Here is a 57,671-nt window from a genome sequence, read left to right on the forward strand (position 1 = left end):
CCGTATTGCGCCCGCACAGCGCACCGATGCGATGACGACGTTGCAGCATCGGCTGTGGGTGCATCGGCAGGCCGACCTCGCGACGCGCATGGCGAACAACGGCCAGACGCAGCAGGCCATCGCGACCTTGCGCGCCGCCGAGCCGGTGGCCGGCAACAACCCCGAGCTGATCGGCGTGATCGCCGGCGCGTACCAGCAGGCCGGCGACCCGACCCGCGCGCTCGCACTCGTGCGCGGCGCGATGAGCGCGGCGCCCGGCAACACCGATCTGCTGCTGCAATACGCGAGCATTCTGTCCGCGGCCAACCAGCAGGCCGAGCTCGGCGCCGTGATGCGCCAGTTGCAAGGCATGCAACTGACGCCGCAGCAGCGCACTGACTTCAACAACCTGAATCTCGGCATCGTCATCCGACAAGCCGACGCGGTACGCCTGCGCGGCGATCTCGCGAGCGCCTACGAGGTGATCGCGCCGTGGCTCGCCGCGATGCCCGACAACCCCGACCTGCAGGCCGCGCTCGGCCGCATGTATGCGAGCGCGGGGGACGACCGCAACGCGCTCACGAGCTTCCGTGTCGCGCTGCAGCGCCGCCCCGACGATCTGAATCTGCTGCAGGCGGCGATCTCGGCTGCGGCCGGCGCGAAGCAGTTCAGCTACGCCGAAACCCTCGCGAACCAGGCGCTCGCCCTCGCGCCCAACGACCCGGGCGTGCTCGCGACCGTGGGGCGCATGTATCGCGCCCAGGGCAAGCTGTCGCTCGCATCGACCTATCTGCAACGCTCGCTGGTCGCGGCCAATACGCCGCTGGCGGCGAACGCGCCCCGCAACGCAGGCACCAACGTGCCGCGCGGCTGGGAAGCGGCGATGGGCCAGATCGGCGCGACGCCGCTGCCGGGCACCAATCCATTCGAAGGCAAGACGGCGATCGTCCCTTCGGGCGACGCCGACAATGCCGCGCGTCCCACGCTTCCGTTCCTGAATACGCAGCCTTCCTCGCCGACGCAGACCGTGCCGAACTATCCGCCGCCCCTTCAGCCCGCGCCGTATGTCGCGCCGTATGTCGCGCCCTATACGGCGCCCGCCGCGACGCCTTATAACGCGCCTGCCGCACAGCCCGCGCCGGTCGCCGCACCGTACGGAGCGCCCCGCTCCGCCGCCGAGGTCGGTGGCTACGGACAGGAATCCAACGGATCGAGCCAGTCGGGCGCGCCGTTGCAGCCTTATCCGGGGCAAGGTCAGGCGCCCGGGCAGCCGATGCCGCGGCAGCAGTACGACGCGGGCTATGCGCAGCAGCAGCCCTATGCGCAGCAGCAAGCGTATCCGCAGCCACAGCCTTACCCGCAGCAGCAAGCGTATCCGCAGCAACCGGCATACGGGCAACCGGCGTACGGGCAGCAGCCCTACGGCGCGCAGGACGGCTATGCGGCCACACCGTGGCCTATGTCGCCGGCCGCGCGCCAAGCGCAGGCCAACGCCGCGTCGACGACGGCGCTGCCGTACGGATCGACACGCACGAGCACGCAGAAGAGCGCCAAGAAGAGCACGGCGAAAACGAGCCAACCCGCGCCGGTCTACGCGCAGCCGCCGCCGCCGTATCCGCAGCAGCAGGGCTACGCGCAGCCGTATCAGCCGTACCCGCCGCAACAGCCCTATCAACAGCAGCCTTACCCGAACCAGGGCTACTACGCGCAGCAGCCGTACATTCCGCAACCGCCGCCCGGCTACGCGCAGCCGTACTACCCGCCCGGCAGCAACGCGCAGAACAACCCGCAGTCGAACGTCGCGAACGCGCAGACGCTCGGCGTCGCCGAGGAGCTTGCGCAGGTCAATCGCGAGCAGTCGAGCACCGTCTCGGGCGGCCTGATCTTCCGCAATCGCGTCGGCGAGGACGGACTGTCGTCGCTCACCGACATCGAGGCGCCGATTCAGGGGCGTATCAAGGCGGGCAACGGTCACGTGGTCGTGACCGCGACCCCGGTCACGCTCGACGCAGGCACCGCGTCGAACAGCACGTCGACGCTCGCGCGCTTCGGCGCGGGGCTTTCGACCGCGTCGTCGAAATCGGCGGCGCAGAACGGCACCAACAACTACGGCAGCCAGACCGCGAGCGGTGTGGGCCTGTCTGTCGGCTATGACAGTCGCAGCATCAGCGGCGATATCGGCGTGACGCCAATCGGCTTGCGCGAGACCAACATCGTCGGTGGCGCGCAATACAACGGCGGCATCACCGACAAGGTCTCGTACTCGATCGCGGTCGCGCGGCGCGCGGTGACGGACAGCCTGCTGTCGTACGCGGGCGCGCGCGATGCGGCCGCCGGCCTCGAATGGGGCGGCGTCACGTCGAACGGCGCGCTTGCCAGCCTCAGCTGGGACGACGGCACGAGCGGCCTGTACGTGAACGCGTCGTATCAGCACTACATGGGCACCAACGTGCCGAGCAACAACGCGATCAAGGGCGGCGGCGGCGTCTACACGCGTCTGCTGAAAGACGCCGACCAGACGCTGACGGTCGGCGTGAACACGACGATCATGGGCTACAACCGCAATCTGTCGTACTTCACTTACGGCCAGGGCGGCTACTTCAGTCCGCAGCAGTACGTGATCCTGAATCTGCCGGTCGAATGGTCGGGCCGCGCGGGCCTGTTTACATATGACGTGAAGGGGTCGATCGGCGTGCAGCATTATCGCGAGGATGCGTCGAACTATTTCCCGCTGAACGACGGCTCGTCGCGGCAGGGCGACGCGGCCGCCGCCGCGCAATCCCTCGGCAACGGTCTGACCGCCGTCTACCCGGGTCAGAGCAAGACCGGCGTGTCGTATTCGATCAGCGGCGTCGGTGAATATCAGCTCGCGCCGCAGCTCGCGGTCGGGGCGACCGCGTCGCTCGGCAATGCCTATGAATATCGCGAGTGGCTCGCGGCCGTGTACGTGCGCTACAGCTTCAACAAGCAGACCGGCTTGCAGCCGTTCCCGCCGGTGCCGTTGACGTCGCAGTATCTGTCGCTGTCCAACTGACGGACGCACTCGTTGGGTGAGGTCGCGGCTTGCATTCGATGAATCGCAAGCCTCGTCGCCCCCGCCCTCACTTTCGTTCGCACTCCATCGCATAGCGCCGGCCATGCTCGAGATAGCCGGCCTCGTGGCTGCTCACGAGCTCGACGGCGGGTTTGGGGAGTGGATATCGTGTGATGTTTTCCTTCGCCATCGTACGGTGCGTTCCATTGAAGTTCGAAGCTCGCAGGAATCGGGGACGACAGCACGATTCGCACCTGACAGCGGGCACGACCACGCCCTACGCGAAGGTATCGAGCCACGCCGGAAATGCGGGCGCTTCTTCCGCTTTCGCCGCGCAGCAAACGCGCCTCGCGGTAAATGTCGCCCGCGCATCGAACGAGGTGCCAAATTGGTACGGTTTCGGACACGGGTGCTTACCCGGCAAAACCCCGAATAGCGTCTGCGATGCATCACCGATAAGGCGTTGTGCCCTACAATATTTGGGGTTCGCGAGGGTGCGCAACGCGCGCGAACCCTCGAAGCTTCGGTCAAGAGCCAATCATTTTCGACGTGATTTCACGTGGAGCGCTGCATGCCTTTTCCGGCACAAGACTGCGGCTGCGCTGGCTGGCGCGGCGAGATGGCGCGACGCATCAGCGAATTCGACTGGCGCGCCACCACCCTCGGCGCGATCGAAAACTGGCAGCGCAGTCTGACCTCGACGGTCCAGATGATGCTCGCCTCGCCGATGCCGCTCGTGCTGTTGTGGGGCGAGCCCGGCTACATGATCTACAACGACGCCTATGCGGTCTTCGCGGGCGGGCGGCATCCGTATCTGCTCGGCCGTCCGGTCGAAGACGGCTGGCCCGAAGTCGCCGATTTCAACCATCACGTGATGGTCACCTGCCTCGCGGGCGGCACGCTGTCGTATCGCGACAAGGCGCTCATGCTGCTGCGCGACGGCAAGCCGGAAGACGTGTGGATGGATCTGTACTACAGCCCGGTCGCGGGCGACAGCGGCGCGCCGGCCGGCGTGCTCGCGATGGTCGTCGAGACCACCGGGCGCGTGCTGACCGAGCGGATGCGCCAGCAAGCCGAAACCGAATTGCACGAGACCAACGAACGCCTGCAGCTCGCTCTGAATACCGGCGCGGTGCTCGGCACCTGGGTGCTCGATGTGCGCACCGGCGAGGTCACGGGCGACGAACGCTTCGCGCGGACCTTCCTGTTTGCGCGCGATAAAGCGTCGAAGGGCGTCGCGCGCGATGCCGTGACGCAGATGATCCACCCCGACGACCAGGCGCACAACGACCGCCTGACCGCCGAAGCGATCCGCAGCGGCGAGCCGTTTCGCGCCGAGTACCGAATCCGGCGGCCTGACGGCGGCTATATGTGGGTACAGGCGAACGGCCGCTGCCAGTTCGATGAACACGGCGAACCGACGCGCTTTCCGGGCGTGCTGATCGACATTCACGATCGCAAGATCGCCGAACAGCAGCTTCTTCAGTTGACCGAAACGCTCGAGCAGCGCGTCGCCGATTCGATCGCGGCGCGCACGCTCGCCGAGGAACAACTGCGCCAGGCGCAGAAGATGGAAGCGATCGGCAGCCTGACGGGCGGCGTCGCGCACGACTTCAACAACGTACTGCAGGTGATCAACGGCAATCTGCAGATGCTCGCCGCCGACGCCAACGACGACCCGGTCGCGCAGCGGCGTCTATCCGCCGCGACCGATGCCGTCAAACGCGGCGCGAAGCTCGCCGCACATCTGCTCGCGTTCGCGCGGCGTCAGCCGCTGTCGCCGACCGTGCTGAATCCGCGCCGCCTGCTGACCGGCATGAGCGAGATGCTGCATCGCGCGCTCGGCGAAACGGTGCGGATCGACACGGTGCTCTGCGACGATCTGTGGAACGTGCAGGTCGACCGCAACCAGCTCGAAAACGCGCTGCTCAATCTCGCGATCAATGCGCGCGACGCGATGCGCGCCGACGGCGTGCTGACCGTGCGCGCGACCAACCGCACGCTCGACGCCGCGTTCTGCCGCGGCAAGCCGGAGTTGTCGCCCGGCGAATACGTGGAGTTCTCGGTTGCCGACACCGGCTCGGGCATGCCGCCCGAAGTGCTGCAACGCGTGTTCGAGCCGTTCTTCACGACCAAACCCGACGGCCACGGCACCGGCCTTGGCCTGTCCATGGTGTTCGGCTTCGCGCGGCAAAGCGGCGGGCATGTGTCGATAGAAAGCGAAGTGGGACACGGCACCACGGTGTCGCTGTTCTTTCCGCGCTGCTGCGAGGCGGAGACGCCGGAGACCGTCGATGGCACCGCGGCACCGGTCGGCGGCGGCGAAACGATACTCGTCGTCGAGGACGATGCCGACGTGCGGCTGACCGCGGTCGAAATGCTCGCGCAGCTCGGCTACAAGGTGCTGACCGCGTCGAACGGCGACGCGGCGCTCGAATTCATCGACAGCGACATGCCGATCGATCTGCTGTTCACCGACGTCGTGATGCCCGGCAAGCTGAAGAGCGTCGAGCTCGCGCAACGCGCGGCCGCGCGCACGCCACCGCTGCCTACGCTGTTCACGTCGGGCTATACGCGCGACGAAATCGTCCACCACGGCAAGCTCGACGCCGGTATCACGCTGCTGTCGAAGCCGTACCGGCGCGACGATCTTGCCCGTCTGGTGCGTAACGTTCTACGCGCGGGCGCCGCGCGCGTGGACCACGCGGCCGGGATGCGCGAAGCGCGTATCGCCGCATGCGTGCCGCCCGCCGCGTACGAAGGCGCCAACACGTGCGCTACTGCGAAGGGCCCGCGGAAAGCGTCGAACAAAGAGCCGAAGAAAAAGCCGCACAAGCCGATCCAGCCGCGTGCGGCCCACGAAGCCGCGCGCGTGCTGTTCGTCGAGGACGACACCGAATCGCGCGAGGCGCTCGGCGAACTGCTCGGCGCGTTAGGCCTCGCTTGCACCGCGGTCGCGAGCGCGGAAGCAGCGTTGCCGCTCGCGAACACGCAACGCTACGACGTACTGTTGACCGACCTCACGCTGCCCGGCATGTCCGGCCACGAACTCGCGCGCGCGGTGCGGCGCGTGCAGCCGGAGATACGCGTGCTGCTGGTGTCGGGCTACGGTCGCAGCGCGGAGATCGGGGCGGCGATTCCGGGTGCACGGCTACTCGGCAAGCCGCTCGATATCGCGCAGTTGCGACACGAGTTCGCGCAATGGCTCGACCACACCGAAGCGGCGTCCTAGATGCTATGAGGGAGAGCAGCGTCAGCTCCTTCAACGTGGTCGCGGTAATCCCCGGCGCGTCGCTGATGAAGGTTTGAAAAGCAACGCTAGCATCATCGGCCGCGAAGCAATCCGCGGTTCAGCGGACCAAACCCCGTGTAAATCCGGAATTAGAAGGAGCCGCCCAAACCGTAAGATCGACATAAACCGGTCAGTCAGGTGTTTGCGGCATGCTAGATCTTCCTCTTTCCGATGACGCCTGGGCGCGCATCAGTCATCTGTTCAAGCAGGACCCGAAGAAACGTCTGGGCCGGCCCGCGCGTCCTCCGCGCGAGATCCTGGACGCGATTCTGTGGGTCGTCACGCGCAACGAGAAATGGCATCGGCTGCCCGGCACGTTTCCGCCGTCGCAGACGTGCTACATCAGGTGGCTGCAATGGCGCCGCACGGGCTTGATGAGCGCGATTCTCGACGAGCTCGGCCTGAGCGGTTGCGCGCTTGCATCGGCGTCTCGCGCGGATTCGGCGCCTCCGGCGGGGTCGACTGCCGACGCCTGAAATCGCGGCCTGGAATGGCATATATTGTTGGTAAGGATGAGTACCGCAACGGCGCGGCCCCGATCTGCATCAGCCGCGCGGGTGCGGGTATGATGCCGGGCGCGGTGCCCTCCGCACCCGCTTCCGATGCCGCATTTTTTGCCACGAGAACCATCATGCCTGCCCAACACGACGAAGCACCCGGCGCTCACGACACGACGGACAAGCGGCAGCGCAAGACGCTGTCCATGTCCGTGCGCAATCTCCTGATGGTCGCCATTGGCGTCGTGATGTTCACGATCGTGTCGGGCGTCGTGCTGTACAACCCGATCATGTACGGCGACGAGATCCCGAACTTCGGCATCATCCTGATGCTGACCGTGCCGGTCATCGCGGGCGTCGCGTTTCGGGTCGGGCTCGACGCGTGGCTCGATCGCGAGTGAGCGGCAAGAACGCCACCGCCTCATCCCATCATGCCGCCTTGACCGGCGGCAATACGACCCACACTTCAAGGCCGCCGCCGTCGCGCGGATGAAACTGCAGGCCGCCGCCGTGCAGCCGCGCGATCCGATCGACGATCGACAGCCCCAGCCCCGTGCCGCCGCTATGCGCACGCGCATTGCGGCCGCGCTGGAACGGCGCCTTCAGCTTCTCCAACTCCTCCGCCGTCAAACCTTTACCGCGATCGCCGACCGCAACCGTGACCGCGTCCTGCGTCGCCCACGTGCGCACCGCAAGCCCGCTGCCGCCGTAGACGATCGCGTTCTGCATCAGATTCATCAGCAGCCGCATCATGCTGATCGGCCGATATCGAACGGCCGGCAAGCTGCCCAGCGACAGGTCGAACTCGTGCCCGAGCCCCGCGAAGTCGCCCGCGAGCCGTTCGATCAGCGCATTCAGATCGCCGGGCTGCGCTTCCTCGCGCTCGCCGCTGCCCGCGTAATCCATGAACTGCTGCAGAATCGTCTCGATCTGATCCAGATACGATTCGGCGGCGATGACGAAACTGCTGTCGGCCCCCTGCGGCATCGCCATCGCCATCGACAGGCGCAGCTTCGTCAACGGCGTGCGGATGTCGTGCGAGATGCCCGCGAGCATCAACGCGCGCGTCGCTTCGGCGTCCTGTAACGCGCGCGTCATCTGATTGAAAGCGCTGCCCACGGCGGCGATTTCGGCGGGGCCGTCGGTGGGCAGCGGCGCGGGCAGGTCGCCGGCGCTGACGCGCCGCGCCGCTTGCGTGAGCTCGTGCAACGGTTCGTTCAGGTGCAGCTGGATCGCGTAGCCGGCGAGCGCGGCGAGCACGCCGAGACCCAACGACAGGAAGATCGCCGCTTCGAGGCCGCTGCCCTGCGCGTCCTCGGGAACCGGCAGCGCGATCCAGTATGGCGCGCCGGCCAACGAACCGGCCGCGTGGTCGGACCCGGCAGCCGGCGCATGCATGCGAATCCACAGCCGCTGCGCGCCCTCGGTCTGCCACCGCACGGGCATATCGGCGGGCAGATGCTTCTGCAGGCTGTCGATGAAAACGCCGCGCTGATAGGTGCTGTACACATGCAACAGATCGTGCGGCGGTGTGTCGGTCGCTTCGGGCGGCAACTGCTCGCGCGCGTCGAGACGCGCGGTCAGCGCCGCGCGCGAGGCGGGCGGAGTGGCCGCGAGCAGGTTGTCGAGCGTCGTCACATAGGTCGCGAACACGGCCGCCGCGCGTTCGACGCGTGGCCGCTGCACGTAATGCAGCAGCACGACGATCGAGCAGATCTGGCTCAGCATCACGAGCGCGATCAACAGCGCGATATTGCGCGCGAGCAGCGTGCGCGGCAGCAGTGCGCGCGACAGTGAGCGCATCATGATTCGACATCGGCGACGAGCATATAGCCGACGCCCCAGACGGTGCGAATGAAACGCGGCTTCGACGGATCGTCCTCGACGATCTGCCTCAGCCGCAGCACCTGTACGTCGATGCTGCGATCGAGCGCGTCATGGTCGCGCCCTCGCGCACGCGCGAGCAGGTTGTCGCGGCTCACCGCACGATTCGGCGACGACGCGAGCGCGACCAGCAGCAGCATCTGCGCGGAATGAATCTCGAGCGGCTCGCCCGCGCGCGACAGCTCCTGCTTGCCGATGTCGAGCGTGAAGTCGCCGAAACGCACGCGCTGCGACGTCAGCGTGAGGTCGCCCGCGGCCATCTTCTGGCGGCGCAGCAACGCATTGATTCGCGCCACCAGTTCGCGCGGCAGAAACGGTTTCGCGAGGTAGTCGTCGGCGCCGGTTTCGAGGCCGGTCACGCGATCGAGCGGATCGCCCTTCGCCGTCAACATCAGGATCGGCAAGGTCTGCCCTTGAGCGCGCAGCTTCGCGCAGATCTCGAGGCCGTCCTCTTCGCCGATCATCAGATCGAGTATCAGCAGGTCGAACGGCTCGCGCTCCAGGTAGCGATTCAGGCGCTTGCCGTCCTCGGCCGCGCGCACGTCGAAGCCATGACCGCGCAGAAAGCGCAGCAGCATGTTGCGCAACTCGGCTTCGTCGTCGAGCACGATGATCCTGGCGGGGCGTTCCATCCGAAAGCTCCTCGATAACCGAGCCGCTCAGTGTGCGGCCCCGCGTTCCTGCATGAATGCCTCGATCTGCGGGAGCGTGATGTAGCCGGCCTTCTGCGTGTCGATCTCGTCGAAATGACGCGCCAGCCGCGGCATGCCGGCCGCTGCCTGGTCGCGCGTCAGCTTGCCGTCGTGGGTGGTGTTCGCGCTTGAAAAACGCGTTTGCAACTGCTGCTCCATGCGCTCCATCCGCTGCTGGCCGATATCTTGCGGCGCGGCGGCCTGAGCGAACGCGACGGTGGACGCGCAGCACAGCAGCACGGTGGCGAGCAACTTCTTCATGACTGACTCCTTCGGTTGGAACATCGACCGTCGCCTGCCTGGGTGCCGCGAGCCGTTTCGATGACAGGCCGAATTGTTGGTCAGACGCCGCGCGATCGCAATTCGAGAATCATGTCGAATCATGTCACGGCACCGGGTGCCGCTGCAGCTTGACATCGAATGAAATGAGTTCGCGGTTTCGTTTTGCGGACCTGCTGCGTATCGTTTCGTCTGCCGTTCGTCGGCATTCGCGTATCAGGAGTCCCAAATGACTATCCGTCTCGCCTGCGCCTCGACTTTCACCGCCATCGGTCTCGCCTGTTCTTCCGCTGCCTACGCGCGAGTCGTCGTGTATCTGCCCGCCGCCGTGGTCTACGTGCCGCCGCCGCGGCCGGTCTACTACCCGGTGCCGGTCAATCCCGTGTACGTATCGGCACCGCCTGTCGCCGTGCCTGTGGCGGCCGCGACCATCGTCGCGGCGCCGCCCTGGCAGCCGGCCAGCACGAAGGCCGCCGCTGCCGTGGTCGTGCCGCCCGCGCTCAACTATGCGGTGGTGCCTGCGCCGACGGTCAGCTATGCGCAACCGCTCGTGATCGCGCCGCGTTGAAAGCGCGCGCCGGGCCGTCGCGCGGGCGGTTGCGATCGCCCCGAGACCGGCCCACGCCGTTGACTCAGCATAGGACACGCGCCTCGCGGGCACGCCTGGTGAATTCCCGTTGTCCCGTTGAAAGGTGGAGCGCCGCGTAAAGCTTGCATGGAGTTTGGCGCTTCTTACCATCGCGCACCGCGCCAGGCGCGCGCCCGATGTGGCGCTCTGCGCCGGCACGGCTGATATTGACTACATATAGGCGGGATGGAACGGACCTTGCGATCCCTGTCAGGTTCGCGCGCCCCTTCCCACCTTCTTTCCTGGACCTTTGTGATGAGCTACCAAGATATCGACAAGGAAATCGCCCACCTCGAAGTCGTTTTCAACGCACTTTCTGGGCGCGACCGTTTTCCGTTGTCGTACTGGCATCGTCGGCTGCATGCGTTGAACCGTTCGTCGATGGTGCCCGCGCAACGCCAGCGCGTCGCCCACCTCGAAGCAAGGCTGCGCTCGGTCGGCGCGCGACTGGACGAGCTCGCCGGCGCGACGCGCGTCGGTTCCTGCACAAGCCCGCTGATGGCGGGCGGGTCCGGCATCGGTTCAGCCAGTTAATATCCGCGCCCCAAGCGCCAGCGCGAGCGCGGGCACCATCACCAGCGCGCCGACTTTCAGAAACTTCATGAAGCTGACGTCTTCGCCTTCGCGGCGAATCGCGTTGAGCCACAGGATCGTCGCGAGCGAGCCGGTGATCGACAGGTTCGGCCCGAGGTCGACGCCGATCAACAGCGCGTCGATCACGCGCTCGGGGCTATGCGCCTGCATCACGGTCGAACTCGCGATCAAGCCGGCCGGCAGGTTGTTGATCAGATTGCTGAGGAACGCGACGCTCGCGCCGGCCCACCCGGCCGCTTCCATTTCGTTGTGTTCGGTCGCGCGGCGCAACGCACCCGCGAACAGGTTGATCACACCGGTGTGATCGAGCATCTCGACCAGCACGAACAGCCCGGCGACGAGCGGCAACACGTTCCACGAAATTTCGCGCATCATCGGCAGCGGCGATCTGCGCTCCTTGATCAGCACGACGAGCGCGGTCAGCGTGCCGAGGATCGCGGTCGGCAGGCCGAGCTGGATGTCGTAGGCGGAGACCGTCAGCAGCGCGCCGGCCGTCACCGCGATGCCCGCGAGCGCGACGCGCCCGCTCGCCGACAGTTCGACCGCGTCGAGATTGGCCTCGCAGACGCCAGTGAGCGCCTCGCGTTGCGTCCAGCGCAGCATCACGAAGGTCGCGGCGATCGACAGCACCGACGGCAGCGTGAAGCGCAGCATCCACGGTCCCAGCGGCGGCGTGTGATTGCCGTACAGCACGATGTTGGCCGGATTCGAAATCGGCAGCACGAAGCTTGCCGCATTGGCGACGAACGCGCAGACGAACAGCAGCGGCAGCGGCGGTGTCTTCGCTTTCTTCGCCGCCGCGAACACGGCGGGCGTCAGCACGACGGCGGTGGCGTCGTTGGAAAGAAACGCGGTGATCACCACGCCGAACAGATACACGAGCACGAACAGCTTGCGCGGCGAACTGCGCGCATGATTGACAGCGAGCACCGCGACCCAGTCGAACAGCCCTTCGCGGCGGCCGACTTCGGATAGCAGCATCATGCCGAACAGGAACAGATAGACGTCGGTGCCCTTGCCGATCGCTTCGACCGCGAGATGCAAGGGCAACAGGCCGAGGGCGACGAGCAGGACCGCGCCGGCGACGGCCCACACGGCTTCGGGCCATTTGAACGGCCGTGTGATCACGCCGGCGGTGGCGAGCGCGGCAATACTCCAGGAAAGAAAAACGGAATTCACGGCTTGACGCCCGGATATTGGGTTATGTCGGTGGCTGCGCAAAGCGCGCAACCTTGTTGTTCGGGGCAACAAATTACCACAGCGGTACCACGGCGAGCGCTCCATAGCAGTGTGCGTGCCTTCATGCGCGGACCTTTCAGCGCGCATGCCTCTCGACACGATTAACATCACCGCGACAACGATCTGTTCCCGCCCACCCGCCTATTCAGTTTGAATGGGCATCCCTACTATCCGCAATCTCACGCGGCTTCTCGCGAGCAACGGATAGAACACGATGCAAACACACGCTTGCGCTCCCACGCGCTACCACGGCGCGGCGATCGCGCTGCACTGGCTGGTCGCCGCGCTGATGATCTGCGGCTTCTACATCGGCTGGATCATGACCGATATCCCCGGCTTCACGCCGACGAAGCTCAAGTACTTCTCGTGGCACAAATGGATTGGCGTGACCGTGTTCGCGCTGGCGCTGCTGCGGGTGCTGTGGCGCGCGACGCATCGCGCGCCCGCGCTCGATGCCGCGACGCCCGCGTGGCAGAAGGCCGCCGCGCATCTGGTGCACGGCCTGCTGTATCTGCTGATGCTCGCGATTCCGCTGTCCGGCTACTTCTACAGCTCGGCGGCCGGCATTCAGGTCGTGTATCTGGGCATCGTGCCGCTGCCGACGATCATCGGTCCCGATCAGGCGCTGAAGGCCGCGCTGCGCACGCTGCACGTGCTGCTCAATTACGCGCTGCTCGCGCTCGTGATCATGCACGTGCTTGCGGCGCTCAAGCATCAGTTCGTCGATCGCGACGGATTGCTCGCGCGCATGGTGCCGTTTCTGAAGACCCGCGCATAACGATACGACTGCTTGAAGAAAGCCATCACTCTTGTCGATTGGTTACGACTGGTTGGCAATCAAATTCCTCGCGGTGTGCAATCAGGCCGCGAAGCTCGGATAGGATGCGTACCATCATGAAGACACCTTTTTATCTCTCCACTCGTCGCGCGACGCTCGCTTCTTTGGCGGTGCTTGCGCTGCTCGGCGCGAACCTCGCGCACGCCGACGTCGACCTCGCGAAAAGCAGCGTCATCGCCACGACCAAACAGATGAACGTGCCCGTCGACGGCAAGTTCAGAAAGTTCTCCGCGCAACTGAATTTCGATCCGGCGAAGCCTGCCGCGGGCAGCGCGAACGTGTCGATCGACACCGCGAGCTACGACCTCGGCGCCGACGACTACAACAAGCAGGCGCAAGGCAAGGAATGGTTCGACAGCGGCGCCTTCCCGAGCGCGACCTTCGTGTCGAGCTCGATCGCGCCGGCTGGCGGCAACCAGTACAAGGTGACCGGCAAGCTGACGATCAAAGGCAAATCGCAAACGGTCGTCGTGCCGGTCGTGATCGCGAGCCAGGGCGCCACGCAAACTTTCGACGGCTCGCTGCCGATCAAGCGCACGCAGTTCGACGTCGGCACCGGCGAATGGAAAGACACGTCGGTGGTCGCCGACGAAGTCGTCATCAAATTTCATCTGGTCGCGGCGAAGAAATAACCCACCACGCCGCAGCACCGCCTTACCCTTCGACCTCTGGAGTCCAACTTGAAGCAATCCTTCCTGCTCGCCGCCGGCGCGCTCGCCGCTGCATGCTCGTTCAACGCGATGGCCGCCGCCGAAACCTACCTGCTCGATCCGACGCACACGTCGCCGAGCTTCGAGACCGACCACTTCGGCGGCCTGTCGATCTGGCGCGGCAAGTTCCAGAAAAGCAGCGGCACCGTCGTGCTCGATCGCGCGGCGAAGACCGGCACGGTCGAGGCGACAATCGACATGACCTCGGTCGGCATCGGCAACGACAAGCTCAACGAGGAACTGGTCGGCGACAAGTTCTTCGACACCGCGAAGTTCCCGACCGCGACCTACAAGGGCACGCAGATCCGCTTCGACGGCGACAAGCCGGTCGAAGTGATCGGCACGCTGACGCTGCACGGCGTCACGAAACCGGTCAACCTGAAGATCGAATCGTTCAAGTGCATCCAGCACCCGATGCTGAAGCGCGAAGTGTGCGGCACCGAATCGGTCGCGACGTTCAATCGCGACGATTTCGGCATCGACTTCGGCAAGGCGTACGGCTTCAACATGAAGACCACGCTGCATATCCAGGCCGAAGGCGTCAAGCAGTAAGCGCATCACGCCCGGCACGGCCGGGCGCCGAACTACTGGATCGCGGGCTGCGCCGGCGCGTGCGACGCGCGGCGCGCCTCCAGCCATGCGACCAGTTCCTCGCGGCGCATGGCCTTCGCGAACAGCCAGCCCTGTCCGTACTGAACGCCTCGGCGCAGCAGATACTCGACCTGCTCGTCGCGCTCGATTCCCTCCGCCACGATCTCGACCCCTAATTCGTGCGCCATGTCGAGGATATGCGCCGCAACGATGCTCGACGCCGCCTGTTGGGCGATCGTGTCGACGAACGATTTGTCGATCTTCAGAGCGTCGATCATGAAAGTCTGCAAATAGGCGAGGTTCGAATAGCCGGTGCCGAAATCGTCGATATAGACCGGGTGGCCGGCGCTTCGGAAGGCCGCGATCGTCTGCCGGGTCGCATCGGCGTTCAGGCAACTGCGCTCGGTCGCTTCGATCCTGATCTGCGCGGGACGCAGGCCGGTTCCGGCGAGCCTCGCGGTGATCAGGTTAAGAAAGCGCGGCGTGCGCAGATCCTCGCCGCTCACGTTGAATCCGCTTTCTCAACAACGCGTTGAACGACACGCGTGCGGCCGGCCGCGCCGGCCCTGACCGGAGGCGAGCGCGGCAAGGTACCATTACGGGCTGGCGGCGTCGCGACGCGCGCCGTCACCGCTTTCGTTCATTGCCATCGCCCGCTTCAACTCCCATGAATTCGCCAACCCGCCGCATCGCGCACCTCGACATGGACGCGTTTTACGCGTCCGTCGAGCTGCTGCGCTATCCGGAGTTGCGCGGGCGCGCGGTGGTGATCGGCGGCGGGCGCAACAGCGCGCCGCAGGTGCTCGAAGACGGCAGCAGGCGCTTCGCGAAGCTACGCGATTACGCGGGCCGCGGCGTCGTGACCACCTCGACCTACGAGGCGCGCGCGCTCGGCGTGTTTTCGGCGATGGGCATGATGAAGGCCGCCGCGCTCGCGCCCGACGCGATCCTGCTGCCGACCGACTTCGATTCATACCGCCACTACTCGCGTCTTTTCAAGGCCGCCGTCAGGACGTTCACGGACCGCATCGAGGATCGCGGCATCGACGAGATCTATATCGACCTGACCGACCTGGCGGGCGAACCAGCCGACATCGGCCGGCGCATCAAGGACGCCGTTCATCAGGCCACCGGTCTCACGTGTTCGATCTGCGTCGCGCCGAACAAGCTGCTCGCGAAGATCGGCTCCGAACTCGACAAGCCTGACGGCCTGACGATCCTCACGCCGGCCGATATACCGCTGCGCGTGTGGCCGCTGCAGGTACGCAAGGTCAACGGCATCGGCCCGAAGGCCGCGCAGAAGCTGACCACACTCGGCCTCGCGATGGTCGGCGATCTGGCCGCCGCCGACGCCGGGTTGTTACAGGACAACTTCGGGCGCAGCTATTCCGCCTGGCTGATGCAGGTCGCGCAAGGTCACGACGAGCGGCCCTTGGTGGTCGAATCGGAGCCGAAGTCGATCAGCCGCGAGACCACGTTCGAGCGCGATCTGCATCCGCGCCACGATCGACCGGCGTTATCGAGCGCGTTTACGGGGCTGTGCGTGCGTGTCGCCGACGATCTCGTGCGCAAGGGTTACGTGGGCCGCACGATCGGCATCAAGCTGCGCTACGACGACTTCCACACCGTCACGCGCGACCTGACGCTCGACGAACCGACCGCCGACGCGAGCGAAATCCGCCGCGCGGCGACCGAATGTTTGCGACGCGTGGAGTTGAACCGCAAGCTGCGGCTATTGGGCGTGCGCATCAGCACGCTGACGTCGGCCAGCGAACAGGCGCTGAAGCCGCGCCTGCCGGTTCAGGCCGACTTGCCTTTCGCGAGCGACGAATAGGCGCTGTCGCCGGCGACGCCGGTCGGGTTCGCACGCATGGCCGGCACGTCGCCTGACGTGGACAGCGCCGACGCCGCCACCGAAAACGAGAACGTGTTGACGCCGTTGGCGCTGTGCGCGGACACGGTGCCGCGATGCATCTCCGCGATCGCCTTCACGATCGCGAGCCCGAGCCCGTGGTTTTCGCGGCTATTGGTGCGCGAGACTTCCGCGCGATAGAAACGATCGAACAGATGTTCGAGCACGTCCGGCGCGATCGGCTCGCCAGGATTTGCCACGGCGACGCGCACCTGGTCGCGCATCGGTCCTTTCCCGCGCGCGATCGTCACGCTGATCGACGCGCCCGGCTCGCAATGCTGGATCGCGTTCATCAGCAGGTTCGTGCATGCGCGGCCGAATAGCGACCGGTTCACGCGCGCGAACGCATCGCCGTGCAACTGCGCATGCACGTGCGCCTCTTCGAGCGGAATCTCCAGAAACTCGAGCGTATGCGCGAGTTCCGCCGCGAGCGACACCTCGACGAGCCCCGTCGCGCGTTCGCCCTGATCGGCGCGCGCGAGGAACAGCATGTCGTTGATGATCGTGCGCATCCGCTCGAATTCTTCGAGATTCGATTGCAGCGTGTGGCGCAGATCGTCGACCGAGCGGTTGCGGGTCAGCGCGACCTCGGTCTGGCCGATCAGGATCGTGACCGGCGTGCGCAGTTCATGCGCGACGTCCGCGTTGAACGATTCGAGCCGGCCGTAGGCGCCGTCGAGCCGTTCGAGCGCGCCGTTGAACGAGTTCGCGAGGTCGTTCAGTTCGAGCGGCAGCGACGCGGTGTTCAGGCGCTGCGAGCGGTTGTTCGGGCTGACCGCCGATGCGTCGCGCGTCAGACGCGTGAGCGGTGCGAGACCGATGCGCGTGACCGAGTAGCTGAGCAGCAGCACCGCGAGGCTGCCGAGCGCGGACAACGCCGCGAGCGCCGAGCCGAACACGCGCATCGTGCGCAGGTTCGGTGAATAGCTCGACGCGACCTGCAACTGCACCGGCGGCCGCGCGGCGTTGGCGGGCAAGCTCACCGTCGAGGTCAGCATGTCGGGGCCGCCGCCCGCCGGCGCGATGCGCGCATAGCCGCCCGGCCAGCTCTTCGTGACGGTGCCCTGCACCGGCGAGCCGAAGTGATAGCTCGGGTCCGCGCTCGTCACCGAGTACACGGTGCTGCCGTCGTGCGGCGTCATGTCGGTGAGTTTTTCGCGGCACATCCGCCATTTTTCGGGCGTCACCGCGTGATAGACGATGATGCGCGCGATTTGCGTGCGATCGTCGAGCGACTCGCGCAGATGATGTTCGAGCTGCGTGCGCAGCACCAGAAAGAGCCCCGTGCCGACGAGCGTAAACACGAACAGCGCGACCAGCGCGAACATCGACGCGAGACGGCGGGCAATCGAACGGTTCATGATGTCTCGGCCTCTTCGCGCACTTCGAGCACGTAGCCCATGCCGCGCACCGTGTGCAGCAGCTTCGACGGGAACGGGCCGTCGAGCTTCGCGCGCAGCCGCTTGATCGCGGTCTCGACGACGTTCGTATGGCTGTCGAAGTTGACGTCCCACACGAGTTCGGTGATCGCGGTCTTCGACAGAATGTCGCCCTGACGGCGCGCGAGCACGCTGAGCAGTTGAAACTCTTTGGCGGTCAGGTCGAGGCGTACGCCGTCGCGCGTCGCGCGGCGGCCGATTAGATCGACGAACAGATCGCCGACGGAAATCAACGTGGACTCCTGCGAACGCGTGCGGCGCGCGAGCGCGTGCAGACGCTCGACCAGTTCGAGGAACGAGAACGGTTTGGTCAGGTAGTCGTCCGCGCCTTCGCGCAGGCCGCGCACGCGGTCGTTCACGTGATCGCGCGCGGTCAGCATGATGACCGGCGTCGACTTGCGCATGCGCAGCGCCTTCAGCACGCTGAAGCCGTCGCGCTTAGGCAGCATCACGTCGAGGACGATCACGTCGTAATCGAATTCGGTGGCCAGATGCATGCCTTCCTCGCCGTCGAGCGCGACATCGACGACCCAGCCCTGCTCTGTCAAACCGGAGCGCAGGTAGTCCACCACCTTGTGCTCGTCTTCAACGATCAGCAATTTCATCCGCGTCCCCATGCCACGTTTGGCGGTCAACTGTCCATTATACGAAACGCCCCTAATGCCTCGCGCCGATCCCACTCCCTCGGCATGGAAGCTCTGCCGGGCGATTCAGTGTGCAGGAGCCGGCATCTCCCTCTGCTGCGCGCCGCCGGCTGGCGCTTGCTGCGGCGATGCCGTAGCACTGGCGACGTTCGCTGTCGCGTTCGTACGGGTAGCCTCGTTCCCGGCCATTGCGCCACCTTGCGCGCCGCCCTCCCAGCCGCCGCCGAGCGCCTTCACGAGCGCCACCGACAGCGTCAACTGCTGGCCGTGAATCTGCACGTCCGTGCGCTCGTTGGTCAGCAGCGACTCCTGCGCGTCGATCACGTTCAGATACGCGACGAGGCCGCCCGAATAGCGATCGTTCGCGAGCGACAGCAGCCGCTGCGCGTCCTCGACCGCCTCGCGCGACTGCTTCGCCGCGCCGTCGAGCACCGACAGTCCTGTGATGCCGTCCTGTACCTGCTGGAACGCGCTCAGCACGGTCTGCCGATAATTCGCCTCGGTCGCCTTGTAGCCCGCGCTCGCGTACTGGACGTTGGCCGCGCGCCGGCCGCCGTCGAAGATCACTTGACCGACCGTCGCGCCGAGCGTCCACATCAGCGTCGGCGCGCTCAGCAGATTGGCGAACTCGGTGCTCTCCCAGCCGATGCCCGGCGTCAGCGTGAGGCTCGGGAAGAACGCCGCCTTGGCCACGCCGATCTGCGCGTTGGCCGCCGCCATCGCACGTTCCGCCGAGGCGACGTCGGGACGCCTTTGCAGCACGTCGCTCGGCACGCCGAGCGGTACGGTCGGCGCCTTGATGTCGAGTACCTTCGGCTCGATCGCGAACTGCGGTGCCGGCACGCCGACCAGCGCGGCGATCGCATGCTCGAACTGCGCGCGCTGATTGAGCAGCAGTTGCGCCTGCACGCGCGTCGAATCGAGCTGCGATTTCTGCTGCAGCACGTCGAGGCCCGATACCGAACCGAGATCGTGCTCGGTGTTCACGTAGTCGAGCGCTTTCTGCTGCAGCTTCACCGACTGGTTCAGCACGTCGATCTCGCGGTCGAGCTCACGCAGCGAGAAGTAGTCGGTGGCGAGGTCGGTCGTCAGCACGAGGCGCGCGTTCGCGAGATCGTCCGCCGACTGTTCGGCCGACGCCTGCGCGCCCTCGACCTGACGACGGATGCGGCCGAACAGATCGGTGTCGTAGCTGATCGTCGGCCCGAGCTGGAGGTTGTTCTGCACCGTCGATTCGGTCGGCGTCGCGTAGTTCGTCAGCGGCCGGTCGTGCGAAATACGGAAGCGCGAGGCCTGTGCGTTGAAATCGACTTCCGGCACGCGCTGCGCGCTGGTGTTCGCGAGCGTCGCCTTCGCCTGCTCGTAGTGCGCGCTCGCCGCGGCGAGCGTCTGGTTCTGCGCGAGTGCCTGGGTTTCGAGCGTCGCGAGCGTCGGGTCGGCGAAGCCCGTCCACCAGTCCGGCGCGATCGGCGCATGCGACGGCGCGGCGACGCGCCAGAACGAATCGGTGTGCCATTCGGGCGGCACTTCGGCCTGCGGCCGCTGATAGTCCGGGCCGACCGTGCACGCGGCGAGCAGCGCCGCGCCGGCGCACGCGCTCAGCGCGGTGAAGACAGTGCCACGCGTACGCGCCTGGCGTGAAGCCGCGAACATCACGACGCCCCCTTGCCGTTCTTCTGCAGCGGCTGCACCTGCACGTGATCGCCATCGGCAATCGAATCGCTCGGGTTGACGATGATGCGATCGCTCGGCGAGATACCGCTTTCGATTTCGAGCTGCTGTCCGAGGTCCACCGCGATCACGACCTTGCGCAGGCTCACGTTGCCCTTTGCATCGACGACCGCGAGGCGCGGACCCTCCGCGCGAAACAGCAGCGCGTTGCCTGGCACCGTGAGACGCGCATGCGCGGCGGCCGGCACCGCGACCTGCACGTACGCGCCGGGGCGCAGCTTGTCGTCGGGATTCGGCAGCGTCACTTCGATCTGCAACGAGCGCGTGGGTACGTCGATCGCGCCAGAAATATGCGTGATCTTGCCGTTGAACTGCTGGCCCGGCAGCTCGGCCTGCGTGACCACGACCTTCTGCCCGACCGCGACGTTCTGCGCGTAGGCCTGCGGCAACTGCACATAGACGCGCAACGGGTCCGATTGAGCAAGCGCGAACAACGCACGGCTCGTGCCGCTGCCCGCGTCGATCAGATCGCCGACGTCGACGTTGCGCTGCGTGACTACGCCGGTAAACGGCGCGACGATCCGCTTGAACGATTCGAGCTGCTGCAGACGCTTGACGTTCGCATCGGCGGCCGCGAGATTCGCGAGGTCCTGCGTGTACGTGCTTTGCCGTTCGTCGAGCTCCTGCTGCGACACCGCATCGCGCTGGCGCAGCTGCTGCCAGCGTTCCAGCGAGGTCTTCGCGAGCGCGAGGCTCGAATTGATCTGCTGACGCTGTGCCAGAGCCTGCGCGAGTTCCTGGTCGATTTCCGGCGTATCGAGCTCGGCGAGCAGTTGCCCCTGCTTCACGTGGGTGCCGATGTCGGCGTACCAGTGCAGCAGATAGCCGGTCGCGCGTGCGTAGATCGGCGACTCGACATAGCCGCGCAGCGTGCCCGGCAGCAGCGTGTCGCCGCCGCCCTCGGTCTGGGTCGGCGTGACGACGTTCACGTACTGCGTGGCGTTCTGCTGCGCGATCGCCGCGACTTCGCGGTTTTGCAGCACGTTCGCGATCACGGTGCGAAGTGTGCCTGCCACGAGCAGCACGAGCACGATCACGACGGCGATCTTCGCGCGCTTCCATTCGCGATGGCGCGGCGGCAGCCGGTGCTCTCCTTCTTCGGTTTCCCGCGCGGGGATCGCTAGCGATGCATGAGTTTTTTCGGTCATCTCAGTCAACCATCGTTTAACTTTTACGCGGGCGTCGCCGCACTGCTGGGTTCCGGTGCGGGGGTGTCACTATGGCCGCCACTGCCACTGCCACCGCCATCGTCGCCAGCGTCGCCACCGCCGTTGTCGTCGTCGCCGCCGTTCTTATGACGGCGCGCGAGCCACGAATGAATTCCCGCAAACACGAGCGGCACGAAAAACAGCGTCGATACGGTCGCGAACAGCAACCCGCCGATCACCGCGCGGCCAAGCGGCGCATTCTGCTCGGCGCCCTCGCCGAGACCGAGCGCCATCGGAATCATGCCGATGATCATCGCGAACGCGGTCATCAGCACCGGACGAATCCGGCTCGCGCCGGCTTCGAGCGCGGCCGTGAGCGGCGGCGCGCCGGCCGACAGCCGCTGGCGCGCGAACGAGACCATCAGAATACTGTTCGCGGTCGCGACGCCCATCGTCATGATCGCGCCGGTCAGCGCCGGCACGCTCAGATGGGTGCCGGTCAGGAACAGCATCCACACGATGCCCGCGAGCGCCGCCGGCAACGCGCTGACGATGATCAGCGGATCGACCCACGACTGGAAGTTCACGACGATCAGCAGATACACGAGCACGATCGCCATCGCGACGCCGATGCCGAGCCCAAAGAACGAACTGCGCATCGTCTGTACCTGGCCGCGCACGGTGATCGTGCTGCCGCGTGGCAGCGAGCCGCGCACCTCGTCGACGATCTTGTCGACCTGATTCGCCACGCTGCCGAGATCGCGCTTTTCAACGCTCACATACAGATCGATCACCGGACGGATGTTGTAATGCGTGACTTCCGCGAACTGGCTCTTCGGCGAGATCTGCACGAGGTTGCCGAGCAGTTGCGTCGGCCCGTTCATCGTGGCCGAGACCGGGGTGCGCAACAGTTCGTCGATCGAAGACACCTGGTACTGCGGCGTCTGCACCGCCACCTTGTATTCCACGCCGTTCCTGTTGTTGACCCAGAAGCCCGGCGACGTCTGCGAGCTGCCCGACAGCGAAACGAGCACGTTCTGCGCGACGTCGTTCGCGGTCAGGTTCAGTTGTTGCAGGCGGGTGCGGTCCATGTGCAGATCGATCACCGGTTCGTCGAGCTTCTGCTGGATATGCGTGTCGACGGTGCCGGGAATCAGTCGCACCTGCTTCAGCAGCTTGCGCGCGACGTCGAGGTTGCCCTGCTGATTCGCGCCCGAAATCTGCACGTCCACCGCGGCAGGCAGGCCGAAGTTCAGGATCTGCGTGACGATATCGGCCGGCTGAAAGAAGAACTCGACGCCCGGGAAACGCTGCGGCAGGATCGCGCGCAGCTTGTCCATGTAGATCTGCGACGGCTTGTGGCCTTCGTTCAATGCAATCTGGATCTCGCCGTCGAGCGTGCCCATCGTGCCCGCATTGCTATACGACAGATTGATGCCGCTATACGGTACGCCGAGGTTGTCGAGAATCGTGCCCAACTCCCTGGTCGGCACGACTTCGCGGATCACCTTCTCGACCTCGTCGGCCAGCCGCGCGGTTTCTTCGATACGCGTGCCGGTCGGCGCGCGCATGTGCAGACGGATGTCGCCCGCGTCGACGCTCGGAAAGAAGTCTTCACCGAGTGCAAAGAACAGGCCCATCGACAGCACGCAGAAACCGAGGAACAGCGCGCCGAACATCTTGCGACGCACGAGCAGGCTGCTCAGGATCATGATGTAAGTCGCGCGCATGCGCTCGAAGCCTGCGTCGAAGCGGTGATACAGACGCATGAACAGATTCGGCTTCGTGCCCGCCTTCGGCTTGTGCGCGTGGCCCATCAGCAGCATCGCGAGCGTCGGCACGAGCGTACGCGACAGGATGTACGAAGCGAGCATCGCGAACACCACCGCTTCCGCGAGCGGCACGAACAGATAGCGCGCGACGCCGGTCAGGAAGAACATCGGCACGAACACGATACAGATACACAGTGTCGAGACGAGCGCCGGCACTGCGATTTCGCCGGCGCCTTCGAGAATCGCATCGTGCAGATTCGTGCCCAAGTGCAGGTGCCGCTCGATGTTCTCGATCGTCACGGTCGCGTCGTCCACCAAGATGCCGACCGCGAGCGCGAGGCCGCCCAGCGTCATGATGTTGATGGTCTGCCCGAGCGCGTGCAGCACGATCAGCGACGACAGAATGGACAGCGGAATCGAGATCGCGATGATGCAGGTGCTGCGCCAGTTGCCAAGGAACAGCAGGATCATCGCGGCGGTCAGCGCGGCGGCGGCCAGCGCTTCGCGCACCACACCCTGCACCGCCGCCTTCACGAATACCGACTGGTCGAACAGCGCGGTGATCTGCAGATCCGGCGGCAGCGCGGCGCGCGCGGCCGGCAAAATGGCTTTCAACGTATCGACGATCGACAGCGTCGACGCGTTGCCGTTCTTCAGCACCGACATCAGCACGCCGCGATGACCGTTCTGCCGCACGATGTTGGTCTGCGGCGAGAAGCCGTCGCGCACATGCGCGACTTCACGCAGGTAGGTCGTCGCACCGTTGACGGTGCGCACCGGAATGTCGTTGAGACCTTCCAATGTCGGCGGCGACCCGTTCATTTCGACCGTGTATTCCTTCGGCCCGATCTTGGCCGTGCCGGTGGGCAGAATCAGGTTTTGCGCGTTGAACGCGTTGACCACGTCGGCAGGTGTCAGGCCCTTGGCCAGCAGCGCGCGCGTGTCGAGGTCGACCGAGATCAGCCGCGATTTGCCGCCATACGGATATGGCACGGCCGCGCCCGGAATCGTCACCAGTTGCGGTCGCAGGAAGTTCAGCGCGGTGTCGTTGAGATCCTGCTCCGAGAGTTTCGGACTCGACAGGCCGAGCTGGATGACTGGAATGCTGGAAGCCGAGTAGCTGATGACCAGCGGCGCGGTGGCGCCCGGCGGCATCTGCTTCAATTGCGCCTGCTCGATGGCGACCGTCTGCGCGATCGCCGTCTGGATGTTCGCGTTCGGCTGCAGAAACACCTTCAGGATCGCGATGCCGGGGAGCGATTGCGATTCGATATGTTCGATGTCGTTGACCGTCGTGGTCAGACTGCGCTCGTTGACCGACGTGATACGGGTGGCCATGTCTTCGGCCGACAGCCCCGTATACGTCCAGATGATGCTGACGACCGGAATGTTGATATCCGGCAGCACGTCGACGGGCATGGTGAACAGCACGAAGGGCGTCGCCAGCACGATCAGAATTGCCATCACGATGAACGTGTATGGCCGCTTAAGCGCTACGTTGACGATCCACATTGAAACGGGCCAGAGAAAATGCGGGTGGAGGGAGGGATTGAATCTGCGCTTATGCTAGATCGATGGCACCAACGCCTGCATGGCATGAAAATGGCGAAATCGTCAGGAAGCTTGTTGAAAGCAAATGCGCCATTTTTGGAGGCGAAGGGCTCTCGCCGAATTAGCTGCGAATTAGCCGCAAAGCAAACGTTTGTTGAATAAATTTACGCGCAGTTAATGAAACGTTTGCTGATACGCGGCACGTTTTTTGGCTGAATAATATGAAACATGCTTTCAGATTGATTCGCACGACGGGGCAATTTTGCTCCGTGCGGCCATCCCCTTCAACGAAAATAGGCCGGTCAACCTGAATGGTCGACCGGCCTTCATTTGCAGTCATCCGTATCCTGGCGTCAACGCCCGCGACGCTTATTTGGCGAACAGCGACGACATATCGGCGAACGCCTTGAACTCGAGCGCATTACCCGACGGATCGAGGAAGAACATCGTCGCCTGCTCGCCGACCTCGCCCTTGAAGCGCACATGCGGCTCGATGATGAATTCGATGCCGGCCTTCTGCAGTTTGTCCGCGGCGGCCTGCCATTGCTCCATCGACAGCACCGCGCCGAAGTGGCGCACCGGCACCGCGTCGCCATCCACTGCGCTGGTATGACGGTGACCGACTTCGTCCGGCGCCAGATGCGCGACGATCTGATGACCGTAGAAATTGAAATCGACCCATGCGTCCGAACTGCGCCCTTCCGGGCAGCCGAGCAATTCGCCGTAGAACTCGCGCGCGGCGGCGAGGCTATGAACAGGAAACGCCAGGTGGAACGGCGGCAAAGCGGTTTCGGCAACGCTCATGATAGGAGACTCGCTGGGGTGGATGTGAGGATGAATTACGACTGGCACGACTGGCAACCGGTTCAGTTGAAGCAAAGTTTAATCATGAATAAAAATGTTGAGAAACGATATATATTTGACCTGACCATCACCAAAATCGATTGATTGATCATGCTCAGCGAGTTGAAAACCTTCATCGCCGTCAGCCAGTACGGCACGTTCTCCGGCGCGGGCGCGCGCATCGGGCTCACGCAATCGGCCGTCAGCGCGCAGATGCAGCGGCTCGAACAGGAACTCGGCTTTCAGCTGTTCGACCGCACCGGCCGCTCTGCGACGCTCAACGAGGCGGGCCGCGAAACGCTCGCGCTCGCAGAGGAAATGATGACGCTCTATGCGCGGCTCTCCGAGCGCAGCGGCGGCGCCGCCGAAAGCGGCATGCTGCGGGTCGGCGCGATCGCGTCCGCGCAGGTGTCGCTGCTCGCCGACGCGCTCGCGCGCTTTCGCAACGACCGTCCCGGCTGGCGGATTCGCGTGGTGCCGGGCGTGTCGCTGGGGCTGCTCGGCCAGGTCGACTCGGGCGAGCTCGATCTGGCCGTCATCATCAAACCGCCGTTCGCGCTGCCGTCGGAACTCGAATGGCGCACGCTCGTCGCCGAACCGTTCGTGCTGCTCGCGCCGAAAAAGCTTGCGCGCGGCGGCCGCTCGTGGCGCGAACTGCTGCGCAGCGAGCCGTTCATCCGCTACGACCGCGCGTCGTTCGGCGGACGGCTCGTCGACCGTTTTCTGCGGCGCGCGCGCCTTGGCGTGCGCGATGCGGTCGAGCTCGACGAATTGCAGGCGATCGTGCAACTGGTCGCGCGCGGCATGGGTGTCGCGCTGATTCCGAATACGGCCGGGCTCGGCAAATGGCCAGCGAGCGTCGTCGCACTCGAACTCGGCGATGCGAGCTTCGAGCGCGAGATCGGGCTCGTGCTGCGGCCGCGGCATAGCCGGCCGGTGGTCGCCGATGCGTTGGCGGAGTGTATTGCGAGCGCGGCGCACGGTTGAGCGCTTTGCACGCCGCATTCGATGCGAGTTCGCTTCGGGTTCGCATCGAGTGTGCTGCCATACGTACGCGCAACTGTATCTGTGAGTCGCGCGCGACGGCGCGCAGAATCGTTGCTTCATTCATCCGGCTGTGTGGCGCGTTGCATTGCATTGTCGAACACGCGCTCCGCCCTTGCATTTGCCCGCCATGATCGCCAGCCCTCTGCTCACCGCCGATGTCCTGATCGCCTACAGCGCCTATTTCGTCGGCACCGCGAGCCCTGGGCCGAGCAATCTCGCGATCATGTCGCTCGCGATGAGCGCGGGCCGACGCGCGGCACTGGTGTTCGCGCTCGGCGTGGTGTCGGGCTCGTTCTCATGGGCGCTGCTCGCGTCGCTCGGCTTGTCGGCGGTGCTCGCCGCCTACTCGGAATGCCTCGTCGCGATCCGGATCGCGGGCGGCTTGTATCTGCTGTGGCTCGGCTTCAAGTCCGCACGCTCGGCGTGGAGCGCCGGCAAGCCGGCCGCGAGCGCGGCGCGCGTCGACGAACCGCTCGTGCGACTCTATCTGCGTGGTCTTTTGCTGCATCTCACGAATCCGAAAGCGGTGCTGGTGTGGCTGTCGATCGTGTCGCTCGCGATGTCGCCGGTACACGGCGCCGCGCACGTGACGCCGGTCGTGCTGGGCTGCATGGTGATCGGCGCGACGGTATTCAGCAGCTACGCGGTGCTGTTTTCGACGGCGTCCGCACGCCGCGTCTATACGGCGATCCGGCGCTGGCTCGATGGCTCGCTCGCGGTGATGTTCGGCATTGCGGGGGTCAAATTGTTGACGTCGAAGAGTTGAGGTGGGTCGGGCGCGTCTGGGTCGCCCGAGGCCACGCTCTGCGATACTGGCGGTTCGGCTCCATCAACGACGGCACCCACCCACGCAACGATGAACGGCAAAGACCACGACGCACCTCCTTCCAACCAACGCTCGCCGCTGCAAAAGCGGCTCTATCTCACCGGCGCGGCGATCCTGGTCGTCAGCCTGATCGCCGCGGTGCTCATCTACGTGAGCGTGCCGCCGCCCGACAGCGCGGTCGCGATGTACGGCATGATCGATCCGCGCTATCAGATCAAGCTACAGCAAATCGGCGGCAACGCGGCAGTGCTAATGGCGCAGTTGCATCAATGGTTCGATAGCTTGTGGCACGGTGTCAGGCTGGCTTATACGGTCGCGGCGCTGGGCGCCACGCTCGCGGCTGGCTGCATTTTCATCGGCCATTTTTTCGCGGACGATTGAGTCGCGAGGCGCTCGCATCGAGGCGCTCTAGTACCAAGACCGAGTCACCGCCTGCGTTGTTCTTCTAGATATCGAAGTACAGATAAAACTCCCATGGATGCGGACGCAATTTGATGGTGTCGATCTCGCGGCTGCGCTTGTAGTCGATCCATGTCTGGATCACGTCGTCGGTAAAGACATCGCCTTTGCGCAGGAACGTGTTATCGGTTTCGAGCGCGGCCAGCGCCGCGTCGAGGGAGCCCGGCACCTGCCGTATGTTGCGGGCTTCTTCGGGCGGCAGATCGTAGATGTTGCGGTCGAGCGGCTCGCCGGGATCGGTCTTGTTTTCAATGCCGTCGAGGCCGGCCATCAGCATCGCGGCGAAAGCAAGATATGCGTTGGCCGACGGGTCCGGACAGCGAAATTCGACGCGCCGCGCGTTCGCCGAATCCGAATACATCGGAATGCGCGCCGCGGCCGACCGGTTGCGCTGCGACATCGCCAGATTGACGGGCGCCTCATATCCCGGTACCAGGCGTTTGTATGAATTCGTCGTCGGCGCGCAGAAGGCCATCAGCGCGGGTGCGTGCTGGAGCAATCCGCCGATGTACCAGCGGCACAGGTCCGAAGTCAGCGCCCAGCCGCCCGCGTCGTAAAAGAGGTTCTGTTCGTCTTTCCACAGGCTCTGGTGACAATGCATGCCGCTCGCATTGTCGGCGAACAGCGGCTTCGGCATGAAGGTTGCGACCTTGCCGTGCCGACGCGCGACGTTCTTGCAGACGTACTTGTAGATCATTACGTTGTCGGCCATGCGGGTCAGCGTCGTAAAGCGCATGTCGATCTCGTTCTGTCCCGCGGTCGCAACTTCGTGGTGATGCACTTCGATCTGTACGCCCGCCTGCTGGAGCGTCAGCGCGATTTCCGAGCGGATCTCCTGCAGCGTGTCATGAGGCGGCACCGGAAAATAGCCCTCCTTGTAGCGCTGCTTGTAGCCGAGGTTGCCACCGCCGTATGCGCCTTCGTCGCGACCGGTGGTCCAGTCGCCCTCACCCGACTCGACGTAGTAGTAGCCGCAGTGCTGATCCTGGCCGAAGCGGATGGAGTCGAAGATGAAGAATTCGAGCTCCGGCCCGAAATAACACGTCGTCGCGATGCCCGTCTGGCGCAGATAGTTCTCCGCCTTTTTCGCCACGTAGCGCGGATCGCGCGAATACGGCTGCCGCAGCACGGGATCGACGACGTCGCAAATGATCGACAGCGTCGGCGTGCCGCAAGCCGGGTCGACGAAGGCCGTTGCCGGGTCAGGCCGCAGCAGCATGTCGGACTCGTGGATCTCCTGAAAGCCGCGGATCGATGAACCATCGAAACCGATGCCGGCGCTGAACAGGTCGTCGTGAACCTCGGGAAGCGTGATCGAAAAATGCTGCCAGAGTCCGGGCAAGTCGGTGAATTTCAGATCGACCATCTGAATATCGCGCGCTTGCAGCAGGCCGATCACATCGCTTGCGCTTTGCGGTCGCGTGACGCGATAGCTGCCCGCTTCGACGGACGCCGCAAACGGCGATCCGGTGGTTCCTTGCGTACTGGCCATGAACTTTGCCCTCTTCCGCCCCATTACCGCCCGTGTACTTATAGTCCAACGTTAGTACGTCCACGCGCGAAAGCAAGGCGGCAGTGCGTGGACCTAGCGGTCTTGCTCCAGTGCCTTCAAATGAGCCTCGCCGGCATCTCTGGCAGCGGCGGAGGTCGCATACGTCTCGTCCGAAACGAGCGAGCGTTTGACCTCACGGGCCGCGAAGTCGACCAGCGTGATGACCCAGACATGCTCGCCACTCTGCTCGGCCGTTTGCACGAAAGCGCGCACGTCGCCCTTGTCCTCTGATTTCATCGTGACCTCCTTGTGGAAAAGTCGCGCGAAAAAAGGGGAGCGCGACAATAAAGCCGTTCGCGAGCCGCGGGTGCTTTCCTCACGGAGCGCGTAGCTTGATCTTAGGCAATGGAATCGGTCCAATGACAGTTTTCTCGCTTCCGATGCTGAGCACAGCCGATGGGTTCAGCGGTGAAAGCGGCTTGCCCGCAATCATCTAAGGCCCTCATCGAGACCTTGTCGGGAGGCGCGGTTGCGCCGGTCGAGTAACGCGGACGGGCGTTCGACTGGGCGAGCCGTCTCCCCCAGGGACCTCAGTCGCGGAAATCGAGCTCATTCAGCTTGCGGCGTGGAACGGCGTTGGCCAGTCCGTCTTGCGAACGAGATGAGCGCCGCCCGAGGTAGTTCTTCGACTGAAAGCGCCCACACCGAATACGCAACGCTGCGCTGGAACAACAAGCCAACAGCAGCCCGAAGCTGCCCCTTGCCCAGCGCATACACCGAGTCGGTCACGGCGACGGCACCGTGCATCAGAATGCTGGCATGCCGGTAGCATCCCATCATGCAGTCATTGCAGGGTTGCCGTTGATCGGGCAGGCGGTCGAGGTCGAAGACGGAGCCCATCGGCTCAGGCCACGCCTCGCAACGCCAAACATCGAGGTTCCAGTCGATATAAAAGTACTTGCTGCCACCGATGCATGGAACCAGTTGCTGTTCGCCGCGCACGAAACGCGCGACCTCGGCCAGCGCAGCGCTCGGGTCCATAACACGGAAATGCTTCTTGAGGCGCGCGATTGCGCTCAACGCTTCGAGTAGTTCGTCGGTGTTCAGGTCGACGAGTTTCGATTCTTCGTCGTAAACAAGCGGGACCCTCACGGCCTACCGACGAATTCGGCAAGAAGCTTCATAGAATACGCTCAACGCGCTGCGCGTGATCCATTCTTACGCCAGCCTACGCCCCGACCCGTGACGGTCAGCGGATGGAAACTACGCACCGTTGAAGTTAAACAACCGCATAACGGCAACCACGCGCAAATGACGTTGCCTATCATGCGTACCGCGCCGTCAATCTGGCAGCACGCACTGTCTATTTCCAGATTTGCATGCTCCCATCGAGATACCCAATCTCCTTCGTCTTGCTGCCCGTGAGCAGGCACGAGGTTGAAACGGCCCGAGTCTGGAGCGCAAGTCGGCTCACGTCTCGCAGATGTGCAAGGATTTCAAACGAGTCGGCGTTTTCGGTGTGACATCCCGTTTCAGGCTCCTGATAAACACGCGCCGCACAGTCGGCAACCGGCTTACGCCATCCCACAAGGCGACGGGACGATCGGCGAACGAAGATCCGCCGGCAGGACAGAACCGACGCACGAATGTCCGCACGAAAGCATGGGCAACGGCTGCAAATGGCCCGGATTTTGCCGTCGCCCGGTCAGACAGGTTTCAGCTCTTTCTGGAGGTTTTCGGCACAAATAGCGTGGGTGTGTGCAGAACCTTCTCGCTTCCGCACTTTGGGCAAGCCGGATGAGCGTTTTCATGTTCAGCAAGATGCTCGGCATGTTCGAACATCTCACCGCACTTCTCACACCTGTACCGGTAAGTCGGCATGGCATTCCTCCAACGAGAATCCCGCACGTCGGGCTGACCAGATACGTCTACGACGTCGGCAATAACCATTCTAGTGCAGGAAAGTGCGAGAAACGCCTGCGTGCACCTCGCGCGCAGCGCTCATCGTATGGGGCGAATGTCAGTTTGCCCGTCGCCTACCAGCCGAAATACCTGCACGGCATCTTCCAATGTGGACGCCTGTTCTTGCATGCTGGCTGCCGCGGCTGCCACCTGCTCCACCAGGGCAACGTTCTGCTGGGTCATCTCGTCCATCTGCCCGATCGCGCGGTTGACTTCGCCGATGCCGGTACTTTGCTCGTTGCTCGCGTGGGTAATCTCACCCATCAAAGTGACCACACTATCGACAGCCGTGACGATTTCGGTCATGTCCCGGCCAGCCTGGTCGACCAGTTCGCCGCCTGCATTGACGTTGCCGACCGAGTCGGTGATCAGCGCCTTGATTTCCCTGGCGGCCGTGGCGCTGCGTTGGGCCAGGCTGCGCACCTCGGCGGCGACGACCGCAAAGCCGCGTCCCTGGTCGCCGGCGCGGGCTGCCTCGACGGCCGCGTTCAAAGCCAGGATATTGGTCTGAAAGGCAATTGAGTCGATCATGCTAATGATGTCGACGATCTTGTGTGAACTGCCGCGGATCAACGACATGGTGGTCACCACATGCCCCACCACGGTGCCGCCTTTGACCGCGAGATCGGAGGCCGAGGCGATGTGTTGGTTGGCGTGCGAAGCGCGTTCGGCATTGGCGCGGACCATCGCCGTCAATTGTTCCATCGTCGACGCGGTTTCCTCGAGCGAGCCAGCCTGCGCCTCGGTGCGGGACGAAAGCTCCGCGTTGCCGGCCGCAATTTCGCGCGCGCCCAGCGCGATCATATCCGAGGCACGTCGGACGTTGCCGACTACCGAGGCCAAACCGACACTGATGCCGTTCATTGCCTGCATCAACTGGCCCAGTTCGTCGCGCCGGCTGACATGAACTTGCGCGGTCAAATCGCCGGCCGCGAGTTTTTCGGCGGCGGCCTTCGCTTCGAGCAGTTGCATGCCGAGACCGCGCCGGGTCGTCACGAAGACCAGCGCGCTGACCAGCAGCGCGCCGAGTAGCCCGAAGCCGATCACCCCGGTTTGCAGGAAAGCGGGCAACGCCGCTCCCGGGCTCGCTCGGTCGGGGAGGATCACGGCCTCCAGCAGCCGACCATAGGCCAGCAGAAGTACGGTATTGGCGGCCAGGGTAAGCAGCGCGAGTCTGGCTCCGATCGACAGGTTCCACACCTCACTGACGTCGAGGCCGACATACAGCGCGCCGATTACCTCGCCAGAACTGTCCCGGATCGGCTCGTACCGTGTCATGTATTGCTTGCCGAATAGCGTCGCGTAACCGGTGTAGGGTTGCCCGCCGCGCAGCATCCGATAGCCGGGATGCGAGCGGTCGAGTACCGTGCCCACGGCCCGCTCGCCGGTTTGCCTTTTGACCGAAGTGGCGACGCGCACGAAGTCGTCGCCAATTGCGACGAATAAGGTGCCCGTCGCGCGGGTCTTGCCGGTGAAGTGGTCCACTTCGCCGTAGTTGAGGTTCAGCAGGGTGTTCCCGTTCAGCAGCCCGGGGGTCATGACACCGAGGATGTCGACACTGCTTGATTCGTCGCGTGAAAATGGAGCTGGAAAATACCCGGCGAGCGTTCGCGCGTGACGGCGCACCTGGGCCTTGAGCGGCAGCAGAGAGTACATGAAGTGAACCCCGTCGACTAAGTCAGCGTGCCGAATAAATCGGACGTTTTATTCTGAATTCATTAGACAGAATATCGCATGAGATGGCAATAGAGTGTGCTCGCTAATCTCAGCTCACTGAAAGGCGGCGCCAGGCGAACCTCAAGAATATCGGCATGCGCCGTGGCGCTCCGCGCGGGTCATGGATGTTTGCACGCCAGCAGCCTTCCGACGAAGAGCGCCACGACACCGCTGAGAAGCGTCGCGAGAACTATTTCGCGCCGCCATTCGGGGCGCCCGTCTTGCTGAAACCAGATCCACCAAAGCACGGCAATCAGTACCAGGCGTTTAAAGGTGTAGAGGTCGGCGATGGCTTGTATCGATTGGGTCGCGAAATGACCGAAGTGTATGCTGGACAGATATGTTTCGATGGTCGAATCGAAGCTGTTCATGTTCCTGTAATCGATATCTGCCAGTCGAAGCGGAACGTCAGAATAATTGAGGCAAGCGACAACAAATGAGGCGCAGACAACGTTTGCTGGCAATTTGCCCGTCCGAGGCGGTGTTCGCGGCATGCGCCGCCTCAGTGCGAAGCCAGGGCGGCCCGTTATGGCGCCCCCTTGACCCGCTCATGCGGATTCTCCACTCCCGCCATGCTCAGCGCCTCATGCAGCGTGCCGAAAATACAGCGCTCCTCGACGATCGGCGTGATTCCATGCCGATCCATATCCGAGCGCAAATAGCGATTCACCCGCGCAAAGACCACCTCGATCCCATTGCGCTTGAGCGCCGAGCACAACTCGCCCACCGAGCGCGCCGCCGAATAATCGACATCCGTAATCGCGCTCGCATCGACGACGAACCAGCGCACGGCATTCGGTGCGTGATCGATCAGGCGGCGCGTATCGTCGACGAAAAAATGATCGTTCGCGTAGAACAGATCGGCGCCGAAACGATAGACGATCAACCCAGGCGCGGTCTCCACGCCGGGCACCGCCGGCACCGGCACCCACATGCCGTCGCCGTTGGGCGCGAGCATCATCGTGTGGGGGCGGTAGCTGTGTCGCACGTGACGCAGCAACGACAACGCAACGGCGACCAGAATGCCGTGCTCGACGCCGATCAGCACGACCGCCGCCGCCGTGAACAAAGCCAGCGCGAATTCGCCGGGACTTTCGCGGCGAATCGAAAAGAGCGACTGCAGATCGATCAGGCCGACCGCGATCGTAAACACGATGCTCGCGAGAATGCAGTGCGGCAGATACTGCAGATAGCGGCTGAAAAACAGCAGCACGACCACCACGACCGCCGCGAACACGAGCTGCGCGAACTGGCTGCGCGTGCCGGCGCGATCGGCCATCGCGGTCTGGGTCAGGCTGCCGTTGACGACGAACGCGCCGGAAAACGCCGCCGCCGCGTTGGCGGCCGCGATGCCGAGCAGGTCTGCGTTGGTATCGATCGGCTCGTGATAGCGGTCGGCGAACACCCGGCTCGCCGCGGCGCTTTGCGCGACGATCATCACGAAGCACGACGCCGCGACCGGCACGAGATCGAGCATCTGCTGCCACGTCACCGACGCAACCCGCAGCGGCGGCAATCCGCCCTCCACCGGTCCGAGGATGGAGATGCCGTGCGCGGCGAATCCGAACACATCGCTCGCGGCAATGCCCGCGACGACCGCGACCAACGGCACCGGCAGGCGCGGCCAGAAACGTTTGCAGACGAGAATCGCGGTCACCACGAGCAGCGAGATCGCCAGGGTCGGCCGATTGATCTGCGCGGCGTCGCTCACGACGAGCAGCAGTTGTTTCACGCTGCTCGCCGCATGTCCGGGCACGCCGAGCATGTCGCCGAGCATCGCGATGCCGACCTGCACGCCGACGCCCGCAAGAAAGCCGACCAGCACCGTACGCGACAGGAAATCGGCGAGAAAGCCGAGCTTGAAGATGCGCGCGACGAACAGCAACGCGGCCGTCAGCAACGCGACCATCGCCACGAGCGCCGCATACTCGGCGCTCGACGCGGGCGCCATCGTCGAAAGACGACTCGCGAAGATCGTCGCGGTGGCCGAATCGGCGGCGACGACCAGATGCCGCGAAGCACCGAAGAACGCGAACGCGACGAGCGGCAGGAACACCGTGTAGAGCCCGGTGACGGCCGGCATGCCGGCAATGCGCGCATAGCCGAGGACCTGCGGAATATCCATCGACGCAAGCTGCACACCGGCCAGCGCATCGCGCGCCGCCGCAATCCGGCTCAAAGGAAGAACGCCCTTCAGCACGCCGGCACGCGCCGCCATTTTTTGCAGAGAATCTTGCATACGCGATGCTGACCTAAAACGAAAGTAATCGCGCATCGTGCCGCGAACCGGCGCGCCAAGGCAAGACTTATGAAAAGGAGAACGGGCTATTGACGAAAACGAAAACGAGAAAGCAAACCGAAAGAGCGCAAACGATTGCTCCTTTCAAGCGCACAACAAACTAACGGACGTTAATCGCAAAGCGAAAATCTCCACGGCGCAGCCGCGGAAAAAAACGCGCGAAGAAGATCTACCGTTTGAATTGCCCTGTCTGCGGGTCCACATGGCGCGCGAAACCGAACAGCGCAGCAATGCAGATCGGACAGGCGATCAGAAAGATGACCAGCATCACACTCACCCCGTAACAACTTGTTACCGGGAAGTGTAAAGAAATTTGAAGTAAGTTTAATGAGAAAAAACCGCAAAGCACTGTTGCGCAGGATTACGGGAGCCTTAAAAAGATCGTCGATGCGTAAGTGAAAACGCCAATAGGCGGCCACCGCGCCCGTCCGCGCGCCAGGCATCACACCGCCACGATTAGGCAAACCCTTCTACCGCTTTGCGCCGCGCGTATTTTTCTTCGGCATCGGCGCTGGCCCGACCGATTCGCGCATCGTCACGCTGAGCGGAAACTCGCGCAAGATCTCCCAGTTGGTGCCGTAACACTGGTTGATGAGCCAGCGCACCGCGTTTTGCGTAAGTTCCCCGGTTGGAATATGCACCGACGTGAGCCCGGGCGCCGCGTAGGCGGCCGAGTAGTCGTCGTCGTAGCTGATCACGGAGATGTCGTGCGGCACCGAAATGCCCGCCTGGTGAAAGCGCGCGAGCACGCTGACCGCCATCGTGTCGTTCGCGCAGAACAGGCCGGTCACGCGCCGCTGCGTCTCGAGCAGCTTCTGCGCGGCCGCGTAGCCGCCTTCGGGCGAAAAGTCGGATTCGATCAGCGTGACGTCGTCGCGCGCAATGCCGGCTCGCGCGAGCTCGGCGAAAAAGCCGTCGATCCGCATCACGTTGTCCGATGCGGTAGCGGGCCCGGAAATCACCGCGATGTCGCGATGCCCGTGATCGAGCAGCGTGCGCGCCGCGAGTTCGCCGCCGCGCCGATGATCCGCGCTGAACGACGCCTCGGGCAACTGCTCGAACGCGCGATTCAGGAACACCATCTTCGGATGCATGCCATGCAGCATGATCAGGTCTTCGTCGTGCAGATCGTGGCTGATCACGACCACGCCATCGCAATCGCGGCCGATCAAAAAGCGCACTGCCTCGATCGCCTGCTCGCGCGGCGACACCTCGCCGCAACCGGTCGCGACCACGACATGGCGCCCCACCGCGCGCAGCTCGGTGTCGGTCTGCTTCAGGATCGTGCCGTAGTAGGAACCAAAGAAGGTCGGCACGAAGATGCCGATGATGCCGAGCTGCTGCGTCGCCATCGCCCGGCCGATCGACGACGGGCGGAAATTCAGCGCCTCGATCGCCGCCTTCACGCGCGCCGCGGCATCGGCGGAAATCGGTCCCTTGCCGGAAATGGCTCGTGAGGCAGTCGACATGCCCACGCCGGCCAGTTCCGCGACGTCCTTGAGTGTTGCCACGCGGTTCTCCATCAAGCCTGTCTCGACGAGCCGCTTCGCGCGTGACGCGCCGCGGCGTTATAAGCGCGCGCCGCTCGCTTCGTCGAATAGCGAGACATGCGCGGCGTCGAACGAGAACGCCACGGTGTCACCCTCCGCAATCGGCGCTTTGGTCTGATCGATCGACGCGATCTGTTCGCCATGATAGTCGAGCCAAATCACGCGGTGGTTGCCCATCGGCTCCATCAGCGAAACTTTCGCGCGCTCGCTGGCGCCTTCCGTGATATGCACGTCTTCGGCGCGCACGCCGAGCACGCAGCGCACGCCCTGCGAGGGCGCCCCCTTGAACGCGTACGCCGAGACGTCGATCCGCACCTGCGCAGTGCAAAAGTGAAGCGCGCCGTCGCGCGTCTCGAGCGTGCCCCTCAGCAGATTCATCGCCGGCGAGCCGAGGAAGGTCGCCACGAACAGATTGTTCGGCCGCGCATAGACCTCGGCCGGCGTGCCGAACTGCTGGATCACGCCGCCGCGCATCACGGCCATGCGCGTCGCGAGCGTCATCGCCTCGACCTGGTCGTGCGTCACGTAGATCATCGTCGCGCCCAGGCTGTGATGCAGCTGCTTCAGTTCGCGGCGCAGTTCGGTGCGCAGCTTCGCGTCGAGGTTCGACAGCGGCTCGTCGAACAGGAACACGTCGGCCTCGCGCACGATCGCGCGGCCGATCGCGACGCGCTGCCGCTGTCCGCCCGACAACTGCGACGGCTTGCGCTTGAGCAGCGGCCCCAGTTGCAGCATCTCCGACGCGCGGGCGACACGCCGCGCGATTTCCGCCTTCGGCGTGCCGTTGATGCGCAGCGCGAACGACAGGTTGCGCTCGACGCTCATGGTCGGATACAACGCGTACGACTGGAACACCAGCGCGATGCGGCGATCCTTCGGATCGGCCCACGTCATGTCTTCGCCGGCGATCTCGATGCTGCCGTCGCTGACATCGATCAATCCCGCGATGCTGTGCAGCAGCGTGGACTTGCCGCAACCCGACGGCCCCAGCAGCACGACGAACTCACCGGCGAGCACGTCGAGATCGAGGTTCTCGATCACCGTGTTCGAACCGAGGCGAATCGTCAGATTGCGGACCGCCACATTGGCGGGATGCGTGAGCGCCGCGGCGTCGGAGTCAGCGTCAGCGCTTGCACCCGGCACGCCGGCCGCATCGATCGTATTAGCCATGTTTGCCATGCCCTACCCCTTGACGGCGCCCGACGCAATGCCGCGCACGAACCAGCGGCCCGAAATGAAATAAACCGCGAGCGGCACCAGCGACGTCAGGATCGTCGCCGCCATATTGACGTTGTAGAGCCGCTCGCCGGTCGTCGTGTTGATGATGTTGTTCAACTGCACCGTCATCGGTAGATTCTTCGTGCCAGCGAACACGAGGCCCAGAATGAAGTCGTTCCAGATGTTCGTGACCTGCATGATCAGCGCGACGACGATGATCGGCGTCGACATCGGCAGCATCAGTTGAAAGAAGATGCGCCAGAAGCTGCCGCCGTCGATGCGCGCGGCCTTGAACAGCTCCTGCGGAATCGACGCGTAGTAGTTGCGGAACAGCAGCGTCATCACCGGCATGCCGAACATCGTATGGATCAGCACGATGCCCGGCAGCGAGCTGAACAGATGCACGCTCGCGAGCACGCGCACGAGCGGATAGATCATTACCTGCACTGGAATGAACGCGCCGACGAGCAGCACGCCGAACAGCAGACCCGCGCCGCGCGGCCGCCAGAACGACAGCGCGTAGCCATTCACCGCGCCGACCATGATCGACAGCACCGTGCTAGGCACGACGATACGCACCGAGTTCCAGAAGCCGACGCGAATGCCGTTGCAATCGAGCCCGGTGCAGGCCGACTGCCATGCGGCGCTCCACGCGTCGAGCGTGAAATGCATCGGCAAGCCGAGCAGATTGCCGAGGCGGATCTCGCTCATCGGTTTGACCGACGTGACCAGCATCACGTAGAGCGGCAGCAGAAAGAACACCGCCGCGGTGAGCAGAAACGCGTAGATGCCCAGGCGCGCCGGCGAGAACGCCGAGCGGCGGGGCCGCGTGCGCGCGCGATGCGGCATGCCGCCTTTGAGCGTGGAATCGAGCGTGTTCATCCTCTCTCCCCGCGCAGCGCCGCGCGGCTGCGCGCATAGAAGAACGGCGCGAGAACCGCCAGCACCGTCGCGAGCAGCACGATCGATGCAGCCGACGCAAGGCCGATGTTCGCGCGCCCGAACAGATAGTCCATGATGAATTTGGCCGGCACTTCGCTCGCGGTGCCGGGGCCGCCCTGCGTCATCGCGACGACCGCGTCGTACAGCTTCACGACCATCACGAACAGCAGCACGAACGCGGTCGAGATCGACGGTCCGAGCATCGGCACCACGATGCTCGCGTACACGCGCCAGCGTGGAATGCCGTCGACGCGCGCGGCTTTCCACAACTCTTCGTCGATGCCGCGCAGGCCCGCGAGCAACAGCGCCATCACGAGGCCCGAAGCTTGCCACACGGTCGCGATCACGATCGTGTAGATGACCCAGTCCTGATCGACGATCCAGTCGAAGCGCGCATGCGCGAAGCCGAGGTTGCGCAGCACCTGCTGCGCACCGAGCGCGGGATTCAGGATCCATTGCCACACGAGCCCGGTCGCGACGAACGACATCGCGTACGGATACAGAAACACCGTGCGCAACGCGCCTTCCGCGACCACGCGCTGATCGATAAAGATCGCCAGCAGCAAGCCGATCACCATGCACGCGATGATGAAACACGCGCCATAGATCACGATGTTCTGCAGCGACGTCAACCAGCGGTCGTTGTGAAAGAGCCGCACGTACTGCGTGAAGCCCACGAAGTCGTGCGACGGAAACGTGTGCGAATTGCTGAGCGACACGCGCGCGGTCCAGACCATCGTGCCCAGGTACGTGAACACGACGGTCAGGAGCATCGGCAGCAAGGCCAGCCAGACCGCGATCGAAAACCGCCGGTTCAGCGGCTTGTTTCGCGGTTTGGGGTGCGGCTTGCCCTGTGGTTTCGAACCCTCGGCTGGCAGCTTGAGCGCGTGCACGGCGAGGCCTAGCCCTTCAACGCGCTGGCGAACGCTTTCTGCGCGTCGTCGACGGACTCGTTCTTGTTCCAGAAGTTCGTCACGACGTCAGTCAGCGCACCCTGCATATCGGGCGACAGCAGCATTTCCGGATTTGGCAACTGGCGCGACTTGTCCTTCATGATCGCGATGCCCTCCTTGGCGCAGACGTCGAGGCTGCTTTCGTCGACGTCAGACCGGATCGGAATCGAGCCCTTCTTCGCGCTGAACGCGACCTGCGCGGACGGCGAGGTCATCACCGTGGCGAGCAGATTCTGCGCCTTGATCGCCGACGCGCTGTCAGTCTTCGGAAACACGAAGACGTCGCCCGCGACCAGATACGGCGAACGCGGACCGAAGCCCGGGAAGCAGCCGAAGTCCTTGCCCGCCGTTTGATTCGCCGCGACGAACTCGCCCTTCGCCCAGTCGCCCATGATCTGAACGCCGGCCTTGCCCGAAGTCACGAGCGCGGTCGCGTCGTTCCAGTTGCGGCCGGGCGAGCCCGGATCGACGAAATCGTGCAGCCGCTTGAACGACACGAGCACCTTCTTGAACGCATCGGAGTTCACCGCGTTCTGATCGTGATCGCGATAGACCTTCATATACAGGTCCGGGCCGCCCACATCGGCGAGCACCGCATCGAACGTGATCTTCTCCTGCCACGGCTGGCCGCCGAACGCGAGCGGAATCACGCCCGCGCTCTTCAGCTTGCCGAGATCGGCGATGAATTCGTCGTAGCTTTTGGGCTCGCTCGCGATGCCCGCTTTCTGGAACACCGGCTTCGAGTAGAAGAACCACGCGGGCATATGAATGTCGACCGGCGCCGCGTAGAAATGGCCCTTCACGCGGATACTGTCGAGAATCGACTGCGGGAAAATGCCGTTCCAGTTTTCTTTCGCGGCGACGTCGTCGACGTTATTCAGGAGTCCCTGGTCGATCAGATCGTGAAACTGCTTCGACGTATTGAACTGGGCGGCGGTGGGTGGATCGCCGCCGACGATCCGGTTGATCGCGGTGGCACGCGCCTGATCTCCGCCGGCGACTGCGTTGTCGACCCATTGGCCGCCGGCCTTGTCGTACGCGACGGCAAACTGCCGAATCGCGGCCGACTCGCCGCCCGAGGTCCACCAGTGAATCACGTTAGCCTTGAGCGGTTCCGCATGCGCGACGACGCCATACAGCGCCAGTGCCGCAACTACGCCTCGCAAGACCATTCTGTTGCTGTTCATTCCGTCTCCTCCAGGCTGAGTGCCCGTGTGTCAAGTCGAAATACCTTCCAGCTCCACCCGGCTTTACATCGTTGCTGCGTCGTTTTAATTGTGTTTATTGCGCTTGCGCGTTGCGATCTTCGAGGAATTTCGACACCAGCTCCGCGCTGCGCTTGACGGTACGCTTCTGCGTTTGGTAGTCGACGTGCACGATGCCGAAGCGCCGCTCATAGCCGAAAGCCCACTCGAAGTTGTCCATCAGCGACCACAGGAAATAGCCGCGCACGTCGACGCCCGCCTTGATCGCCTGATCGACCGCGGCGAGATGGCGCTTCAGGAACGAGATGCGCTGCGTGTCCTCGACGCGGCCGTCGATCACCTTGTCGTCCGATGCCATGCCGTTCTCGGTGATGTAGATCGGCGGCAGATTGGCATAGGTATCCCTGAAACCGGTCAACAGATCGCGAAGACCGTCAGGGTAAACCTCCCAGCCCATCTGCGTGCGCTCGACACCCTCGAGCGGCACGTCCTTGAAACCGTGTCCACCATCGCTCGCCACGTTGGTGCGGAAATAATAGTTGATGCCGAGAAAATCGAGCGGCGTATTGATCGTCTGCATGTCGCCTTCGAGCACGAGCGGCTCGCTGCCCGGCCACAACTCGAACAGGTCTTGCGGATACTCGCCCTTGAACAGCGGATCGAGAATCCACGCGTTGTGCTGAACTTCGAACAGCTCGGCCGCGCGACGGTCGGCGGCGCTGTCGCTATTCGGCGTGCCGCGCCCGACATTCGCGACGATGCCCTTGTGCGAGCGCGGATCGTTCGCGCGCAGCACCGGAATCGCGAGACCGTGCGCGAGCAGCAGATGATGCATGGCCTGCGCGGCGAAGCGCAGGTTCGAGAGTCCCGGCGCGTGATGGCCGTTGCCGTAGCCGAGGTACGCCGAACACCACGGCTCGTTGAGCGTCGCCCACGCATCGACGAGGCCGTGCAGCTCGCGGCTCATCAGATCCGCGTAATCGACGAAACGGTACGCGGTTTCGCGATTGAGCCAGCCGCCGCGATCCTCGAGATGCTGAGGCAGATCCCAGTGATAAAGCGTGACGAAAGTCGTGATGTTCTTCTCTTTGAGCCGTCCGAGCAGGCGCTTGTAGAAGTCGAGCCCCTTGCGGTTCGGCGTGCCGTTTTCGTCCATCACACGCGGCCATGCGGTCGACAGCCGGTACGCTTCGAGGCCGAGGCCCGCGAGCAGGTCGACGTCCTGTTCCCAGCGATGATAGTGATCGCACGCGACGGCGCCGGTGTCGCCGGCCAATACCTTGCCCGGTGTGGCCGAGAACGTGTCCCAGATCGACGGCAGGCGGCCGTCTTCGTTGACCGCGCCTTCGATCTGATACGACGCGGTGGCCGCGCCGAGCAGGAAATCCTGGCGCCACAGCGACGAATCGGCGGGCGGTGTGAATGGATCGGAATGCGGGTCGCCGTGAGCGGTTGGACGGGCGGCGTCGATGACTGCGGATGCGTCGTTTACCACGGATTCTCTCCTGCCGATGAGGTCGTTGAACCGGGTGTGGTGGAGCTCGAGGCGCTGGCGTTCGAACTTGCTGTGAACGCTTAAGTGGAAGCGCTTCCACACTGTCCAGCGAACGATAGCAGCGGGGAAATCGGCGCAGCAATCCGGGTTTGTCTGGAGGGGTTTCTGGCATGCGTGCGAGGGTGATGCGGCGCGCATCGGGGGTGTTCACTGCAACGGATAGTTACGGCTTCCGACGAAAATCCCTGGCAGCCGTGCAACGCAAAGTCTCGGATCGCCGACAATCGGCTTATCCACTGAAGCATGGAAGACGATTGCGATGAGCGAATTCAATCTGTCGGAACTCTACCGCGGCTATATCGCCTGCCTGAACACGCAGGACTGGTCAAAGCTGCGAGACTTCGTTGGCGAAGACGTGAAGTACAACGGCCAACGAATCGGTTTGTCGGGCTATCGCGAGATGCTGGAAAGAGACTTCCGCGACATTCCCGACCTGCACTTCGAGATTCAGATGCTGGTTTGCGAGCCGCCACATATCGCAAGCCGATTGCATTTTGACTGCACACCCATCGGCACGTTACTTGGGCTTCCCGTGCAAGGAAAACGGGTGGAGTTTTCCGAGAACGTCTTCTACGAGTTTGGTGACGGCAAGATCCGGCAAGTCTGGTCGGTCATCGATAAAGCCGCGATCGAGAGTCAGTTGTAGCGGCTCAGGGACACGCCGCGCTCAAACGTTTCTCTTTGGCATCAGCGCACCGCGTTCTCGGGTCCCTCGGTGTCGACCAGTCGCGCCGCGCGCTCCGCCCGCATTTCACTTCGATTCTTTTTATCGGGCGAATGCGCTCGTCTATGGCTTGTCGTCCTCGCGATCGGGGTCGATGTCGGGATCGAGCGGCGGCTCATCCGGGTCCTGCGATGGACCGAGGTCGGGCAGATCCGTCTGCACGACGTCGGACTGATCCGGGCGGATCGGGTTTTCGTCCTTGTTCGGTGTGGTTGCCATGGCCGGTCCTCCTTAGGTCGTTGCCATGCTGAAGACGCAGCAAGTTCCGCTCCCGATCCAGACGCGGCCATGCCCGTTCCGGTCACAAGTCGAAGCCCATTTGCGCACGGCCAAGCTCGGTGAGATCGTCTGGCGTGGCGCGGCCGACGAAATCGACTTCGAAATGATCGGCCGGAAAATCCGGCGGGCTCCTGCCTTCGAGAAAGCCCGGCAGTTGCCGCTTCAGATACGCATCGTTCTTCGCGCAGCCCGGCAGCGAAGCGATATACATCACGTTGCTATAGCCGTTGCCGCGATGCGCGTCCTCGACCGCGTGAATGACGTCGCTATGCCAGAACACGGTGTCGCCCGCCTGCATCAGCGGAATCGACGACAGCGCATGAAACAGCGGCGCGTGATAGTCGGACTTGATCGACAGCGCGCGCCCCGGCAGCGCTCCGCACAGATCGTCTTCGGCGACATCATCCTGAAGCGCGCGCAACAGGATATAGACCATCGAGTTCGCCATCGGCACCAACTGCAGCGTGCCGTCGCCGGGACCCTGCGGCGTCAGCGCGGTCCAGCCTTGAAACGTGCGGAACATCGAGCAGACGGCCGGCGATGCGATCTCCTCGACTTCGGTTCGCCACGCGGCGTCGAACGGATCGTAGTCGCGCCAGTAGCCCGAGAACACGTGGCGATAGACCTTGCGGAAGTTCGGCTCGATCCAGCGCTCCACCGAACCGCCATCGCAATGCGCCGACAACCCGAGCGATTCCGATCCGGGCGGCCGACGGCGCAGGCGGTCCGCATACACCGGCACATGGTTCGGATCGAAATGCACGCGCCCTTCGCTTTCGGTGCGCCACAGCCGGTTCAGGAACACGCGGGCCTGCGTGAGCTCGGTCGATTGCCGCGCGAGCACCTGCGGTTTCGACCAGTACACACCGTAGATTTGCGGCTTGCTCGAGGCGAGCTGCCCAAAGTACTTGTCTTCCGCGCGATTCTGCAGCTTTGCGTCGAGGTCGTTGCGCTCGACGTAGTCGGCGATGTCCTGATCCCATTGCTCGACGAGCGACCGGCCGAACACCTTGCGGATCACACAGGCGCCGCGCGCTTTGACGAGCGCGATCTGCTCGTCGGTGACCCGGTTCGCCACGATGTCGGCGAACTGGATTTCCGGAATGACCGGCTCGCCGCGCTCACGCAGCGTCGCGATTCGCTCCGCCTCCTTCGTCATCGCCGCTTCGACGTCGGCGAACACGTCGCGGTAGTTCGGCAGCATCGCGCGCAGTTGGCGCTTCGCTTGACGGATGGCTGCCGGCAGGTCGTCGATTTGCAAGGCCATGGCATCGTCTCCATGTGGTTTCTGATGCTTGAAGCGTACGCGAACGATCGCCGCCTGCGTGATACTATCCGGTCAAAGATTTGACGATTTCGGACATGAAAGCCGCTTTTGAACATGTGGATTTTGGCCGGGACTGTTCGGTCAGGGTTTACCACCGCCGGCTGCCCCGCATCCCTTTCGAATGGCACAACCATCCCGAGTACGAGCTGACGCTGACGATGAACAGTCAGGGCAAGCGGTACATCGGAGACTCCGTCGCGACCTACGGCATGGACGATCTGGTGCTGGTGCCCCCGAATCTGCCGCACACGTGGGCCTCGAACCGTTCGATCGACGCGGCGCACCCGCAGGTCGCGATCGTCGTATGGTTCGACGGCGCGTGGGTGCGGCGACTCGCCGATGTCTGCCCCGAATACAACGGACTTTGCGACCTGTTGCGCAGAGCGGCCTGCGGCCTCGCGTTCGAAGACGGTGCCGGCACACGCATGCGCGAACACCTCGACCGCCTGCTGTCCGACAAACCGCGCGAACGCTTGCAGGCGGCGCTCGATGTACTGGATCTGCTGTCGGCGCTCCCCGCCACGCCGCTCGCGTCCCCAAGCGCATTCGACGCGCGAACCGGCACGCCGACTGGCCACGAATCCGATCAGATCAATCGCGTGCTCGCGTTGATCGAAACACAGTTCGCGCATCCGCTTCGGCTTTCCGCGCTGGCCAAGGCGTCGGGGCTTTCCGAGCGCTCGTTGACGCGGCATTTCACGCAGCATCTTGGCGAGAGCGTCGGGCGCTACGTGACGCGCGTACGAATCGGCCACGCATGCCGGATGTTGACCGATACGCAAGCGCCGATTTCCGTCATTGCGACGCGCTCCGGATTCGCGAACGTCGCGAATTTCAACCGGCAATTCAAAGCCGCCAAGGACGTGACGCCGGTTGAATTCAGGCAGCAGTTCGCCGGCGCGCGGCGGGCGGAGCAACAGATGTCGCCAATGCTCACCGAGCGCTCGCCTTCTCTGCAGAGACTTCGCAACAAAGGAGACGGCAAGCGGATGTCCCGGCCCGCGCGTGCCGGCCGGCAGTCCGAATGACCGGACTACTCGGCGAGCAATCCCTGCAGGCGCCAGACATTTTTTGCACGTCCGGGGGAGTACTTGCAGCAAGGGTGGGGCCAGGGATTTTATGGCGCAGACTATGCGCTGGCGGCGAAATTTCAACGCGACGGCAACGCGCGGTTGGTCGACTGCAACACCCGACTCTGGAGGCACTCCATGAACGAACAAGCGATACGTGAAGCCTTGAACGCACACTGGCGAGCGTCGGCGGACGGCGATCTCGACGCCGAACACGCTATCTACGCCGACGATGCGATCTGCGACTATCCCCAATCAGGCGAGCGAATTCATGGACGAACCAATTTGCAGGCTCTGCGCGGCCATCATCCCGGCAAGCCATCGGGTTTCGCGATCAGGCGAATTCAAGGCGAGGGCAATCTGTGGATCACCGAGTACACGATCAACTATCAGGGGCGCATCGCTTACACGGTCAGCGTGATGGAGTTCCGCGAAGGCAAGGTCGTCCACGAGACGCAGTATTTTGCTGATCCGTTCGAGGCCCCGGATTGGCGGAGTCAATGGGTTGAGCGGACCGCGTGAAAAAACGCGCCGCGGCCGTGTAGGACCAAGGTCCGATTGATGGCAAACGCGCGCATGCGACTATGCTTCGAGGGGGCTGAAGCCCGAACTTGACGAGGTTCGCTATGCGGCAGGCCAAGATCGTTATCGTCGGCGCGGGGCTGGTCGGGGGATCGGCAGCCCTGTTCGTGGCGTTGGCCATTCCGAGCGCGAAAGTCGTCATCATCGATGTCGCGCGGGTGCGCGCTGAGGGACAGGTTCTCGATCTCGCCCACGCCGCGGCATTCTGGGGGCACAGCCGTTTTCGCGCAGGGGACTACGAAGACGCGCGTGACGCCGACATCGTCGTGATCACGGCCGGCGCCGGCGTCAAACCCGGCGAGACTCGCCTGCACCTTGCCAGAACCAATGCGGACATCGCGACCGAAATCGTCGGGCGGATCGCGCCGCTCGCGCCCGACGCCATCTATCTGATCGCGACCAACCCATGCGACGTGCTGACCGGCGCCGTTTACGACCAATTGCGTTGCGAGCGCGAGCGCGTCATCAGCACGGGAACCTCGCTCGATACCGGGCGGCTGCGCTCCCTGCTGTCCGAGCGGCTCGGCGTGGTGGCCTCCGCGATTCACGCCTATGTGCTCGGCGAGCACGGCGAATCGGCCGTGATCCAGTGGTCCGCCGCAACGGTCTGCGGCATGCCCCTCGAAACCTTCCTGACGCGGAACGGCAAGGAGCTGGGCCCCGCCAGCAGGGATCTGATCCTGCGCTCCGTCCACGAGGCGGCGAAGCTCATCAAGGAAGGCAAAGGCGCCACCCATTACGGCATCGCCAGCGCGATAGGAAGGATCTGCGAGGCCATCGTGCACGACACCGATCTGATTCTCACGGTTGGCATCGTCCAGCCCGAAGTGGAAGGCGTACCGGACGTGTGCGTGTCGCTGCCAATGGTCGTCAATGGCGCGGGCGCGCGGTTGATCGCCTATCCGGAACTCGACCCTATCGAGCGCGAGACCTTGCTCGGTAGCGCGCGCATCGTCAAGGACGCGACGGAAAGCGTGCTCCACGTGCGGTGACGCCTTCCCGCGCACTCCGAAAATACCCAACCACGCCGGCACGAGGTCCATCATGGCTCCTACACCTGCCAAGGTTTCACGGCCCACCAGCTCGCCTCCCGCCACGCCGAAGCCCTCGGTCGGACTGCCGGCCGGCGTCTGGAAATATCTGGTACCGATCGCGGTCGGCGTCGCGCTGTGGTTTCTGCCCGCGCCCGCCGGACTCCAGTCGAAGGCGTGGCATATGTTCGCCGTGTTCGTCGCGACCATTGCCGGCATCATGACCGCCCCGCTGCCGATGTCGGTGGTTGCCATCATCGGCTCGACCATTGGCGTGCTCGTCGGCGTTCTGTCGTTTGCCGACGTCACCAAATCCACCGGCACCGACCTCGTATGGCTCGTGATGCTCGCGTTTTTCATTTCACGCGGCGTGATCAAGACCGGCCTTGGCCGCCGGATCGCGCTTCTGTTCATGCGATTGCTGGGAAAGCGAACGACGGGGCTCGGCTACGGGCTCGTGTTGACCGAACTCGTGATCTCCCCCGCGATGCCGAGCATCACCGCGCGCGCGGGCGGCGTGATGTTGCCGATCACGCGAGCCATTTCCGAAGTGCTGGGCAGTCACGCCGACGATCCGGAATCACGCGTGAAGGTGGGACGCTACCTGATTCTCTGCGCCTTCCACGCGAACATCATCACGGCGGGCATGTTCATCACGGCGATGGCGGGCAATCCGCTGGCGGTCAGGCTGGCCGCGGACCAGGGCGTGTCGATCAGCTGGCTCGACTGGGCGTTGGCGGCGTCGATCCCCGGTCTGCTGTGCCTCGCCGTGATTCCGATCGCCATGCTGTGGATCGCCCCGCCGCAGGTCAGACACACCCCCGATGCCACCGACCTCGCGCAACGAGAGCTCACGACGATGGGGCCCATCTCGGTCAAAGAAATCATCATGGCGTGCATCTTCGTCGGCTTGCTGGTGCTGTGGGTGTTCGGCGACGATCTCGGCGTCGGCGCGACGCTCGCGGCGGCGATCGGCGTTTCGTTGCTGTTCATCAGCGGCGTGCTGACCTGGCAGGACGCGCTGAACGAGAAGTCCGCCTGGGACACGATGATCTGGATCGGCCTGCTCATCATGCTGGCCTCCAAGCTCAACGAATATGGCATGGTGAGCTGGTTCGGCAAGGAATTCGGCGCGCATCTCGCGGGCTTTCCGATGCTGGCGGTCTATATGATGGTGGCGGCGATCTACGTTTACATTCACTACTTTTTCGCCAGCGCCACCGCGCATATCAGCGCGCTGTTTCCGCTCTCCATGGCACTGATGGTCGCCGCCGGTATCCCGCCCTTCGTCGCCGCAGTCTCGCTCGGGATTCTGAGCAATGTGAATGGCTGCCTGACGCAATATGGCATCGGCTCCGGTCCCGTCATGTTCGGCGCGGGCTACGTTACCCAGGGCGAATGGTGGAAGGCGGGATTTTTGATGAGCCTGTTTTACATGGTGGCCTGGCTGGTCGTTGGGCCGCTTTGGTGGAAGGTGCTGGGGCACGTATGAGACAACGCGACTTTCGCCGCGCGGCTCGTACGGCCCGCGCACACGTGATCCTGCTCCGCTTCCCGCTTCGTCAATCGCGAGCGGTCATGGCCCGCGCAACTTCCCCGATCGTCATCGATCGCCGCCGATCACCGCGACGCCGTCCGCAGCCCTGACGCCCGCGCCGGCCCTCCAATGCAACGCTTCAGTTGCCCGTGCCACTCGTCTCGAAGGTTCCCCGATCATAAGCTTCGCAATAAGCCTTCCAGTCCGCCGCGACCTGCGCCTCACACTGCGTCGCCAGATCGATCAACGGCAGTTGCCAATCGCGCCGACTGCCAAACGCGATCAGATCGTCCGCGATCGCCGACTTCTGCCGCCCTCCGCTGCGCAGATGCGCCCACGCGCTCAACTCGGCCATGCTGTTGATCACTGCCTCGAGCCGCGGCAGCTTGCCGTCCCAGTCGGCAAGCGCGACGCGATCTTCCGATGGCTGCAAGCTCCGCAGCACATAGGAGCGCTGGTTGAATTCCACCGCGTGCAAAAAGGCCTGCGAGACCGCCTGATTGCGCCGCTGCACTTCGACGACACGCTGTGCCTCGGTCTGCCACTTCGGCTGCGTCGCCGTCACGTGCGCACTCACCGATGACGGCAGCGCCTCTTTCAAATCGATCAGGTAGTTGCCATCGGGCGAGCCCTTGCCCTCGACCAGAATCACATAGCGATCGACACCGAGGCTGCCCGTCCCCGCAATGCGGCGCGCGACATCTAGCGTGCGGTAGAACTCGGGATTCGGCTCCGTCACCGCGAACTGCTGCATGAACTGCGCGACCGCGGCACGCCGTTCATCGCTGACGGGCAGCGCTTTCTTGCCGTCGACCTTCAGCATGCGCGTTTTGCCCTTGAGCACCGTGCGACGGTCCAGATGCGCGGCGCGCGTGCGGCTCACGAGCGCGACGAACAGATCGCGCACCATGCCGGTCGCGGTCTCCGCTTCGATCCAGCGCGACTTGCCGTACGCGAGCGCGGCGCCGTAGGCATCGAGCGCGGTGTGGCACAGCGCGAGCGCTTCAGCGCGGCTCAGCTTCAGGTTGGCCGCGCCGACCAGCACGCTCGTCAACAGACGCACGAGCTCGTACGGAACCGGCGCGAGACAGGCTTCGTCGAAGTCGTTGTTGTCGAAGTAGACGAGGCGATTGTCGCCCTTGTAGCTGCCGAAATTTTCGAGGTGCATGTCGCCGCAGATCCACACGTGCGGCGCGTCGTCGAGTACGTTCGCGCGCGGCAGACGCGCATAGAACAGATGGCAGGTGCCGCGCAGAAACACGAACGGCGAGCCGCGCATGGCTTTGTATTTCATCGCGAGTCGTTCGGGGTCTCGCCCGGCGTTGAAGTTGGCGATGATCTTTGCGATATCGGACATAGCGGGTTCCGTTGAATGGGCAAGCTCGACGTGAGCTCCGTGCCTGCTGCTGTGACCTCGGGGCGTGCCGCGAATTCAATGCGCGTTCAACCCGGATGCAGTGAGGTGGCTGTCGTTGCTTGTCGCGGCAGTGGCGATCGGCGGGCTGCTTGCCTACGGGTATCGCCAGTGGGCGTGCTCGACAGGCTCGAACTTCGAGTTCTATGCGTCGTTGTTGGCGTTCAACGCGACCGCGCTCCTGTTGCTGACGAACGCGCTATGTTGGTTCGAATACATGTCCAACGTCATCAATGTGTCGCATCCATTGTGCTTACGATCTGCTGGACTCACCCCTCCCCACCGAACCTGCGCCGATACGCCCCCGGACTCGTCAACGCGATCCGGCGAAAATGCCGCCGCAACGACTCCTCCGACCCGAACCCCGCCAGCTCGGCGACGCGCGCCATCGGCAGCGGCGTCGCGGCTTCGAGCAACTCACGCGCAAGCGCGACGCGCTCTCTGACGAGCCATTCATAAGGCGCCATGCCGGTCGCGTCGCGGAACTGCCGTTGCAGCGTGCGCGGGCTCATCGCCGCGCGCCCGGCGAGCGAGCGCAGCGTATGCGGCTCGGCCGCATGGCTGCGCACCCAGTCCATCAGCTTCGCGATACGTCCGCTTTCGTCGGGCGGCATCGGGCGCGGCACGAACTGCGCCTGGCCACCCTCGCGATGCGGCGGCACCACGAGCCGTTGCGCAACGCGATTCGCGACCGCGCCGCCATGATCGCGCCGCACCAGATGCAGCAGCATGTCGAGCCCGGCCGCCGATCCCGCCGACGTGATCACCTGCCCTTCATCGACATACAGCGCGTCGGGCTGCACACGCAGTTGCGGATAGCGCTGCTGCAACTTGTCCGCGTAGCGCCAGTGGGTCGTCACGGTCTTGCCGTCGAGCACGCCGGCCGCCGCGAGCACGAACACGCCCGAGCAGATCGAGCAGAGCCGCGCGCCGCGCTCGTAAGCCGCGCGAAGCTTGCGCAGCAGCGCGGCCGGCGGCACCTCGTCGGCATCGCGCCAACCCGGAATCACGATCGTATCGGCGCTCGCGAGCAGCTTCAGCGTGTAGGGCGCGGCCAGCGTGATGCCGCCCGCCGCGCGGATCGGACCGGGCTCGCTCGCACAGACCGCGAAGCGATACCACGGCACGCCGAGTTCGGGACGCTCGAGTGCGAACAGTTCGGTCACGCAGCCGAATTCGAAGGTGCAAAGCCGGTCGTAGGCCAGCGCGACGACGAGATGATTGTGCATGGCGCAATATTACCGAAGATTGACGATCACGCCACTTACCGGGCGACCCGCCGCTCGTCACAATCGACCGTGCCTGAAACGCGCGAGCCCCACCACCCGATCAACTCACCCCCGTTTGCCATGACTCACGACAACCTCACCACCGTCCCGAACGCCGTCACCGCGATCCCCGCCGCCGACAGCGCCGCCGCGCTCGCGCACTTCCAGGCGTCGCTGCGCTTCGAAACCGATTGCACCGACGTCCACGCCGCGCTCGCGAGTGGAGCGCCCGGCTTCGTGCTGCTCGACGTGCGCAGTCCCGCGCTGTTCGCGCAGGGCCACGTGCCGGGCGCACTGAATCTGCCGCACGGCAAGATCGTCACGTCGAAGCTCGCGGCTTATGCGCCGGACACGCTGTTCGTCACCTACTGCGCGGGCCCGCACTGCAACGGCGCGGCGCGCGGCGCACTGCGGCTCGCCCAGTTGGGGCGGCCCGTCAAGCTGATGGCGGGCGGCGTCACCGGCTGGCTGGACGAAGGCTTCCCGCTGAGCCGCGAGGACGCCGATCCGCCGTCCGATCCACGCTCCGATGCATAGCGTGACTCGCAATCCGACACGCGTTCCAGCGCGGCATCCGCCGCCGTCCGCGCGCCGGTTTTGCTTCTGTTCGCAAATCGCAAATAAGTTGAACAAAGTTCGAAAAGTGCCGATAACATGTCCAGCCGGACTCCTCCCGGCGGACCCAATATGCAGAGTTCATATAATTTCTGGCTCGTCGCGATTTCGTTCGCGGTCGCGACCCTCGCGTCGTACACCGCGCTCGATCTGACGGGCCGCATCTTCCTGCTCGGCTCGACGCGCCGGCGGCATGCATGGCGGCTCGGCGGCGCGTTCGCGCTCGGTGTCGGCATCTGGTCGATGCACTTCGTCGCGATGCTCGCGTTCTCGCTGCCTATCCCGCTCGGCTACGACCCGGCGACGACCGCCTGCTCGCTGGCCCTCGCGATCGGCGCTTCGTATCTGGCGCTCTCGCTGACGACCCAGCAGCGCCTGACGCCGGTCCGGCTGCTGATGGGCGGCGTGGCGATGGGGATCGCTATCGCCGGCATGCATTACACCGGAATGGCGGCGCTGCGCATGGCGCCCGCGATCCACTACCAGCCGGCATGGTTCGCGACCTCGATCGCGATCGCGATCGGTGCGTCGAGCGCCGCGCTGTGGATGGCGCGCGCGCTCAGCAACGAAGACGAGCGCCATATCGCGCGCAAACGTCTCGCCGCGGCGCTGGTGATGGGCGTCGCGATCAGCGGCATGCACTACACCGGCATGGCCGCCGCCGACTTCGCGCCGGGCGCGATCTGCGGCGCGGCCAACGACATGAATGCGCAATGGCTCGCCACCTCGGTGGTCCTGCTCACGTTCGCGGTGCTGATCGTCACGCTGATGCTGTCGCGCTTCGACGTGCGCACCACCTTCCTGCTCGGCGCGGTGTCGCGGCTGAACGGCCAGATCGTGCGGCTCGCGACGCTCGACGCGCTGACGGGCCTGCCGAACCGCGCGACGCTGACCGAGCGGATCGAACGCGCGATCAGCGGCGCGCGCCGCCAGCGTACGTCGTTCGCGGTGCTGTTCATGGATCTCGACGGCTTCAAGACGATCAACGATTCGCTCGGTCACTCGGCTGGCGACGCGGTGCTGTCCGCATTCGCGCAACGCCTGCAGCAATGCGTGCGTTCGAGCGACACCGTCGCGCGGCTCGGCGGCGACGAGTTCGTCGTGCTCACTGAACATCTTACGTGCGGCGACGACGCGGCCGCGCTCGCCGACGGCGTGCTTCACCGGATGCGCCAGGGCACGTGGAGCGACGAACAACCGCTGCAGGTGATGCCGAGCATCGGCATTGCGCTCTATCCGCGCGACGGCGACAGCGTCGAGACGCTGCTCCAGCACGCGGACGCCGCGATGTACGAAGCGAAGCGCGCCGGCCGCGGCACCTACCGCTTCTTCGAGCGCAGCATGAACGAGGCCGCCACGCGCACGCTGCGGATCCAGCAAGTGCTGCACGACGCCTTCGCGAATGATCGTTTCTCGCTGCTGTTCCAGCCGAAGTTTCAGCGCGGCGGCGACGCGCTCGCGGGCGCCGAGGCGCTGATCCGCCTGCACGATCCGGAGATGGGCGCGCTGATGCCGGCCGAGTTCATCCCGGTCGCCGAGCGCTCCGGGCAGATCGTGCAGATCGGCTACTGGGTCGTGCGTGAAACCTGCCGGCGCATTCGCGGCTGGATCGGACAGGGCCTGCCGGCGATGAAGGTGGCGATCAACCTGTCGCCGCGTCAGCTGTTGCAACCGGACCTCGTCGAGACGATCCTCGACATCGTCAGGAGCGAGGACGTCGCGTGCGAGCAGATCATGTTCGAGATCACCGAGACCGTAGCGATGCAGGATGCCGCGCGCACCGTCGAAGTAATCCGCGCGTTTCAGGCGAGCGGCTTCGACATCTCGATCGACGACTTCGGCACCGGCTATTCGAGCCTCGCGTATCTGCAGCGCTTCCAGGTGAAGCAGTTGAAGATCGATCGCTTCTTCATCAACGGTCTCGACGCGAACGGCGCCGCGGGCAGCGCAATCGTGTCGGCGATCATCGCGCTCGCGCACTCGCTCGAAATGGACGTGGTCGCCGAAGGCGTCGAAACCCAATCGCAACTCGACAAGCTGTGCTCGATGATGTGCGACGAAGTGCAGGGCTACCTGCTCGGCAAGCCGATCAACGCCGACGACTTCGGCGCAATGCTTCGCGGCAGAACGATGGCCGCAAGCGGCGTCTCTATCTGAGCAGCGTCTCCCCCAACGCCGCGAGCCGTTCGGTCAACGCCTCGCTCGCACGCGTCATCGGCAAACGCAATTCGTTGCGCACCCATCCCCTCGCCGCGAGCAGCGCCTTCACCGGCGCGGGATTCGGTTCCGCGAACGCGAGTTGGATCTGCGGCACGAGCGCGTGAAAAATGCGTCGTCCTTCGTCGAGCTTGTCCTGCGTCAACGCGCGATAAAGCGCGACGAAACGCTCGGGCCGCCAATGCGCCGACGCCGCGATCGCCCCGCTTCCACCCGCGCACACCGTCGAGAAGAGCTCGAGGTCGTTGCCCGCGAGCACTTGCAGACGGCCGTCGCGAATCAGCGCGAGCGTCGTGTCGAGCGAACCGGCGCAATCCTTGATCGCCTGAATTCGCGGATGCACGCTCGCGTCCGCGAGCGCGCTGAAATGCGCGACGATGCCGTCCTGCGAGGGCCGACGAACCCTCGCGAAGGAAAACGCTTGACTTCTACGCGCCGGAAACTAATATACGCACCGCGTACATCAACGCGTTTTGCTGCCTTACTCCCGCCGACCCCACTTTTGCGACAGGTGCCCTCATGAGCGTTCCGCAACAAGCCTTCCTACGCGATGCGATGCGTCGCCTGAACATGACGCGCGATACGTTCGCTAACCGCATCGGCGTGTCGCGCCGGGCGCTGGATACGTGGCTGCTGCCGGACGACTCGCAGGAATCGCGGGCGATGCCGGAAATCGTCGAGCGTTTCGTGTCGGAGATCGTCGCGAACACGGAGCCGGGCGAAGGATATACGCAAAGCGTAGACTCGCAATCGCTCGCAAGCCAGATTCTGTTCGAGGGCAAGCCGCAGCTGCTGTCGGTCGATCAGTTTTCGCGCGACTCGGTCGAGGCGCTCTTTCGCGTCGCCGACATCATGCAGCCGATCGCCCGGCGCCGCAAAATCTCGCGCGTGCTCGAAGGCGCGGTGCTCGGCAATCTGTTCTTCGAGGCGAGCACGCGTACCCGTGTGAGCTTCGGCGCGGCGTTCTGCCGGCTCGGCGGCTCGGTGTGCGACACGACCGGCTTCACGTTTTCGTCGATGGCGAAGGGAGAATCGATCTACGACACGAGCCGGGTGATGAGCGGCTATGTCGACGCGCTGGTGATCCGCCATCCGGAGCAAGGCTCGGTGGCCGAATTCGCGCGCGCGACCAACGTGCCGGTGATCAACGGCGGCGACGGTCCCGGCGAGCATCCAAGCCAGGCGCTGCTCGATCTCTACACGATCCAGCGCGAGTTTTCGCGGCTCGGCAAGATCGTCGACGGCGCGCACATCGCGCTGGTCGGCGACCTCAAGTACGGACGTACCGTGCATTCGCTCGTGAAGCTGCTGGCGCTCTATCGCGGCATCAAGTTCACGCTGATTTCGCCGCCGATGCTCGAATTGCCGGGCTATATCATCGAGCAGATTTCGCGCAACGCTCACGTGATCGAACAGACGCACGACCTGCGCACTGGCTTGCGCGGCGCCGACGTCGTATACGCGACGCGCATCCAGAAGGAGCGCTTCACCGACGAATCGTTCGAAGGCTACACGCCCGACTTCCAGATCAACCAGGCGCTCGTCGATAGCGTGTGCGGCGCCGAAACGCTGATCATGCACCCGCTGCCGCGCGACAGCCGGCCCGACGCGAACGATTTGAGCACCGACCTCAATCACGATTCGCGGCTCGCGATTTTCCGGCAGACCGACAACGGCATTCCGGTGCGGATGGCGATTTTCGCGGTGCTGCTCGGTGTCGACAAACAGGTCCAGCATTCGATGCGCGATGCCGCGTGGCGCCCGCCGGTCTACCTGGGACCGGACGACGCGGTGTTTCACGGAATCGATTGACGCGGATAGCCGTCCGCCGTCAGGCCGCGGCCGCGGCCCGCGCGTCACGCATTTCGCGCGCCGCCTGCCTGAACGTGCCGGCAAAGAACAGCACCTGATATTTGACCGCGTTCGACCAGTACTTCCACGTATGGCCGCCGGGCCGCTCGGCGTAATCGTGCGGCACGCCGAGTTCGACGAGCCGCTCGTGCAGCAGCCGGTTCGACTGCACGAGCGAGTCGTTCACGCCGCAATCGATCGTCAGCGCGATATGGTCGCGGCCGAAATCCTCCGCACTCGCGACGATCGCTTTGCTGTTCCAGAAGTCCGCATATTGCATCGGGTCGCCGAACACCCGCTCGATGCCGGGCTCGTCCTCGCTCCCGCGCGGGTCCACCGCACCGCTGATGCTGCCCGCCGCGCCGAAAGCGTCGGGCCGGTCGAGCGCAATGCGTAGCGCGCCGAAGCCGCCCATGCTCAAGCCCGTGATAGCGCGCGCCTGCTTCGTCGCGATCGTGCGGAAATGGCTGTCGATATAGGCCACTACTTCCGTACCCACGTAGGTTTCGTAGCGGCTGCGCGGATCGACGGGGCTATCGATGTACCAGCTGTCGCGGCCGCCGTCGGGCATCACGAGGATCACGTGATAGCGGTCGGCGAGCTTGCCGATATGCGAATTCGCGGTCCAGTCCGTGTAATCGCCGCCCGAGCCATGTAGCACGTAGACGACCGGAAAGCGCGCGGCCTGGTTGCCACGCGCGTATCGATCGGGCAGCACGACGGTTGCGTCGAACGTACGATGCATCGCCGCGCTCGGAATCGCGACGACGCGCGACTGGAACGCCCACGCCGGCGATGCGATCAGCATCAGAATGAGCCAGAACGTATGGACTGGATTCATGGTGAGTCGCCCCTTGCGCTTGCTTCCGGCTGCTTACGTTCGTCAGGCATCCGAAGAAGAGCGCCCCAGCATGCCTCGGCCTATGTCCGCGAACGACTGTAGCAATGGCGACTTACAACCAAATTTCAGCGAAACATACGATCCAGTCAGGCTTTGGTCGCTTCATCGGCTTCAGTTGCCGTCTCTGCGCCCGCATCTTCAACGTGCGCGGCAAACCCCACCCGCCCCGGCGCCGGATCGTCCCGCAATGTGAGCGCCGGAATCTCATACGCGCCGCCGTTCTGCGGCAGGAACGCGATCGGCGCGGCCGTCTACAGCGTGTCGAGCCGTCGCCCGAGCGCCTCGCTGACCTCGGCATACTTCGCATCGTCGACGCGGCTCGTGCGATAGACGA

49 protein-coding genes and 3 pseudogenes (2 of these 52 running past the window's edge) are annotated in these 57,671 nt (G+C 64.4%); 21 read left to right on the forward strand and 31 right to left on the reverse strand.

All coding sequences use genetic code 11. The annotated features are described in order from the left end of the window. The 4 genes from HWY30_RS21455 to HWY30_RS21470 all read left to right on the forward strand — a co-directional run. Nucleotides 1–3,013: the 3' portion of a cellulose synthase subunit BcsC-related outer membrane protein gene (locus HWY30_RS21455; RefSeq protein WP_090806363.1), read on the forward strand. 1,703 nt of this gene lie to the left of the window's left edge; 3,013 of the gene's 4,716 nt are visible here — the last part of the coding sequence; its start codon lies beyond the left edge, outside the window; it ends in the stop codon at nt 3,011–3,013. Between the two features lie 571 nt (nt 3,014–3,584). Then, complete coding sequence (locus HWY30_RS21460; protein WP_090806365.1) at nt 3,585–6,245, forward strand: hybrid sensor histidine kinase/response regulator; 2,661 nt, start codon at nt 3,585–3,587, stop codon at nt 6,243–6,245. 209 nt (nt 6,246–6,454) lie between these two features. Further along, nucleotides 6,455–6,781: a transposase gene (locus HWY30_RS21465; RefSeq protein ID WP_090806367.1), complete on the forward strand. Its 327-nt coding sequence runs from the start codon at nt 6,455–6,457 to the stop codon at nt 6,779–6,781. A gap of 155 nt (nt 6,782–6,936) precedes the next feature. Then, nucleotides 6,937–7,203, forward strand: coding sequence for a hypothetical protein (locus HWY30_RS21470; protein ID WP_090810108.1), 267 nt, complete (start codon nt 6,937–6,939; stop codon nt 7,201–7,203). A 28-nt stretch (nt 7,204–7,231) separates the two neighbouring features. Here HWY30_RS21470 and HWY30_RS21475 read toward each other — a convergent pair whose 3' ends face one another. Genes HWY30_RS21475 through HWY30_RS21485 form a run of 3 tightly spaced genes read right to left on the reverse strand, consistent with a single transcriptional unit; the run spans nt 7,232 to nt 9,639 of the window. Next, on the reverse strand, nt 7,232–8,608 hold the full coding sequence (locus HWY30_RS21475; protein WP_090806369.1) for an ATP-binding protein: 1,377 nt from the start codon (nt 8,606–8,608) through the stop codon (nt 7,232–7,234). Beyond that, complete coding sequence (locus tag HWY30_RS21480) at nt 8,605–9,318, reverse strand: response regulator (protein ID WP_090806371.1); 714 nt, start codon at nt 9,316–9,318, stop codon at nt 8,605–8,607. Before HWY30_RS21480 ends, HWY30_RS21475 begins: the two co-directional genes overlap by 4 nt. Nucleotides 9,319–9,345: 27 nt before the next feature. Beyond that, a complete protein-coding gene (locus HWY30_RS21485) occupies nt 9,346–9,639 on the reverse strand; it encodes an EF-hand domain-containing protein (protein ID WP_090810110.1) in 294 nt (97 codons plus the stop codon). Nucleotides 9,640–9,886: 247 nt separating this feature from the next. On the opposite strand from HWY30_RS21485, the gene HWY30_RS21490 reads away from it, so the two are divergent. After that, complete coding sequence (locus HWY30_RS21490; protein ID WP_090806373.1) at nt 9,887–10,225, forward strand: hypothetical protein; 339 nt, start codon at nt 9,887–9,889, stop codon at nt 10,223–10,225. A 315-nt stretch (nt 10,226–10,540) separates the two neighbouring features. Continuing rightward, nucleotides 10,541–10,819 (forward strand): hypothetical protein, encoded by a 279-nt coding sequence (locus tag HWY30_RS21495; protein WP_090806375.1) that lies wholly within the window; start codon nt 10,541–10,543, stop codon nt 10,817–10,819. On the opposite strand, the gene HWY30_RS21500 is transcribed toward HWY30_RS21495, so the two are convergent. Continuing rightward, nucleotides 10,808–12,058, reverse strand: a complete 1,251-nt coding sequence (locus HWY30_RS21500) for an arsenic transporter (RefSeq protein WP_090806377.1) — start codon at nt 12,056–12,058, stop codon at nt 10,808–10,810. The genes HWY30_RS21495 and HWY30_RS21500 overlap by 12 nt on opposite strands. A 274-nt stretch (nt 12,059–12,332) precedes the next feature. Here HWY30_RS21500 and HWY30_RS21505 point away from each other — a divergent pair, with 274 nt between their 5' ends. The 3 genes from HWY30_RS21505 (at nt 12,333) to HWY30_RS21515 (ending at nt 14,218) form a co-directional block, all read left to right on the forward strand. Next, nucleotides 12,333–12,896, forward strand: a complete 564-nt coding sequence (locus tag HWY30_RS21505; RefSeq protein ID WP_090806379.1) for a cytochrome b — start codon at nt 12,333–12,335, stop codon at nt 12,894–12,896. 116 nt (nt 12,897–13,012) lie between these two features. After that, nucleotides 13,013–13,588 (forward strand): YceI family protein, encoded by a 576-nt coding sequence (locus HWY30_RS21510; RefSeq protein WP_090810112.1) that lies wholly within the window; start codon nt 13,013–13,015, stop codon nt 13,586–13,588. Between the two features lie 48 nt (nt 13,589–13,636). Next, a complete protein-coding gene (locus tag HWY30_RS21515) occupies nt 13,637–14,218 on the forward strand; it encodes a YceI family protein (protein ID WP_090806381.1) in 582 nt (193 codons plus the stop codon). 32 nt (nt 14,219–14,250) lie between these two features. On the opposite strand, the pseudogene HWY30_RS21520 reads toward HWY30_RS21515, so the two are convergent. Then, nucleotides 14,251–14,766: pseudogene (locus tag HWY30_RS21520) on the reverse strand (EAL domain-containing protein); the annotation flags it as partial. Between the two features lie 158 nt (nt 14,767–14,924). On the opposite strand from HWY30_RS21520, the gene dinB reads away from it, so the two are divergent. Then, complete coding sequence (dinB, locus tag HWY30_RS21525) at nt 14,925–16,091, forward strand: DNA polymerase IV (RefSeq protein WP_090806385.1); 1,167 nt, start codon at nt 14,925–14,927, stop codon at nt 16,089–16,091. Here the strand turns inward: dinB and HWY30_RS21530 are convergent. From HWY30_RS21530 to HWY30_RS21555, 6 genes are all read right to left on the reverse strand, one after another. Beyond that, nucleotides 16,058–17,530 carry a heavy metal sensor histidine kinase gene (locus tag HWY30_RS21530; protein ID WP_090806387.1) on the reverse strand — a complete coding sequence of 491 codons (1,473 nt, stop codon included), beginning with the start codon at nt 17,528–17,530 and terminating at the stop codon, nt 16,058–16,060. The genes dinB and HWY30_RS21530 overlap by 34 nt on opposite strands. Beyond that, on the reverse strand, nt 17,527–18,213 hold the full coding sequence (locus HWY30_RS21535; protein WP_018424874.1) for a heavy metal response regulator transcription factor: 687 nt from the start codon (nt 18,211–18,213) through the stop codon (nt 17,527–17,529). The genes HWY30_RS21530 and HWY30_RS21535 overlap by 4 nt, the downstream gene beginning before the upstream one ends. A 105-nt stretch (nt 18,214–18,318) precedes the next feature. Further along, nucleotides 18,319–19,905 carry an efflux transporter outer membrane subunit gene (locus HWY30_RS21540; protein ID WP_090806389.1) on the reverse strand — a complete coding sequence of 529 codons (1,587 nt, stop codon included), beginning with the start codon at nt 19,903–19,905 and terminating at the stop codon, nt 18,319–18,321. Further along, a complete protein-coding gene (locus tag HWY30_RS21545; RefSeq protein ID WP_090806391.1) occupies nt 19,905–21,131 on the reverse strand; it encodes an efflux RND transporter periplasmic adaptor subunit in 1,227 nt (408 codons plus the stop codon). Before HWY30_RS21545 ends, HWY30_RS21540 begins: the two co-directional genes overlap by 1 nt. Before the next feature lie 23 nt (nt 21,132–21,154). Beyond that, the gene (locus HWY30_RS21550; RefSeq protein WP_090806393.1) at nt 21,155–24,415 is read right to left on the reverse strand and encodes an efflux RND transporter permease subunit; all 3,261 of its coding nucleotides are present in this window, start codon (nt 24,413–24,415) and stop codon (nt 21,155–21,157) included. Nucleotides 24,416–24,823: 408 nt separating this feature from the next. After that, nucleotides 24,824–25,258, reverse strand: a complete 435-nt coding sequence (locus HWY30_RS21555; RefSeq protein WP_008918388.1) for a VOC family protein — start codon at nt 25,256–25,258, stop codon at nt 24,824–24,826. A gap of 150 nt (nt 25,259–25,408) precedes the next feature. Between HWY30_RS21555 and HWY30_RS21560 the strand changes: the two genes are divergently transcribed. The 3 genes from HWY30_RS21560 (at nt 25,409) to HWY30_RS21570 (ending at nt 27,551) form a co-directional block, all read left to right on the forward strand. Further along, nucleotides 25,409–26,284 (forward strand): LysR family transcriptional regulator, encoded by an 876-nt coding sequence (locus tag HWY30_RS21560; protein WP_090810114.1) that lies wholly within the window; start codon nt 25,409–25,411, stop codon nt 26,282–26,284. 187 nt (nt 26,285–26,471) lie between these two features. Next, on the forward strand, nt 26,472–27,110 hold the full coding sequence (locus HWY30_RS21565) for a LysE family translocator (protein ID WP_090806395.1): 639 nt from the start codon (nt 26,472–26,474) through the stop codon (nt 27,108–27,110). 90 nt (nt 27,111–27,200) lie between these two features. Further along, entirely contained in the window at nt 27,201–27,551 is a 351-nt protein-coding gene (locus HWY30_RS21570; RefSeq protein ID WP_090806398.1) for a hypothetical protein, read from the forward strand. A 64-nt stretch (nt 27,552–27,615) separates the two neighbouring features. Here the strand turns inward: HWY30_RS21570 and glnA are convergent, their stop codons facing one another. The 13 genes and pseudogenes from glnA to HWY30_RS21635 form a co-directional block, all read right to left on the reverse strand. Continuing rightward, entirely contained in the window at nt 27,616–29,121 is a 1,506-nt protein-coding gene (gene glnA, locus HWY30_RS21575; protein ID WP_090806400.1) for a type I glutamate--ammonia ligase, read from the reverse strand. A gap of 93 nt (nt 29,122–29,214) precedes the next feature. After that, complete coding sequence (locus HWY30_RS21580; protein ID WP_090806402.1) at nt 29,215–29,418, reverse strand: hypothetical protein; 204 nt, start codon at nt 29,416–29,418, stop codon at nt 29,215–29,217. Nucleotides 29,419–29,730: 312 nt separating this feature from the next. Continuing rightward, the gene (locus HWY30_RS21585; protein WP_244144956.1) at nt 29,731–30,201 is read right to left on the reverse strand and encodes a hypothetical protein; all 471 of its coding nucleotides are present in this window, start codon (nt 30,199–30,201) and stop codon (nt 29,731–29,733) included. Between the two features lie 636 nt (nt 30,202–30,837). Further along, a complete protein-coding gene (locus HWY30_RS21590; protein WP_425199391.1) occupies nt 30,838–31,071 on the reverse strand; it encodes an FmdB family zinc ribbon protein in 234 nt (77 codons plus the stop codon). A gap of 51 nt (nt 31,072–31,122) precedes the next feature. After that, complete coding sequence (locus HWY30_RS21595) at nt 31,123–32,739, reverse strand: methyl-accepting chemotaxis protein (RefSeq protein WP_090806404.1); 1,617 nt, start codon at nt 32,737–32,739, stop codon at nt 31,123–31,125. 197 nt (nt 32,740–32,936) lie between these two features. After that, nucleotides 32,937–33,170 (reverse strand): annotated as a pseudogene (locus HWY30_RS21600) (phosphatase PAP2 family protein); the annotation flags it as partial. A gap of 155 nt (nt 33,171–33,325) precedes the next feature. Then, the gene (locus HWY30_RS21605) at nt 33,326–35,038 is read right to left on the reverse strand and encodes a SulP family inorganic anion transporter (RefSeq protein WP_090806406.1); all 1,713 of its coding nucleotides are present in this window, start codon (nt 35,036–35,038) and stop codon (nt 33,326–33,328) included. Between the two features lie 530 nt (nt 35,039–35,568). Continuing rightward, the gene (locus tag HWY30_RS21610) at nt 35,569–36,621 is read right to left on the reverse strand and encodes a LacI family DNA-binding transcriptional regulator (RefSeq protein ID WP_090806408.1); all 1,053 of its coding nucleotides are present in this window, start codon (nt 36,619–36,621) and stop codon (nt 35,569–35,571) included. A 45-nt stretch (nt 36,622–36,666) separates the two neighbouring features. Beyond that, nucleotides 36,667–37,827, reverse strand: a complete 1,161-nt coding sequence (locus tag HWY30_RS21615) for an ABC transporter ATP-binding protein (protein ID WP_090806410.1) — start codon at nt 37,825–37,827, stop codon at nt 36,667–36,669. A gap of 3 nt (nt 37,828–37,830) precedes the next feature. Beyond that, a complete protein-coding gene (locus HWY30_RS21620; RefSeq protein ID WP_090806412.1) occupies nt 37,831–38,748 on the reverse strand; it encodes a carbohydrate ABC transporter permease in 918 nt (305 codons plus the stop codon). Beyond that, nucleotides 38,745–39,701, reverse strand: a complete 957-nt coding sequence (locus HWY30_RS21625; protein WP_090806414.1) for a carbohydrate ABC transporter permease — start codon at nt 39,699–39,701, stop codon at nt 38,745–38,747. Before HWY30_RS21625 ends, HWY30_RS21620 begins: the two co-directional genes overlap by 4 nt. Nucleotides 39,702–39,709: 8 nt before the next feature. Then, nucleotides 39,710–40,948: an ABC transporter substrate-binding protein gene (locus HWY30_RS21630; protein WP_090806416.1), complete on the reverse strand. Its 1,239-nt coding sequence runs from the start codon at nt 40,946–40,948 to the stop codon at nt 39,710–39,712. Nucleotides 40,949–41,042: 94 nt separating this feature from the next. Then, nucleotides 41,043–42,461 (reverse strand): GH1 family beta-glucosidase, encoded by a 1,419-nt coding sequence (locus HWY30_RS21635; RefSeq protein ID WP_090810118.1) that lies wholly within the window; start codon nt 42,459–42,461, stop codon nt 41,043–41,045. A 319-nt stretch (nt 42,462–42,780) separates the two neighbouring features. Between HWY30_RS21635 and HWY30_RS21640 the strand changes: the two genes are divergently transcribed. Continuing rightward, entirely contained in the window at nt 42,781–43,167 is a 387-nt protein-coding gene (locus tag HWY30_RS21640) for an ester cyclase (RefSeq protein WP_090806418.1), read from the forward strand. A 141-nt stretch (nt 43,168–43,308) separates the two neighbouring features. Here the strand turns inward: HWY30_RS21640 and HWY30_RS21645 are convergent, their stop codons facing one another. Beyond that, nucleotides 43,309–43,464, reverse strand: coding sequence for a hypothetical protein (locus tag HWY30_RS21645; RefSeq protein ID WP_167368690.1), 156 nt, complete (start codon nt 43,462–43,464; stop codon nt 43,309–43,311). A gap of 82 nt (nt 43,465–43,546) precedes the next feature. After that, nucleotides 43,547–44,791, reverse strand: coding sequence for a DUF1479 domain-containing protein (locus HWY30_RS21650; RefSeq protein WP_090806420.1), 1,245 nt, complete (start codon nt 44,789–44,791; stop codon nt 43,547–43,549). A 95-nt stretch (nt 44,792–44,886) separates the two neighbouring features. On the opposite strand from HWY30_RS21650, the gene HWY30_RS21655 reads away from it, so the two are divergent. The 4 genes from HWY30_RS21655 to HWY30_RS21670 all read left to right on the forward strand — a co-directional run bounded on the left by HWY30_RS21655 (nt 44,887) and on the right by HWY30_RS21670 (nt 49,026). Continuing rightward, nucleotides 44,887–45,879, forward strand: coding sequence for a helix-turn-helix domain-containing protein (locus HWY30_RS21655; protein WP_090810120.1), 993 nt, complete (start codon nt 44,887–44,889; stop codon nt 45,877–45,879). A gap of 180 nt (nt 45,880–46,059) precedes the next feature. After that, on the forward strand, nt 46,060–46,443 hold the full coding sequence (locus tag HWY30_RS21660; protein WP_090810122.1) for a nuclear transport factor 2 family protein: 384 nt from the start codon (nt 46,060–46,062) through the stop codon (nt 46,441–46,443). Nucleotides 46,444–46,547: 104 nt separating this feature from the next. Then, entirely contained in the window at nt 46,548–47,495 is a 948-nt protein-coding gene (locus HWY30_RS21665; RefSeq protein ID WP_090806422.1) for a lactate/malate family dehydrogenase, read from the forward strand. 52 nt (nt 47,496–47,547) lie between these two features. After that, nucleotides 47,548–49,026, forward strand: a complete 1,479-nt coding sequence (locus HWY30_RS21670) for a DASS family sodium-coupled anion symporter (RefSeq protein WP_090806424.1) — start codon at nt 47,548–47,550, stop codon at nt 49,024–49,026. Between the two features lie 184 nt (nt 49,027–49,210). On the opposite strand, the gene HWY30_RS21675 is transcribed toward HWY30_RS21670, so the two are convergent. Beyond that, nucleotides 49,211–50,428, reverse strand: a complete 1,218-nt coding sequence (locus tag HWY30_RS21675) for a DUF2252 domain-containing protein (protein ID WP_090806426.1) — start codon at nt 50,426–50,428, stop codon at nt 49,211–49,213. Nucleotides 50,429–50,754: 326 nt separating this feature from the next. Then, nucleotides 50,755–51,714 (reverse strand): transcriptional regulator FtrA, encoded by a 960-nt coding sequence (gene ftrA / locus HWY30_RS21680; protein ID WP_090806428.1) that lies wholly within the window; start codon nt 51,712–51,714, stop codon nt 50,755–50,757. Between the two features lie 120 nt (nt 51,715–51,834). On the opposite strand from ftrA, the gene HWY30_RS21685 reads away from it, so the two are divergent. Both HWY30_RS21685 and HWY30_RS21690 read left to right on the forward strand, forming a co-directional pair. Further along, complete coding sequence (locus HWY30_RS21685; RefSeq protein WP_090806430.1) at nt 51,835–52,290, forward strand: rhodanese-like domain-containing protein; 456 nt, start codon at nt 51,835–51,837, stop codon at nt 52,288–52,290. A gap of 150 nt (nt 52,291–52,440) precedes the next feature. Further along, nucleotides 52,441–54,525, forward strand: coding sequence for a putative bifunctional diguanylate cyclase/phosphodiesterase (locus HWY30_RS21690; protein WP_090806432.1), 2,085 nt, complete (start codon nt 52,441–52,443; stop codon nt 54,523–54,525). On the opposite strand, the pseudogene HWY30_RS21695 reads toward HWY30_RS21690, so the two are convergent. After that, nucleotides 54,518–54,982: pseudogene (locus tag HWY30_RS21695) on the reverse strand (dihydrodipicolinate synthase family protein); the annotation flags it as partial. The gene HWY30_RS21690 and the pseudogene HWY30_RS21695 sit on opposite strands and share 8 nt — an antisense overlap. A gap of 122 nt (nt 54,983–55,104) precedes the next feature. Between HWY30_RS21695 and HWY30_RS21700 the strand changes: the two are divergent. Beyond that, a complete protein-coding gene (locus tag HWY30_RS21700) occupies nt 55,105–56,397 on the forward strand; it encodes an aspartate carbamoyltransferase (RefSeq protein WP_090806434.1) in 1,293 nt (430 codons plus the stop codon). Between the two features lie 19 nt (nt 56,398–56,416). Here HWY30_RS21700 and HWY30_RS21705 read toward each other — a convergent pair whose 3' ends face one another. Beyond that, a complete protein-coding gene (locus tag HWY30_RS21705; protein ID WP_090806436.1) occupies nt 56,417–57,277 on the reverse strand; it encodes an alpha/beta hydrolase in 861 nt (286 codons plus the stop codon). Between the two features lie 311 nt (nt 57,278–57,588). Then, nucleotides 57,589–57,671: the final stretch of an NAD(P)H-dependent oxidoreductase gene (locus HWY30_RS21710; RefSeq protein WP_425199392.1), read on the reverse strand. Its footprint extends 529 nt past the window's final position; only the last 83 of its 612 coding nucleotides appear in the window; the start codon falls outside the window, past its right edge; the stop codon is at nt 57,589–57,591.

Origin of the sequence: Paraburkholderia tuberum STM678 (assembly GCF_902833905.1) — a bacterium.
GTDB classification, from domain to species: Bacteria; Pseudomonadota; Gammaproteobacteria; order Burkholderiales; family Burkholderiaceae; genus Paraburkholderia; species Paraburkholderia tuberum.

Excerpts from the sequence above, each read along its gene's own strand:
- HWY30_RS21460 (WP_090806365.1), top strand. The coding sequence starts at position 3,585 with ATGCCTTTTCCGGCACAAGACTGCGGCTGCGCTGGCTGGCGCGGCGAG.
- HWY30_RS21465 (WP_090806367.1), top strand. The coding sequence starts at position 6,455 with ATGCTAGATCTTCCTCTTTCCGATGACGCCTGGGCGCGCATCAGTCAT.
- HWY30_RS21470 (WP_090810108.1), top strand. The coding sequence starts at position 6,937 with ATGCCTGCCCAACACGACGAAGCACCCGGCGCTCACGACACGACGGAC.
- HWY30_RS21475 (WP_090806369.1), bottom strand. The coding sequence starts at position 8,608 with ATGATGCGCTCACTGTCGCGCGCACTGCTGCCGCGCACGCTGCTCGCG.
- HWY30_RS21480 (WP_090806371.1), bottom strand. The coding sequence starts at position 9,318 with ATGGAACGCCCCGCCAGGATCATCGTGCTCGACGACGAAGCCGAGTTG.
- HWY30_RS21485 (WP_090810110.1), bottom strand. The coding sequence starts at position 9,639 with ATGAAGAAGTTGCTCGCCACCGTGCTGCTGTGCTGCGCGTCCACCGTC.
- HWY30_RS21490 (WP_090806373.1), top strand. The coding sequence starts at position 9,887 with ATGACTATCCGTCTCGCCTGCGCCTCGACTTTCACCGCCATCGGTCTC.
- HWY30_RS21495 (WP_090806375.1), top strand. The coding sequence starts at position 10,541 with ATGAGCTACCAAGATATCGACAAGGAAATCGCCCACCTCGAAGTCGTT.
- HWY30_RS21505 (WP_090806379.1), top strand. The coding sequence starts at position 12,333 with ATGCAAACACACGCTTGCGCTCCCACGCGCTACCACGGCGCGGCGATC.
- HWY30_RS21510 (WP_090810112.1), top strand. The coding sequence starts at position 13,013 with ATGAAGACACCTTTTTATCTCTCCACTCGTCGCGCGACGCTCGCTTCT.
- dinB (WP_090806385.1), top strand. The coding sequence starts at position 14,925 with ATGAATTCGCCAACCCGCCGCATCGCGCACCTCGACATGGACGCGTTT.
- HWY30_RS21530 (WP_090806387.1), bottom strand. The coding sequence starts at position 17,530 with ATGAACCGTTCGATTGCCCGCCGTCTCGCGTCGATGTTCGCGCTGGTC.
- HWY30_RS21535 (WP_018424874.1), bottom strand. The coding sequence starts at position 18,213 with ATGAAATTGCTGATCGTTGAAGACGAGCACAAGGTGGTGGACTACCTG.
- HWY30_RS21540 (WP_090806389.1), bottom strand. The coding sequence starts at position 19,905 with ATGTTCGCGGCTTCACGCCAGGCGCGTACGCGTGGCACTGTCTTCACC.
- HWY30_RS21545 (WP_090806391.1), bottom strand. The coding sequence starts at position 21,131 with ATGACCGAAAAAACTCATGCATCGCTAGCGATCCCCGCGCGGGAAACC.
- HWY30_RS21550 (WP_090806393.1), bottom strand. The coding sequence starts at position 24,415 with ATGTGGATCGTCAACGTAGCGCTTAAGCGGCCATACACGTTCATCGTG.
- HWY30_RS21555 (WP_008918388.1), bottom strand. The coding sequence starts at position 25,258 with ATGAGCGTTGCCGAAACCGCTTTGCCGCCGTTCCACCTGGCGTTTCCT.
- HWY30_RS21560 (WP_090810114.1), top strand. The coding sequence starts at position 25,409 with ATGCTCAGCGAGTTGAAAACCTTCATCGCCGTCAGCCAGTACGGCACG.
- HWY30_RS21565 (WP_090806395.1), top strand. The coding sequence starts at position 26,472 with ATGATCGCCAGCCCTCTGCTCACCGCCGATGTCCTGATCGCCTACAGC.
- HWY30_RS21570 (WP_090806398.1), top strand. The coding sequence starts at position 27,201 with ATGAACGGCAAAGACCACGACGCACCTCCTTCCAACCAACGCTCGCCG.
- glnA (WP_090806400.1), bottom strand. The coding sequence starts at position 29,121 with ATGGCCAGTACGCAAGGAACCACCGGATCGCCGTTTGCGGCGTCCGTC.
- HWY30_RS21580 (WP_090806402.1), bottom strand. The coding sequence starts at position 29,418 with ATGAAATCAGAGGACAAGGGCGACGTGCGCGCTTTCGTGCAAACGGCC.
- HWY30_RS21590 (WP_425199391.1), bottom strand. The coding sequence starts at position 31,071 with ATGGTTATTGCCGACGTCGTAGACGTATCTGGTCAGCCCGACGTGCGG.
- HWY30_RS21595 (WP_090806404.1), bottom strand. The coding sequence starts at position 32,739 with ATGTACTCTCTGCTGCCGCTCAAGGCCCAGGTGCGCCGTCACGCGCGA.
- HWY30_RS21605 (WP_090806406.1), bottom strand. The coding sequence starts at position 35,038 with ATGCAAGATTCTCTGCAAAAAATGGCGGCGCGTGCCGGCGTGCTGAAG.
- HWY30_RS21610 (WP_090806408.1), bottom strand. The coding sequence starts at position 36,621 with ATGGAGAACCGCGTGGCAACACTCAAGGACGTCGCGGAACTGGCCGGC.
- HWY30_RS21615 (WP_090806410.1), bottom strand. The coding sequence starts at position 37,827 with ATGGCAAACATGGCTAATACGATCGATGCGGCCGGCGTGCCGGGTGCA.
- HWY30_RS21620 (WP_090806412.1), bottom strand. The coding sequence starts at position 38,748 with ATGAACACGCTCGATTCCACGCTCAAAGGCGGCATGCCGCATCGCGCG.
- HWY30_RS21630 (WP_090806416.1), bottom strand. The coding sequence starts at position 40,948 with ATGAACAGCAACAGAATGGTCTTGCGAGGCGTAGTTGCGGCACTGGCG.
- HWY30_RS21640 (WP_090806418.1), top strand. The coding sequence starts at position 42,781 with ATGAGCGAATTCAATCTGTCGGAACTCTACCGCGGCTATATCGCCTGC.
- HWY30_RS21645 (WP_167368690.1), bottom strand. The coding sequence starts at position 43,464 with ATGGCAACCACACCGAACAAGGACGAAAACCCGATCCGCCCGGATCAG.
- HWY30_RS21650 (WP_090806420.1), bottom strand. The coding sequence starts at position 44,791 with ATGGCCTTGCAAATCGACGACCTGCCGGCAGCCATCCGTCAAGCGAAG.
- HWY30_RS21655 (WP_090810120.1), top strand. The coding sequence starts at position 44,887 with ATGAAAGCCGCTTTTGAACATGTGGATTTTGGCCGGGACTGTTCGGTC.
- HWY30_RS21660 (WP_090810122.1), top strand. The coding sequence starts at position 46,060 with ATGAACGAACAAGCGATACGTGAAGCCTTGAACGCACACTGGCGAGCG.
- HWY30_RS21665 (WP_090806422.1), top strand. The coding sequence starts at position 46,548 with ATGCGGCAGGCCAAGATCGTTATCGTCGGCGCGGGGCTGGTCGGGGGA.
- HWY30_RS21670 (WP_090806424.1), top strand. The coding sequence starts at position 47,548 with ATGGCTCCTACACCTGCCAAGGTTTCACGGCCCACCAGCTCGCCTCCC.
- HWY30_RS21675 (WP_090806426.1), bottom strand. The coding sequence starts at position 50,428 with ATGTCCGATATCGCAAAGATCATCGCCAACTTCAACGCCGGGCGAGAC.
- ftrA (WP_090806428.1), bottom strand. The coding sequence starts at position 51,714 with ATGCACAATCATCTCGTCGTCGCGCTGGCCTACGACCGGCTTTGCACC.
- HWY30_RS21685 (WP_090806430.1), top strand. The coding sequence starts at position 51,835 with ATGACTCACGACAACCTCACCACCGTCCCGAACGCCGTCACCGCGATC.
- HWY30_RS21690 (WP_090806432.1), top strand. The coding sequence starts at position 52,441 with ATGCAGAGTTCATATAATTTCTGGCTCGTCGCGATTTCGTTCGCGGTC.
- HWY30_RS21700 (WP_090806434.1), top strand. The coding sequence starts at position 55,105 with ATGAGCGTTCCGCAACAAGCCTTCCTACGCGATGCGATGCGTCGCCTG.
- HWY30_RS21705 (WP_090806436.1), bottom strand. The coding sequence starts at position 57,277 with ATGAATCCAGTCCATACGTTCTGGCTCATTCTGATGCTGATCGCATCG.